This is a genomic window from Embleya sp. NPDC050493, from assembly GCF_044458105.1.
In the GTDB taxonomy this organism is placed as follows: Bacteria; Actinomycetota; Actinomycetes; order Streptomycetales; family Streptomycetaceae; genus Embleya.
On record NZ_JBITHP010000008.1, the window covers coordinates 172,684 to 229,262 of the forward strand.

Sequence of the window (56,579 nt, forward strand, 5' to 3'; positions counted from 1 at the left end):
GAATTCGCGGTCCCGCTGCGCGCGGCGGCACTGCAGTTCCCGCTCGGCCATCCGGCGGTCGCCGGTGTCGTGGTCGGGGCGCGCACCGCTGCCGAAGTGGTGGACGCCGCCGCGATGACGAAGCATCGCATCCCCCCGGACATGTGGCTCGCGCTGCGTTCTCGGGGCCTGCTGCCCCGGAACGCGCCGGTACCCGACCGGTGTCGGGACGAAGGCCGCCCCTGACCCGGATCGTCGTGTCCGTGCCGGCTGTGGCCGGAGACCCTCGGCCCGCCGCGGCTGATCTCCGCCGCGCGGCAGACGGATGACGACGGGGAGGGCGGACGCACCTGCGCCCGCCCTCCCCGTCGTCATCTGCCGCGATCACGGGCTCGTCACCAGCCCGGTTGGTCGAAGCCGATGCCGGGGGCTGTGGGGGCGTGGACGAGCCCGTCGGCGTCGACCGCCGGCTCGCGCTGCACGGGGTTGGTGTACACCAGGGACTCGTAGTAGGTGGTGTTGGATATCGCCATGCACAGGTGGGCATTGACCACTCCGGTGCCGTGCACCTCGGCCCGCAGCTGATAGCTGTCGGCCAGATGAGCGATGCGCATTGCCCCGGTGATCCCGCCCTTGTACTGCGCACTCGTCCTGACCCGCCCGGCCGCGCCTGCCGCGATGAAGTCGCCGACGTTCATGTGCGCGCCGTCGGAGGTCTCGGCGACCAGCAGCGGGACCTCGACTCGTTCGGCCAGCCGACGGTAGGCGGTCACGCTGAACTCGCGCATGGGCTCCTCGTACCAGAGGTAGCCGGCCTCGGACAGCACGTGACCGAGGTGGATCGAGTCGGCGAGGTCGAATCCGGCGGAGCCGTCGTACATGAGTGGGACGTCGTCGCCGACGTGCGCGCGCAGCTTCCGGCACAGGTCCGCGTCCGCCTTCGGGTCGCCCCAGGCGTGGAGTTTGATGCCGACGTAGCCCAGTTCCAGGCACTGGGTGGCGACGTCGAGATACTCCTCGACGCTGCCGAAGGTGACCGTGCTCGCGTAGGCGGGAATGGCCTCGCGGTAGCTGCCCAGCAGCCGGTGGACCGGTTGCCCGGTCGCCTTGCCGGCCAGGTCCCACAACGCCACGTCGACCAGGCCGAGGGCATAGATCGGAAGCTCCTCGATCCGGTCCAGTTCCCACAGCCGGTGCCACAGCAGCTCGCGCATCATTGGATCGCGACCGATGAGGTCCTCGCGGATGCGGCGGGCGACCAGGTCGGCGACGATCACTCCGCGCCTGGTGTGAGCCTCGCCGACCGGGCCCTCGTCCGTGTGCACGCGCAGGATTCCGCCCACCACCGCCGGCTCCGAACCCGGAAGCCCGGCACGCCAGCGAAACGGCGGCTGAGCGGGCAGATCGACCAATTCCACGGTCACATCGATGATTTGCATGGATGTCCTTCACGGCTAGAGGCCCGGGATCCGGAGTGGATGTCGTCGCCGGGCCGGAGTCCAGCCCCGACGGCATCGTCGAGGATGCGTAGGGCAGCGACGTCGTATGCGGGCGCGGAGACGTGCTCCGAGGGGGCAACGGCACTCCCTCACGTGCCCCTGAGGCTGCCCGTCGTCACGCGACCCTGGCGGCCATCATATATCTCCGATATATGATGTGATGCTGGATCAGTAAATCACATCAAAAATCTCGACGCCAGGTTCGACAAGCGCGGTCTCTTCCCCGTCCGGGTGGGGTTCTTCCGGCGCGACGTCTGCGCGGGGAGGGGTTCGAGGCGGCCGGTACCGGCCCCCTCCCAGCTGTGGCGGGTCTTGGGGAACGGTGGCACGGTTCGGTTTCCCGGATCCGGTAAGTATCCGGTATGTATGCGATCCATCTCGCACCATGCCGTGTGCTCACGACCGTTGGATCGGCCCTGCCCCGCTACGCCCGCACGACTCACCCGGGATCGCTCCGCGGGCGGCGGGCCGAACGGGGCGGTGGTGCTGCGCTGTCGGCCGAACGCCCGGCACGCGGCTGCTCACCGGCTGCCTGCTGCTCGACCACTTCCGGTGGGCCGAATGCCCGGCGCGCGCCTGCTCAGGGGCGGCCGTCGTCGCTCGGTACGACGCGGCGCCAGATCTCCTGCTGGAATTGCCGGGCGGTCATGTCGATGTGTTCGGCCATCAGTGTTTCGGCGCGGCCGGTTTCGCCGCCGGCGATGGCCTCCGCGATGGCCTCGTGCTGCGACGCGGCCACCTGCAGGGACCCGCCGGCGACACCGGCCAGTCCGATGGCCATGACCTGCTGCTGCAGACGTCGCATCGCGTCGACGGTGGAGGCGAAGAACATATTGGCGGCAGCGGCCGCGATGCCGGTGTGAAAAGCGTCGTCGGCGCGGGTGAAAGCATCGATGTCGCCCTGCTGCGCCGCATGGGCGGACTGCCGTGCGGCTTCGCGTATCGCCTTGACCTGTGCGGGAGTGGCTCGCTGCGCGGCCAGACTCGCGGCGGTGGTCTCCAGATGGCGGCGGAACTCGAAGAGTTCGTCGACCTGCCGAAGGTCCGCAGGCAGGAAGTTGGCGAGCGACTGTTGCCAGGAGGACTGCTCGGGCTCGGCCACGTAGATGCCGCGGCCCTTTTGCACGGACAGCCGGCCGAGGGCCGAGAGGATCTTCACCGCCTCCCGCACCACGGTCCGGCTCATCTGTACCTCGTCGGCAAGGTCCTTCTCCGTGGGCAGCCGGTCACCGGGCTGAAGCCCCGCCTGGACGACGTATTCGAGGACCCGTTCGGCGGCGACCTCGTATCCGGGGCGGTAAGCCCGCACCGTGCCCGTCGACTGCGTGGGCGCGGAGATCTTCTCTGAATGGGTCAACGACTCTCTCTCGCTTCCCTCATGAGGCCGCCGGTCTGCCGACCACACCTCGATGGCGACCTATGTTTCGGATATATCATACGCTTCGTAGTCAGTGAATCACATTCAGATCCATGGTGCCAGAATCCGGCAGCCCGAAGACCCTGCTCGTCCCGGTCGCATCGCACCCCCTGACCGGTGACTACGCGGTATTGCTCTCGTGCGGCCGTGACACAGCCTCGGACGTCCATCTCGACCCCGTGCAACCCGCACGGGGAGCCCGGGGAAGCCGGCGCGCTTCCACCTCAAGGGGCGATATGTATCTGACTTATCGCTCTTCCAGCGTAGCGCGGATGGGATGTCCCCATGTACATTCGGCAGGGCAGCAGGGGATTTGCCAGTCCGGCTCGACCACGAGATCCGCGACGGATACCGACAACCAAGCCTTGCAGCGCGTGGCGAGCGACCGCCATCGCCTCCATTCCGCACCGCCCCTACCGCCGACGGCCCCTCTTGCCGGGTTCCGAGGCAACCCTTCTCCGGTTGTTCGACGCCGACCGCCGGGTCGCCCATGGCCTCCACGTCGGTGAGCGTCGCGGCATGCCGCCCGAGCGGCACCTTCTCCAGGGCATCACCTTGGCCGGGGGCACCCACGACTCCCCGAAATCCTTCGAAAGGACAGCGCGTTGGACGACATCAGGCTCGGCGTCATCGGGTTGGGCGCTCGCAGTGATCTGGTCGAGTCGGCTCATCGGCCCGGCTCGGGCTCCGAGGTGGTTGCGGTGTGCGACCGTGATCCGCGGATGCTCGCGGTTGCCGAGAAACGCTTCGGCGCAGGGGTGAAAACCGCCCCGGATCATCACGAGCTGCTCGATGCCGGACTGGACGGCGTGTTCATATTGACGCCCGATCACACGCACGAGCGGATCGGTCTGGACTTCCTCGCGGCCGGTGTCCCGGTGTTCGTGGACAAGCCGATGGCGATCACCACCGAGGGCTGTGATCGGCTGCTCGCGGCGGCCCGAGAGCACCGGACGCCGTTGTACGTCGGCCACAACATGCGGCACATGCCGGTCGTGGTGGCCATCCGTGAGCTGATCACCGGCGGGGCCATCGGCGAGGTCAAGGCCGTCTGGTGCCGCCACTTCGTCGGCAACGGTGGGGACTGGTACTTCAAGGACTGGCACGCCGATCGACGCAATACCACCGGCCTGCTGCTTCAGAAGGGAGCCCACGACCTCGACGTCATCCATTGGCTGGCCGGCGGCTACACCCGGCGGGTGAACGCGATGGGCGCACTGACGGTCTACGGCGACATCACCTCGCGCCGCGAGCGCCGCGGGGAGCGGATGACCGAGTGGCTTTCGATGGACAACTGGCCGCCGCTGAGCCAGACCGTCAACCCGGTGGTGGACGTGGAAGACCTGAGCATGATGCAGATGCAGTTGGACAACGGCGTTTTCGCCAGTTACCAGCAGTGCCACTACACCCCGGACACCTGGCGCAACTACACCGTGATCGGCACCGAGGGGCGACTGGAGAACTTCGGCGACACCGAGGGCGCGGAGGTCCGGGTATGGAACCGCCGTTCCGAATACCGCGCCCTGGCGGACCTGGTGGTGCGTGTCCACACCCCGCCCGGCACGCACGGCGGCGCCGATCCGGTGCTGGTCGAGGAGTTCCTGGAGTTCGTGCGGAAGGGCGGGGCCACCGTTACCTCGCCGGTGGCCGCCCGCGAGGCGGTGGCCGCCGGCTACGCGGCCACCATGTCACTACGGGACGGAGGCAGGGCCATCGGCATCGATCCCGTGGATCCGACGGTGACCGCGTACTTCGCAAACGGTCAGGTCTGAGCCTGCCGCCGGGGCAAGGGTGACCCTGCCTTCGGTGCGTGCTCGGCGCACCGGCAGGTAAGCCGCGCACATATCGCCGTGCCCGGCTCCTTCCGCCCGGCGGGGCGGGGGCGGCCGGGCGTGGGTGCGACCCCCTGCCCTCAGGCGGGTTGCGTCTCGTCGCGGATGCGTCGGGTGGTTTTGACGATGTCCTCGACGCAGGTGTGGGCGGCGGTGTCCACGAGCAGCGCACGACCCAGGCGCAGGGCCCTGCGCTCCGCGTCGGCGCGGCGCCCGGCGTCCTCGATGTCGGTGAAGTCGACCGGACGGGCGAACCCGACGACGCGACGGATCGTCTCGGCGCCGCAGAAGCCCACGGTGTCCCGGAAGACCCGGTCGAGGTAGGCGGACCGTTCCGCGTACAGCACGTCGTCCTCGTCGTCGGCGCAGGCCGGGAAGAGGGTCGCCGGATACGCGTCGCCGTGCGCGGATGTGCGCCACAGTTCGAGGAAGCGTCGGACGAAGGTGTGCCAGAGTTCCGCGACCGTCTCCAGGAGCCGGCGTTGTTGTGGCGTCTCCTCGGTGCCCGCTCCGGCGTGGCCGCCGGCGTGCCGTCCGTCCTGGGCGAGGTAGTTGACGAGCAGGTGCGCGAGCAGGCTGCCGATGTCGAAGCCCATCGGGCCGAAGCAGGCGAACTCCTGGTCGATGACGCGGGTGCTGCCCGGGCCGACCATGATCGATCCGGTGTGCAGATCGCCGTGCAAAAGCGCTTCCCGGCGGGTGAGGTAGCGGTTCTTCAGCCGCGCGGCGGCGATCACGAGCGCCGTGTCGGAGCGGAGCCGGCGCACGTCCGGGTCGAGTTCGGGACTCGTCCACCGGTTGCGGTGGAAGGGCCGGTAGATCTCGGTGAAGATCATCTCCTCCATGATGCGGCACATCTCGATGTTCGCCTCGAACTCGCCGACGAGGCGCCGCTTGTCGGCGGCGGGCAGGGCCAGATCGGAGGTGCCGAACAGGGTGCGGGCGAGGTAGTCGCCCATGTCGGCGCCGAAGCCGGCGCGGCTGCCGCCCGCATTGAGCAGGTGGCGCACGACGCAGTGGTCCTCGAGGAACTCGACTGCCAGCAGGTGCAGTTCGGGCGCGTAGTGCAGCGGCGCGGGCAGGTACGCCGGTGCGCACCGGGCGTGTTCGCGGAGGGCCCGGAATTCGAAGCCGGACCGGGTGGGGGACAGCGGCCAGGACTCGCCGACCGCGCGGACGTACGGCGGCGCCTGCTTGACGCACAGCGCGCCGGCGGGACCACGCACGGCGAAGACGTAGTTGACGTTGCCGTCGCCGATCTCGCGCACGTCCCAGGCGGCGGGCCCGCCTCCGAGCCGGGCGGCCAGTTCGGGCACGGTCGCCACGTACCGGGTGATCGAGCGCTCGTCGAGGATGCGGTGGTCGGGGCGATCGGGAGTGGGCACGAAGTTCCTCCGTGGCGCGGGTGGTTCGGGACGGCGAGGGAATCCGGGGGCGGTAGCGGGACCGAGGCGGCGGGAGTTCGGCACGACACCCGGGTGGTCGGCGTGCCGCGGCTACGTTTCGGGCGGCCGGCGCCACGGCGGCGGGGTCAGGCCGAAGTGCTCGCGCAGTACGGTCTCGGCACAGTCGATCGTGCCTTCGATCGACCCCGGATCGGTCGTCCAGCAGTCACCGACGATGTGGATCGCCTCCCCGGGGACGGGCCGGCGCATGCGTGGCCCGACGATCCGGGAGTCGTGTCCCGGGCGCCACACGTGCCAGGCTCCGCCGTGCGGTGGCCGGTTCCAGTCCTGCCGACAGGCGGCCAGCGGGGTGGGCAGGTCGGATAGGCCGTGCATGTCGCCCAGCAGTCGGTGGGCGCGTTCGACCACGGCCGCGTCGGCGCCCGTGGGGTCGGTGTCGCGGGCCGGCCGGCCGGGCTCCGGGTCCGCCGCGCACCAGGCGCGCGCGGAGTGTCCGTTGGGGTAGGCGGCGAGGAGCAGCGCGGGGCCGTCGGTGTCGCCGTCGTCGGGCCGGGGGCAGGTCCCGCCGTACCAGACCTGCCGCAGCGGGCCGTCCGTGGTGCCTCGGCCGGCGGTGATGCCCAGCCGTCGCCACCACGCGTTCGGATACAGGAGGAAGAGTTTGTGCGCGGGTACCGATTCGACCGCGTCCAGGTCGCGGAGCACCGTGGGAGTGAACGGCAGTGCGGTTGCGTCGAGTTCACGTAGCGGGCCCTGAGGGAGGGCGAGGATCACGGCGCGTGCGTGGACCCGGACGTGGACGCCCGTGGCGCGGCCCCGATCGTCGTCGAGGGCGAAGGTCAGCCGGTAGCGCGGCCCGGCGGTGCGCGTGCGCCGATCCCGGTCGGGCGCGCGGTCCACGCGCAGGAGGCGGTGCCCGAGGTGGGTGTGTCCGCCGGCGGCCGTGAAGCGGGTGTGCAGGGTGCGCGGGAGGCCCTGCATGCCGCTGCGCAGGGTCAGGTATTCGGCGGCGGGCGGGGTGCGGAAGACGACGTCGAGGTGCTCGGCCGCGTTCTGCCGGCCGGAGCCGGAGCCGGAGCGGAAGCCGGAGCCGGAGCCGGCGGCGACGTCGGAGCGGGTCCCCGGCCCGGAGTCCGAGCCGGACCCGATGTCGTAGCCGCCTGCGTCGTGGACGAGGGCCGTCGCCTCCGGGCCGAGCACCGTCAGCAGGACGTCGGCCCAGGCGAGCTGCCGCAACGGGGACGACCCGAGGGCACCCCGGTCGCGCAGGGTCGCGAACAGTGCGGCGGTCCGCGCGGCCTCGTCGAAGGCGCCCCGCCGGCGGGCCTCGTGGTGGTCCCGCCGCAGTGCGCCGAAGCCGGGAAGCACGGCTTCGGCCGCGTCCAGGAGCAGGTCGTCGGGCCCCCGGCCGCGCCGGTGATCACCGAGGCGGTAGGGCACGGCGGTGCCGTCGGCGAGGTCGCGTCCGCGCAGCCGAACCCCGCGCACGTGCACCGGGTTCTCCGGTCGGCCGAACGCGAACGGGGCCAAGTCCGGGGTCAGGCCCAGATGTTCGAGGAGATCCAATACCTCGGTGAGGCCGCGATGCAGCCGCATGGCGCCCAACTCCGCGTACAGGTCCGGGGATCGGGACATCCGCACCGACCACACTCGGCCACCGATCCGGTGCGTGCGCTCGAAGAGCGCCACCCTGCCGGCAGCGGCGCCGGGCCGGTCCCGGCCGAGGCGATAGGCCGCGTAACAGCCACCCACGCCGGCTCCGACCACGGCCGCATCGAGCATGTGTCGTCGCCTCCTTGTGCGTCGGTCCACGATCGCGGGGCCGCGACCGGGCGTTCTCTCGGTGGGATAGGCGGATGAATACGACCTTGGACGGATGAATACGACCTTCGGCGAATGTCTTGTATTCGGGTAATCGGATCAGCACACTGAGTAAATTCTGCCGTCCCCCGGAAAGCGGGGGCCCTGCGTGGCCGAGGGGAATCGATGATCTTTCGCAAGGACGTCCTCGCCGAAACTACCGCAGCCTATGGGCACTTGTCGGGATACTTCCAGGACATTCGGTCGTTCTTCGAAGTCCTCAACGTGCGGTTCGCGCTGCCCGAATACGGGGTGCGGCTGCGCCCGGTGGCCGGAAACGAACTGTTCTCCAATGCCAACAGCTACCTGTTGTCCGACGACAGCTCGTACCCCTACTACCTGTGGCTGCCGAGTTGGCTGGGGCGGTTCTACGTCGACGCGGATCGGGTGCCCGAGGGCGGGCCGGTCGACGAACTCGGCACCGCACGGGCCCGCTTGATCGCATTCGTGTGGCCCTGGCTGGGCTTCAACGACGCCTATGTCCAGGACGCGGAAAGCCCTGAGTGTTGGTTCGGCGTCGCCGACCCCAGGCCGCAGGATTTGGGGGAGTGTGTGCGTACGACCGCGCAGAATCTGTTCAACCACTTCCGCCTGGAACACACCCTCGACGGCGAGGCCGAGGGGTGGCTGACCGGCCGTTTCGATCCCCATCCCGAGGTCGGTTGCAACCTCACCGGCCGCTGGTATCTGCGCCGGGTACCGCTGGCGGAACTCACCAGCTACTACGAGGTGGAGAAGAACGTGATCCGGCCGCTGGGGGAGAAGTTCAGCGAACTCTCCGCCGTGCTCGACGACTCGGCACACGAGGACGGCGACGCGGCCGACGGCCGGCGGAGTGCGAACGGCCACCGCCAGGGGGCGGCGACGCCCGGGGCGCGCTCCTGATCCGCGCGGCGACGCGGAAGAAGCGACGCCGTGCACAGGGGCGCTGCCGGGGGCGGGGAGGACGCGGCGGGCGGGGAGGACGTCGGCGCGGGGTCAGGTTCCGACATCGGCGACGTGTGTGTGATCGGGGCCGGGTTCAGCGGCCTGGCCGTCGGCCGGGCGCTGCGTGGGCGCGGTATCCCGTTCACCCTCGTCGATCGGGGTGAGGGGGTGGGTGGTGTGTGGCACGTTCCGGCGGGGGAGCGGGCCGGGCCGACGCCCGGATACCGGTCGCTGCACCTGAACACGTCGCGGGACGCCACCGGCTTCGCCGGATTCCCGATGCCGAGGTCGTTTCCGCGATTCCCGCGACACACCGAGGTGGCCGCGTACTTGGACGACTTCGCGCGGGCCCACGATTTCCGGCGCAACATCGAATTGCGGACCGAGGTCCTCGCCGTTCGACCCTGTGCGGGCGGCTCGCGCACGGGCGCCGCCCCCGGCCCGGTGCGGGTTCCGGCCGGCGGTCGCCGCGACGGGCGGGAGGGGAGCACGCGCGGGGAGCGTGCGAGGGAGGGGAACGCGTGGGAGGTGATCAGCCGGAACCATCTCGGCGTCGTTGCGTGTCGACGGTTTCGCCACCTCGTGGTGGCGGCCGGGAACCACTGGACGCCCCGGCTGCCCGAGCCGGGGATCGCCGGCAGCGAGACGTTCTCCGGCGAGACCGTGCATGCCGTGGACTACGCGGACGCGGGCAGGTTCGCCGGCCGACGCGTGGTGGTGTTGGGCGCCGGGAACTCCGCGTGCGACATCGCGGTGAACCTGTCCCACACGGCGGCGCTGACGATCCTGGCGATGCGGCGCGGGATCCATGTCGCGCCGAAGACGATCATGGGTGTGCCGGTCGACGAGATCGCCGGGAGCGCGTGGTGGACGCGGTTGCCGCTGCGCGTCCAGCAGGGCCTGGCCGACCTGACGCTGCGGATCGTCCGGGGGCCGCTCGCCGCGTACGGCCTTCCCGAGCCGGACCATCGCGTCTTCGCCGGGCCCCTGACGATCTCGGAGGACCTGCTGCCGCGCCTGAGCCACGGCGCGATCGTGGTGAAGCCCATGATCGAGAGATTCACCGCCGACACCGCGCACTTCGCGGACGGCACGCACGTGCGCGTCGACGCGGTGGTGTACTGCACGGGCTATCGGATGTCGCTCCCGTTCGTGCCGCGTGACGCGCTGTTCTCGGACGCGGGGCAGGTGGCGCTCTACCACCGTGTGGTGTCGCCGTCCTACGCCGGCCTGTACTTCGCCGGCCTGGTCCGGGGCGTGATCCGGCCGGTTCGGGCGCTGACCCGGCTGTTCGAGGCCCAGGCCGAGTGGATCGCCGACCTCGTCGACGGCACGGCCGTGCTGCCCGCCGCGGGGGAGATGGCCGCCGAGATCGCCGCACACCTCGCCGTGACCCGCCGCCACGGCACGGCGGCCGAGGACTCGGTGCGCGTCGACGTGGCGGACCACCTCCGCGCGCTTCGCCGGGAACGCGGGGCCGGGAGCAAACGCACGCCGATCCGCCCAGGGCGACCGACCGACACCGGGCCGAGTCGCGCGCCGGTGTGACGCGCGGCCGGTCGGGTGTCGATGCCCCCCGCGTTCCTCTCGGTGATCGCGGCCCCGATCGTGGGGCGCGGGTTCGAGGCGCAGCATGGAAGGCAGGTGCCCGACCGGCGCGTGGACCGAGAGGGTTCCGTGGAAGTAGGGAGCTTCGAGGATGGACGCACACGAGCCGCCCCGGGGGGACGAGGGACGGGACCGGGCGGTGCCGTCGCCGCCGGGTGGATTGCTCGACCTGCTCAACGTGGCCGCGATCGTGTTGGACGGCGAGGGCAGGATCGTGTTCTGGAGCCCGCAGGCCGGGGAGGTGTTCGGCTATACGGCCCAGGAGGCCCTGGGGCGGTACGCGGCCCACGTGCTGGTCCACAAGGAGCACGCGGACCTGGTGGTCAAGCTGTTCGCCGAGGTGATGAGCACCGGCGCGAGTTGGGCCGGCGCGTTCCCCATCCGGCACAAGGACGGCAGTACGCGCCTGGTCGAGTTCCGCAACATGCGGCTGCTGGACGATGTCGGTGACGTCTACGCGCTGGGTATCGCCGCCGATCAGACGATGTTGCGGCGGGTGGAGACCGATCTCGCGCTGACCGAGCGGCTGGTGTCGCAGGCTCCCATCGGCATCGCCCTGCTGGACAACGACCTGCGCTACCTGCTGGTCAACCCGGCCCTGGAACGCATCAACGGCATCGCGGCGGCGGACCACATCGGCCGCCGTCCCGGCGACATCCTGCCCGGGCTCGACATCGACACCGTCGAGTCCGCGCTGCTCCAGGTACGGCTCACGGGCACGCCTTTGATCGACCAGCACATCGTCGGCCGTACCGCGGCGGATCCGGAGCACGATCACGCGTGGTCGGTGTCCTACTACCGACTCGAAGGTGCCAGGGGTCGGGTGATCGGTGTGGCCGTCTCGGTCGTCGACGTCAGCGAACGCCACCGGGCGACGACCGAGGCGGACCGGGCCCGGCGCCGGCTGGCGGTGATCGCCGATGCCTCCGTCCGGGTCGGCACCACGTTGGAGGTGGACCGGACCGCCCAGGAACTGGCCGACGTCGCCGTGCCCGGCCTGGCCGACGTGGCCGCGGTCGACCTGCTCGACGCCGTCCTGGCCTTCCGCCGCACCACCGCCTCGCCCGATCGGGGCCCGGAGCTGTTTCGGGCGCTCGCCGTGGCGGCCGCGTACCCCACGCCCGCCACCGCCGCCGTCAAGGCCGGGGACCTCGCCGCCTACGGCGCGGACCGGCTGATCACCCGGTGCGTCCACACCGGGCAACCCGTCGTCCTCGCCCACGTCGGCGCCGAGGACCTGCGGCGGATCGCCCCCGACGCCGACGGCGCGACCGCGTTCGCCCTCGCCGGCGTGCACTCCTACCTGGCCGTGCCCCTGATCGCCCACAACGAGGTCCTCGGCGCCTTCGACCTGCTGCGCGCGCGCAACCCGTTGCCGTTCGACGAGGACGACGTGCTCCTGGCCGGGGAACTGGCGGCCCGCGCCGCCGTGGCCATCGACAACGCCCGCTGGCACCAGAGCGTCCGCAACGCCGCCGAGACCCTGCAACGCAGCCTCCTGCCGGGCCGCCCGCCCCGGCTCACCGGCCTGGACGTCGCCTCCCGCTACCAACCCGCGCAGGCAACCAGCGAAGTCGGCGGCGACTGGTACGACATCATCCCCCTGACCGGCGACAAGACCGCCCTGGTGGTCGGCGACGTCATGGGCAACGGCATCGACGCCGCCGCCACGATGGGCCGGCTGCGCACCGCCACATGCGCCTTCGCCGACCTCGACCTCGCCCCCGACGAGATCCTGCGCCACCTCGACAAGATCACGCAGGGACTCGAGCACTACATCGCGACCTGCATCTACGTGGTCTTCGACCCTCACGACCACCGCTGCCGCATAGCGAACGCCGGACACCTGCCGCCCGTCCTCGCCGCGACCGGACACACACCCGAACTGCTCGACCTGCCCACCGGGGTGCCCCTGGGCGTCGGCGGCGTCACCTTCCACACCACCGCCTTCGACCTGCATCCGGGCGACCGGCTCGTCCTCTACACCGACGGCCTCGTCGAAACCCGCCACCACTCCATCGACGACCGCCTGAACACACTGCTGCACACCCTGGACGGACCCCGCAAGCCACTGGAAGACACCTGCAACTGGCTCCTGCACTCCCTGCGACACCCCGACGACCACGACGACGTCGCCCTTCTCATCGCCGAAGCCACCTCCACGACCACCGGCCCGCACACCCCGTGACACGAGGGATCGGCGCGACGGCCACGGATACCGAGGGGGCGGGCCGAAGTCGCCGATGCCGCCGTTCGGGTCGGGGGTGCGCAGGTGCCGGAGGCGTCATGCCTGCGGTTCGGACCGAGGGGTGAGCAGGACGATCGGGATCGTGCGGTCGGTCTTTCGCGCATAGTCGTCGTAGAGGGGGAAGATCTGCGCCATCCGGGTCCACAGGTGCTCGCGCTCGGCCGGGGACGCGACCCGGGCTCGGGCGGTGAATCGGTGGGTGCCGGCCTGTACCCCGACGCTCGGGTCGGCGAGGAGATTCCCGAACCATGCCGGGTTTTCGTCGGCACCGCCCTTGGAGGCGACGACGACGAAGTCCTCGCCCGACCTGCCGTAGATCAGGCAGTTGCGGCGCGGCAGGCCGGTCCTGCGTCCGGTCGTGGCGAGCACGAGCACGTGCACGCCGTTGTTCTCGTGTCCCTCGGTGCCGCCCGAGGCCAGGTAGGCGCGGGTCTGCTCGGCGACCCAGTCCCACTGCGAGTCGGTGGCGCGGTCGAGGTCTTCGGCGACGGCCATGTCGGCGGTTCCTTCCGGGTGTGTGACGTGTGGGGTGTGCGCGGTGGTCCGGGGTGGTGTCGAGGCGAGGGGGTCGGGGAGACCCGAGCGCGATCGCCTCGAGGTCGTCGTCGGCGGCGACGCCGGACGTGGGCCGGCCGTTCGATCGCCATGCCGGCCTCCTCGATGCGGGTGCGGCCACCGTGGCCGCGTCCTGCCCTGGGAACGGAGCCGGCCGGCCGTTCTCGACATCCTCCGCCGATATTTTTCGAGAATCTTCGGACCGAAGCCGTCGAGTGTCGGCGTCGATGCCAAGGTGGTCGAGATCGCGGCGAAGGGAGCGCATCAATCGCCCGGTTGCCCTGGCCGGCCGGCTCCACCCGCAGCACCGGCAGGCACTCGCCGCGTCGGTGCCCGCGCTCCTCGAACCGGCCCACCACCCCACCAGCCCACAACCCCAGAGAAGCGACGACACCGCCTTCGCTACCCGGTAAGGAACCACGCCATGACCACGACGCACGGCTTCCCCCTGGAGCCCGCCCCGATCCACGTGTCCGACAAGGTCCTCGACGACCTGCGCGCCCGTCTCGCCTCGACCCGTCCGCCGCTGGACGAGGGGAACGAGGACTGGTCCTACGGCGTCCCGGACAGCTACCTCCGTGAGCTGGTCGCCTACTGGCGGCACGGCTACGACTGGCGCAAGGCCGAGGCCGCCATCAACGCCCACGAGCACTACCGGGCGGACGTCGCCGGTGTCCCGGTGCACTTCATGCGCAAGCCCGGCTGCGGCCCTCGTCCGATCCCGTTGATCCTCACCCACGGCTGGCCGTGGACGTTCTGGCACTGGTCGAAGGTGATCGACCCGCTCGCCGACCCGGCCGCGTTCGGCGGTGACCCCGCCGACGCGTTCGACGTCATCGTGCCGTCCCTGCCCGGCTTCGGTTTCCCCGGCCCGCTCACCGGCTTCGCGGACGTCAACTTCTGGAAGGTCGCCGACCTCTGGCACACCCTGATGACCGAGACCCTGGGATACCGCAAGTACGCCGCCGGGGGCTGCGACATCGGCGGGATCGTCTCCAGCCAGCTCGGCCACAAGTACGCCGACGAGCTGTACGGCATCCACATCGGCTCCGGGCTGCCGCTGGACTTCTTCACCGGCCACCGCGCCTGGGACTTCGCCCGGAACCGGCCGCTCACCGACGACCAGCCCGCCGACGTCCGCGCCCGCATCGTCGAGCTGGACCACCGCTGGGCGCCCCACCTCGCCGTGCACATGCTCGACGGCGCGACCCTGGCCCACGGGCTGAGCGATTCCCCCGCCGGACTGCTCGCCTGGCTGCTGGAGCGGTGGAACGCCTGGAGCGACAACGGCGGCGACGTCGAGTCCGTCTTCACCAGGGACGACCTGCTCACCCACGCCACGATCTACTGGGTGAACAACTCCATCGCCACCTCGATGCGTTACTACGCCAACGCCAACCGTTACCCCTGGACCCCCGCCCACGACCGTACCCCGGTCGTGCAGGCCCCGGTCGGGCTCACCTTCGTCACGTACGAGAACCCGCCCGGCATCCACACCGCCGACGAGCGCGTCCGGGCATTCGAGACCGGCCCGCAAGCCGATTGGTTCAACCATGTCAACGTCAACGCCCACGACCACGGCGGCCACTTCATCCCCTGGGAGAACCCCGACGCCTGGGTGAGCGACCTGCGCCGCACCTTCCACGGCCGCAGGCCCTGAACGAGCCCGCGTGGTCAAAACGGTGCGATGCCGGTGCCGGTGATGTGGGCGTGGTGGTCCAGGATGCGGTCGACGGTGAATGAGGCGGCGCGTTGGCCGACGCGCAGGAGGCGGGTCGTGGCGGAGGCGACGCGGTTCATGTCGACGGTGGGATCGTCGGTCCACACGCGTCCGTGCCAGCTTCCGGCGGTCTCCAGGCGCAGGTGGGCCTCGACGGGGATGCTCGTGCCGTCGGCGGCGACGATCGCGGGCCCGTCGTAGTGGTCCCGGGCGCGGGAGGCCCCGGTCATGTCCGGTGTCCGCTGATCCGGGTGACGTGCTCCCCGCTCGCGACGACGACGAATCGATGCCCGAGCGCGGTGGGCTCGGTGTCGAGGTGCAGAACACCCTCGGTGCCGGTCTCCAGGACGGGCCCGCCGTCGATGATGGCGCTCCAGGTGCGGGGGAGGGTGTCGCCGTCGATGGGCCAGTCGAACAGATCGGCCGTGACCTCGACGTCCCCCAGACCGGGGACCGTGACGTGGCCGTGTGCCGACATGATCTCCATCCTCCGAGTGTGCGTCGGCCGGCCCGGTCTCGCCGGCGCCGGAACCGGATACGGGGGCGGCTCGCGCGCCTCGGCGGCGAGGACGGCCGGGGCCGGCGAGGCGCGCCGGGGCGGCGTTCTTCGAGGGTGCCGCCGTCCTCGGCGTCGCCGCTCCCCGCTTCCTCGCCGGCGGCGAGCACAGCCCGCCGGGCACGAGTCCGCGCGGCCCGACCCGAACGGCTTCGGCGTTCAGAGCGGTAGCCGGGCGAGGACGGCCGAGGCGACCGCCGCGTCCAGGGCTCCGACGCCGGTGAGGTCGGCGATCGTGATTGCGTCGTCCGGACGGTCGACGGGTTCCTCGAGCAACAGGCCGGCCGCGATGTCGGCGTCCCGGTCGGCGGCCCCGGCGCGGACCGCGTGGCCGAAGTCGCCGTGGTCGAGACATTGGTCGTGGTCGTCGGTGGCGATGAGCCCCGCGCGGTGAAAGAGCGCCGGCGGCAGCTCGTTCTTGTGCGGCATGTCCGTGCCGATGCCGGTCACGTGCGCGCCTTCGCGTACGTGCGCGGCATCCAGGACGGGTGCGGTTGCCGGGGTCGTGGTGACGATCATGTCGGCGGCGGCCGCCTCGCGTGCCGAGGCGGGCCGGGCGGGCAGGCCGTTCGCGTTGAGCTCGTCGCACAGGGCGGTGGCCTTGTGCGGGTTGCGGCCGTGCACCAACACCGTTCCGACCGGGCGGAGTTCGGCCAGCCAGGTGACCTGGAGGCGGGCCTGTTCGCCGGTGCCGAAGACGGCCAGTGTGCCGGCGTCGGCCCGGGCCATGGCGTGGGTGATCAGCGCGCCCGCGGCGGCGGTGCGCCAGGCCGTCAGCAGTCCGCGGTCGTCCAGGAGCGCGCGCACCCGTCCGGTGTGGGCGTCGAGCACGCAGACCAGACCGTGGTTCGACGGGAGACCGAGGTCGGGGTTGCCGTAGAAGCCGGTCGCGATCTTGACGGTGAAGTCGGGGGCGCCGAGGATCCGACCGGCCTTGACGTGGCAGTCCCCGTCGGCTTCCGGGAAGTCCATGTGCAGTGGCGGCGGCACGCTGGTGCGGCCCTGGGCGTGCGCGATCAGCGCCTCCCGGACGGTGTCCAGGACCAGCTGCCTGGTGGCGGCCTTCTCGATGGCGGCCGTGTCGAAGACGGGGAGGGTCATCGGCGCGCTCGCATCCACCGGGCGAAGGCGGCCAGTCCTTCCTCCGGGGCGCGGCGGCCGATGCCGATGCGGAACCGGTCGGCGGGGGTGGCGGTGAGTTCGGAGCGGTAGATGCTCGCGGGCAGCAGCAGGACGCCGGCCTCCTCCACCAGGCGGGTGCAGAATTCCTCCACCCCGTCCGCGCCCAGGTATCGGGGGTAGGCGACGCATCCGCCGTCCGGCGCCCGCCACTCGAAGTCGTCCGCGAACTCGGCGAAGAACGCCTCGAAAGCCGGCAGATTGGCTGCGATCAGGGCCCGGTTGCGATCCAGGATCGTCTCGCGGGCCTTCAGCGCGATGCGGGCCAGCACCTCGCCGGGCGCGGAGTTGCAGATGGTGGTGTAGTGCTTGGCCCGCTCCAGGCGCGAGCGCAGCGCGCGGTCGCGGCAGGTGATCCAGCCGATCCGCAGCCCGGGCAACCCCAGGGACTTCGAGGTCACGTTCAAGGACAGTGCCCGCTCGGACAGGTCGGCGGCCTGCGGCAGGGTACGGGCGGGGTCGCGTTCGAGGCCGCGGTAGACCTCGTCGCTGAACAGGCGGACGCCGCGCTCGTCGCACAGGCGGACCAGCGCGGCGAAGTCGGCGGCGTCGACGACCTTGCCGGTGGGGTTGTTGGGGAAGTTCACCGAGACGACCCGGGTGTTCGGCCGGAGGGCCGCCGCCACCTCGTCCAGGTCCAGAGCCCAGTCCCGGTCCGCGTCGAGAGCCACGCCGGTGACCTCGCACAGCGCCAGCGGCACGGTCTCGGCGGCCTGGTAGTTCGGGGTCACCACGACGGCGTGGTCACCCGCGTCGAGCAGCACGTTCATCGCCAGGTAGAGGGCTTCCTCGGCGCCCGCGAAGCAGATGACGTCGTCCGCGTCGACGTGCTCGTGCGTCCGGGCGATCACCTCGCGCAGGGCCGGGTCGCCGAAGGTCTCCGTGTAGCCCAGGGACAGGTTGTCGAAGGCGTCGCGGTCCTCGTCGTCGGCCAGCGCGAGCAACTCGCCGAGTGTCATCGTCTGGGCGTCGGAGGCGGTCAGGTGGTGGCGGGCGGTGAACTCCCAGCGGGAGAAGTACGTTTCCAGGCGGAAGTCGGGCAGCCGGGTCATGTGCGTCAGTCCTTCGTGCTCTGGGCTCGGAGCTCGGCCAGCAGGCCGTAGACGGTGGAGCGGGACACCCGCAGTGTCTCGGCGACGACCGGGGTGGCCCGGCGCACCGCGAACACCCGGGCCTCGTCCAGCCGGCCGAGGACCACCAGGCGGTCCTGGCGGGTCATCCGGTCGACGGGGCGACCCGTTTCGCGAACGTGGCTGCCGACGATGTGCCGGATGCGCTCGGACCAGTCCTGCTCGAACAGGGGCTCGGGACGCCCTACGGTCGGGGCGCCGAAGGCGGACAGGACCGCGGCGGCCCGCTCCAGCGGCGTGCGGTCGAGATTGATGCACAGCACCGCGGACGCCCGGTCCCGCTCGTCCCGCAGGATTGCGCTGACCGAGGACAGCCGGCGGCCGTCCGCGAGCAGTTTCTCGTACGGCCCGTACACGTCCCGCGTCGCCGGGTCCAGCTCGTCCAACTCGCCGAGCAGCGAGGGATCGCCGGCGCGGCGGGAGGTCATCGGATTCCAGATCTCCAGGACCCGGTCGGTCTCCGGGTCGTGCAGGACGACCTCGGCGTACGGGCCGAGCAGCAGCGCGACGGCCCGGCACACGGGTGCCCAGGTTCGCACCCGAGGGTCTCGGCTCTCTTCCACATCCATGACTTGGACTGTACGTCCAATCTGGATACGGAGTCCAGACCCGGGGTGCAAGCGGGACCCGCAGCCTCCGTGCCGTCCGCCCGCCGTCACGCCCAGATATTCATCGGAACGAAGCCCGTGCTGCGGCCCTCGGGATCCAGCAAGTGGCCCATGCGCTTGGCATTGGCAAGTGTCAACCACCGGTCCTCGACGGTGAGTTCGGGGAATCGCTCGGCGAGGTGCGCCTCCAGGCGGCGGGTGTCGGGAATCGAGCGCACCCAGGCGGTGATCAGCAGGCTGTGCCGTGCCGCGATCGCGGCGCACATCCGGACCTCCGCCACCGCGGCGATCGACGCGCCCACGCGGGCCAGATCCGCACTGGGGACGTTCGCCAGATAGTGCACGAACACCGGGAACCCCGAGACGCTGTGCGCGATTTCGCAGCGTGGCACGACGCTGCCCTCGCGAAGCATGCGGGTCACCCGGCGGCGTACGGTCGACTCGCTCATGCCCGTGACCTCGGCCAGTTCGCCGTAACCGAGGCGGCCGTCCGCGCCGAGCGCGACGAGCAGCGGGCGGTCCTCGGGGGCGACGGTCCCGATACCCGCCGGCGGCGTGTCGTCGCCCGGGCGAAGCAGGCTGCGCTGGTGGAGGTCGAGCGAGCGCAGGTCCCAGCGGCTGCCTTCGGTGAACAGGTGGGTGGCGATCATGCTGCGGATGGCGGTGACGCCTTCCTGTGCGCCGATGACCTCGATCGCCAGTCTGGACAGCGCGGTGAGGTCGGCGACCATCACGGTCAGCAGGAGGTCGGTCCCGCCGGACACATGCTCGATGCCCGTGATGCGCGGGTCGAGCCGCAGACGCTCGGTGACCGCGCGCACCTTCGCGGGATGGCAGTCGACCTCGACGTACGCCGAGCAGTTGACCTGCAGGACGAACGGCCCGCCGTAGGCGGTCACCCACGCCAGGCCGCGTGAGCGCAGGCGTTCCCAGCGGCGCGCGACGGTGACGGCGCTCATGCCCAGGGCCTGGCCGACCAGCGTCCACGATGCGCGCGGTGCCGCCTGCAGGGCGTTGACCAGTGCCAAGTCGGTCTCGTCCAGAAGGGTGGGCGGCAGCTCGGCGGTTGGCGCAAGATCGGCGGAATACTTCACCACGAGCCTCCGAGTGACTCTTATCCACAAATTTCCCGGGATCCTATCCGGAAGTTTCATGCTCCAGGGGTTCGCGAAATACGACGACCCCGGGAGCGACCCATGCGCGTCGCAGTGCTTCTGCTGATGGTGCCCGTGACGGCACTGTTGGCGACGGTGTGGCTACCGTTCGTCAACGCTCCGCATATCTGGCTCGGCATGCCGTCGATAATGACCTGGAGCGTGGGCTGGGTGATCGCCCTGACTCCCGCGCTCGGGTACGTCGAGTACCAGCGCACGCGCCGCCGGAACGGGGGCGAGCGATGAGCACGACCCTGGCCGTGTCCGTCGTGGGCATGCTGCTGATCGCCGGGCTCGGCGTGCTCGGCCGCCGCAAGCCGGCCGCCAACCTCGAAGAATGGACGGTCGGCGGGCGCCGCTTCGGTGCGGTGACGACCTGGTTCCTCCAGGCGGGCGAGGTCTACACGACCTTCACCTTCCTCGGCCTCGCCGGCCTGGCATACGCGTCGGGCGTCGGCGTCGTCTACGCGCTGCCGTACCTTCCACTCGCGTACGTCGGCATGTACGTCGTCGCACCGCTGGTGTGGCGGGTCGGCAAGGAGCGCGGCTACCTCACCCAAGGCGATTTCTTCGCCGACCGCTACGGCAGCCGCGCCCTGGGCACGCTGACCGCCGTGCTCGGCGTGGTCTTCCTGCTGCCCTACCTCCAACTCCAGATCACCGGCCTCGGCCTGGTCGTCGAGTTGGCCACCGGCAACAGCGGCTCCGGGACGGCGAGCATGATCGCGGCGTCCGTGCTGATCACCGGCTTCGTACTGTGGTCGGGCATCGGCGGCGTGGCGCGTGCGGCGTACCTGAAGGACGCGCTCATGGTCCTGGTACTCATCGTGCTGGCCATCGCCATTCCCGCGCACTACGTGGGCGGCATCGGCGAGGTCACGCATCGGCTCGCCGACACGCACGCGGCCAAACTCACCGTGCACGACGGGCCGTTCGACCGCACCTGGTTCTTCACCAGCATGGTGACCAGCCTGGTCAGCGTGATGTTCATGACCATGCCGCACGGCTGGCCCGCGGTCCTGTCCGCCAAGGACGAGAAGGCCCTGCGGCAGAACAGCATCTGGATCCCGTTCTACAGCGCCAGCCAGGCGATCCCGATGCTGATCGGGTTCACCGGCATCGTGGTCGCGGGCGCGGCATCCGGCGGCCCCAGCGGCGTACTGCTGCACCTGACCAACGGCGCCATGCCGGACTGGCTCGTCGGCGTCGTGGTCACCGCAGCGGCCGCGTGCGCCGTGGTGCCGTCCGCGGCGATCGTGCTCGGCATGTCGTCGCTGGTCGCCCGGAACATCGTCCGTACCCGCACCGAACGCTCGGGTCTCCTGGTCAACCACACCACCGTCGTCGGCGCCGTCGGTGTGGCGCTGGTCCTGGCCATCAAGCGGCCGGACGCGCTGACGAACCTGCTGCTGCTCACGTACTCCGGCCTCGCGCAGATGGCGCCCGGACTGCTGTTCGCGCTGAACGGCCGCCGCCCGCTCGTCGGCGCGTGGTCGGTGGCGGCCGGGATCCTCTCGGGCGAGGCGGTGGTCATCTGGCTGACGTTCGGCGACAACGGCCACGCCGTGGACACCAACCACGTCAGCGCCGGGCTGATCGGCCTGGGCGTCAATCTCGCCGTCGGCCTCCTCGTCGAAAGCGCTCGGCGCCTGGCCACAGGCACACGGCCGACGCTCGAAGCGCTGCCGCGCCCGACGGAGAAGACGGCCGCGTGAGACCGGCACTGGTCGAGGCCGGATCCGAGGCCGGATCCGAGGCCGGATCCGAGGCCGGAGCCGAGACCGAGATCCAGACCCGGACCGGGCGACACCACACGGAACACACCGACGAATGGCACACACAATGACGACCCGAGGCATCCACGGCAGCACGGCACCCGCTCCGGCGCACGCCCTGTCCCACCCGGACGAACCCACCGCGAGGATCTTCCGGTCCCGCCGCATCATCACCCTCGCCGACCCGGGCGGCGTCACGACCGCCGAACCGGAAGCCATCGCCACCTTCGGGGATCGCATCGTCGCCGTCGGAGACATCGCCGACCTGCGGCGGCGCCTCCCCGGAGCCGAGCTGGTCGACCTCGGCGACGCCGTCGTGGTCCCGGGCCTCAATGACGCGCATTGCCACCCCGCCGGGTTGGCGGACACCCGCATGCGGGTGCCGCTGACGCCGCAGGCGCTGCGGGCCGCCGGCGGATCGGGCCACCCGCTCGCGGAGCGCGTCCGGGCGACCCCGCCCGGAGGCTGGGTGGTGGCCGAGGGGTACGACCCCGACGCCGACTCGCAAGGCCGCCTCGACCGGGCGGCCCTCGACGCGATATCCACCGAACACCCGGTTCTGGTGGTGCACTTCTCGTGCCACATGGCCGTCGCCAACTCGCGCGCCCTGGAACTCGCCGGCTACCGCGACACCGACCCCGATCCCGACGGTGGCACGCTCGGCCGCGAGGCGGACGGTCGGCTCGACGGGTGGATGTACGAGGGCGCGTGGTTCGACCAGTGGTTCCGCCCGAGCGGCGCCCCCGAACTGCTGGGCGAATTCACCCTCGACGACCTGGTTGCGTCGCTCGCCGAAGTGGTCCGTGAGTTCCACGCGGCGGGCATCACCTCCTGGTGCGACGCGTTGGTCTCGCCGCGCGAACTGCGGCTGTACCAGGAGGCCGCGCACCGCGGGGTGCTCACCGCCCGCGTCGGCATGCTCGTCTGGCACCGCTACTTCGCGGACCTGGCGCGGACCGGACTGCGCACCGGTTTCGGCGACGAGCACCTGCGGCTGGTGGGCGTCAAGCTGATGATCGACGGCGCGCTCGCGGGCGGCACCTGCCTGTGCCGCGTTCCCTACCCCAGCCAGACCGGCAGCGACAACGGCATCCAGCTCATGACCGACCGGGAGTTCGCCGACACGGTCCTCGCCGTCCACCGGACCGGCAGCCGTGTCGCCGTGCACGCGAACGGGGACCTGGCCGTCGGCAAGGTTCTGGACGCCATCGAAGCCGCCCGCGCCGAAGTCCCGGCGTACGCGCGGATCAACCACCGCATCGAGCACTGCAGCCTCGTCGACGACAGCCTGGTGGAGCGCATCGTCGCGGCCGGGATCACCCCCGTGCCGTTCGGCTCGTTCGTCCACGACCACGGCGGCAAGTTGCGCGGCTATTACGGCGACGAACGCGCCGCCGCGGCCTGCGGCCACCGCCGCTTCCTCGACGCGGGCATCACCGTGGGCGGCTCCTCCGACCACCCGGCCGGCCCCCTCCCGCCACTGCTGGCGATCCGCACCATGGTCACCCGGCAGACCCGCGACGGCGAAGTCCTCGGCCCGGACCAGCGCATCGGCGCCCGCGAAGCCCTGGCCGTCTACACGACCGGCTCCGCTCACGCCACGGGCGAAGGCCACCTGAAGGGCCGCCTCGCCCCGGGGATGCTCGCGGACTTCACCGTCCTGGGCGAGGACCTGCTGTCCGTCACACCCGAACGGATCGCGGACATCCCGATCCTGTCGACGTGGGTGGGCGCCCGGCGGGTGTGGGGCGCGTAGGCACGCACTTCGGGATGGTGCGGGAACGGGGGCGGCCGGCGCGTGATCCCGGCGGGGTGTGGAGGCTCGACGGGATCGGGCGCCGGCCGCCGACCGCGGTCACCAGCGGGGCAACGGGGGCGGATTCCAGGCCGTGGAAACGTCCCCGTCATCGAGCAACCAGCCGGCGCCCAGCCAGGCCATGGCAATCGACATCAGGCCGAAGGCCGCCACCCACACGGGCCACGGTATTCCGGTCGAGGTCGCCAGTGTCGCCGCGTCGGACGAGGAGTTGCCCCTCAGATGGCGTCGTAGCAGTTCGACAACGTGCCGCACGGCGGCGATCAGCAGGAACCAGACGACCACGTACGCGGCGAAGGCCTGTACTTCCACCCGGCCCCGCCACGACACCGCGACCAGGACACCGGACGCGAGGAGGATGATCACCACGCCGAACACGTTGCGAATCGTCGTCAACAGCAGGAGCATCAGAGCGGTCACGGCCCACAGCGACGCCGTCACGTGCCCCGCGCGCAGAAGAGCCGCACCACCGACGCCCGCCAAGGAGGGCGCCGGATAGCCGGCCGCAGCGATCAGGAGTCGGCGAAGGCGGCCCTTGCCTCGATGAGACGTGGTTCCCGAGTTGTCGACCTCCAGGCGGACGGCGACGACGCGATGCCCGCACAGGAGCGCGGCCAGGACGTGGCCCGCCTCGTGTGCCATCACCGAGTAGCAGCGCACGGTGGACCATGCCAACCGATGCACCACACAGGTCAGGGCCACGCCCCCGGCGACGAGGACCAGCCCCGGAGGCGGGTGCGGCTGCGTGGCGAAGGCGTGCTCCCACAGGAGCCGCGAGAACGACGAGGTCATGCAACTCCGATGCTCTGACCCGCCCTCGGACGCGAAGCAGCGGACCGCCGGCGGACAGGGCCGCGCGGGTGCGTCGGGGCAAAGGTCGTGGGACGGTTCACCGACGACACACAGTCGGTGACCGTCCCGGGTAGGTCAAGCCGTCCGGCGCATCGGGGCCCGACCCCGCGTTTTCCGGATCACCCACCTCGACTACGGCAGGACCGGGCACCGAGGCTCTCTTTCGGCGCCCGGTCGCCGGGTTCCCGCAAAGACTCCGTGTGGTTCCGGAAAGTGCTCGGACTCGGCACCGCGACCCTCGACCCGCGGTCCTGAACACCTGGGCGAAGTCGGCGCCGCGACAGGCACGACGACACTCTCTCGACGCCTCCACGGCACGAAGGATCGACGAGGAACTCGCGAACTGCCGATAGCACGGTCAACGGCCCGTGAGTCCTGTCGTCGGCAGCCGGACAAGCAACGCGCCGGCGGCCGGTGAGCCCGGCTCCGCGGCACATCGTCGACCGTCGCTGGGCGTGAGTCGGGGCCGTTCCGAGCAGGGGGCGACGTCGTCGGCGGTCGGAGGGGGATCCCCAGGACACAGGGCCCGACGCCACGGCAGCCTGACGACCCGTCACGTCGATGGGCAAACGCTCCGGTCGGCTACGAAAGAACTCGGAAAGGACCCATTCCTCATGCGTCTTCGCGCTCGCCTCGCCGCTGCCGTCATACCCCTCCTCGTGGCGACCGCCGCGTGCGGCGGGTCGGAGGACGGGAAGGACGACGCGAAGGCGCCGAGCGTCGGCGGCACCGCGGACGCGACCACCGGTACCTCGGGCGGCGGCCCCGTGGGCAGCGGTGCCATCGACACCGGCACCAAGGGTTACAAGCTCGTCGTCCCGGAGTCGGTCGACGCCTACACCAAGTCGAGCCCGGGCAGCACGCCCGGCACGCAGGAGGCCGAGAGCCTCGGGGTGGGCGGCGCCCGGACGGTGTCCGGCGTCTACAACGCGCCCGCCGCCGATCCCGACGACCCGGCGCTGTTCGGCGGTACGCGGCTGACCTTCGAGGGCTTCTCCGGCGAGATCGCCGACCCCGCCAAGGCACTCGACACATACCTGGCCAACGTCGGCAACAAGGGCCTGAAGGGCACCGGGAAGGCGCAGGGAATGGAGATACAGCCCGTCGCAAGCGCCAGGACCGTCAAGCCCGCCGGCTTCGAGGGTGCGCTGATGAAGTGCCAGGACATGCAGGTCACCCGCAACAAGGGCGACGGAGCCCCGAAGAGCGTCGCGGATTTCCGGTTCCCGGTCTGCGCCTGGGCCGACTACTCCACCCTCGGCGGCGCCAACGTCGTCGGCCTGGCACAAATGACGAAGGGCGGCGAGGGCGCCTCGCAGGACGAGGTCGCCGCGTTGATCGCCAAGCTCTACAACACGGCCCGCCAAAAGGCCTGACCCGGCGGGGGAACAGCCCGACCCAGGCAAACCCACCCGCCCCCGCCACAGCGCCGGGAGCAGGGCGCCGGGCCGGTCCGGTGGGACTGTCTCGAAGGCGACAACCGGCATTTTTTGGCCGGGTCGAAAAGGCCGAGCGTTCCTCGGCGTGCGCGGGTGCGCCCCGTCGCCGGTTTTCCCGGGACCGGGCGCGCACCCGTTGTTCGGCCCCGGTGCCGCATAGGGGCCGGGACTGGTGTCGGGAACTACCTCGGGTCGGGTGCCGTACCGGATACGGCGATTCCTGCCTGGTGGAAGTCGTCCACGGCCGCGGCTGTCGTGTCCGGGGCGACCCCGACCGCGTAGTCCAGGCGCACCCGTGTGCGGAAGCCGGCCTTCACGGCGTCCAGCGCCGTGGCCCGCACGCAGTGGTCCGTGGCGATGCCCACCACGTCGACGTCCTCCACTCCGCGATCACGCAGCCAGTCCGCCAGGGAAGTGCCCTCGGCGTCGGCTCCCTCGAAGCCGCTCTTCGAGGCACTGTGGGCGCCCTTGAAGAAGACGGCGTCGACCTTGCCACCGGCGACGGTCGGGGCGAAACCGGGGTGGAATTCGCTGCCCTCGCCTCCCGCCACGCAGTGGACGGGAAAGCTGTTCTCGAAGTCGGGGGTCGCGGAGAAGTGACCTCCCGGGTCGATGTGGTGGTCCCGGGTGGCAACGATGTACCGGTAGTCGGCACCCGCGCTCCGCTCGACCAGATCGGCGATCGCCGCCGCGATCCGCGCACCGCCTGCGACGGGAACACTGCCCCCCTCGCAGAAGTCGTTCTGCACATCCACCACGATCAACCCTCGGCTCATCACGAACACCCTCCGGCACGACGGAACAATGCCCGCGTTCTACCGGCCGCCGCACACCCGCCGACGATGTGACGGGCCGAACTCACCCGCACGGCCGCAGATATTCACCACGACGATGCACGTCCGTCGAGCCGAGGTCGCGCGGTAGGACGCGGCGCAGGCGTCCGGGGCGCGGGCACCCGGCGCGCAGGGCGCGGTGGGCGAGTCGCACGGCCGGCGGGAGGGTGCGCTCGTCTTCCGCCGCCCGCCGGTACGGGCCGGCGGGACCCGGGGATGTCGGACCGTCGGGCCGGCCGGCGGGCTTGTGATACGTGAGGTTCCCGTGACGTGGGGGTTGTCTTGATCTCTTCTGGTGACGGTGATTCGGATTCGCTTACGGTGCCGGAAGCCGTCAACGAAAACCCGTGGGAGACAAGCTCCGTACGCCCGGCGTCTGCCGGGGGAGACGAACGTGGTGTGGTCGGGCCCGGTTCGCGCCGGACGGGCAGGACCGCATCGCGTATCCGAAACGACTCGACCGTTGTGGTCGGTGGACGCCCACGCGTCGTACCGGCCCGGGTGAGGATGCCGAGCCGGCGTGTTCGACCGGCCCGGCTCCCGCTGTCGTCGACGCGAACGGTGTACCCACGGTCACCGCGACGGCCCGCATCGAAAACCGATCCATCACCAAGAGGCGGAAATGAGCAAAGCCAGCACGTTCGTCACCACGGCCGCGATTTGCGCGACTTCCTTCGCGGCCCTGGTGTTTTCCGGCGCATCGGCCTCCGCAGGCGAGTCCACTCCGACCGGCGGCGGCACTTCGCTCGCCGGCACCGGCCCGATCGTCCACTGGGTCAGCGGCAAGTGCATGGACGTCGCCGGAGCCGGCGACGCCGACGGTACCCCGGTACGGATCAACGACTGCCACCCCGGCTCCGACACACAGAAGTGGACCATTGCCGACGGCACCATCGCGGCCCAGGGCAAATGCCTCGACGGCGGCGACCTGCGCCCCGGCACCGGACTCGCCGTCCGGGACTGCGACGGCGGCACCAACCAGCAGTGGCGTCGCGCCAACTTCGACCGCCTGTACAACCCTTCCTCCAACCTCTGTATCAACCTCCCCGCCGGCAACGCGACCAACGGCACCCGACTCGACATCGAACCCTGCGTTCGCACGGGCAACATGGTCTGGACCGTGCCTGCCGGGTCCTTTTGAGCCGGGGACGGAGTAGAACGTTCGGCTCTGTTTCACATCCTGTGACAACGGAGCGTGATACCGACCAGGTGAACTCCGGTCTCGGAGACGCCTGAAGCTGGCCCCGCCACACATCTGCGCCGCATGACGCGTTCGGTTCGCATGCCGACGTCTTCGATGCGGTGGCTGTGGCGGGGCCGGCACCGGATCGGGTCGAGCGGACGATGCATGCCGAGCGCAGGCGGCCGAGGGTGACGCGGCCGAGCACGAGACGGTCGGGTGAGCCGATCGCGTGGACGACGTGCACGTCGCGCGGCGGATCCATGCCGCGGAGCCGGTTTGGGTACGCCCCGGCGGGCGTACGCAACCCTCATGCAACCCGAGGCGTGGCTGCGGCGTGACGTGTGTGGATGCTCGCGTCGAGAACCCGGCGAGGGCAGCCGACACGTCAACTGCCCACGGCGTTGCGACGATCGCTGGGTCGGCCACCCGGTCGGCTCACCGAGCGAGCGCCATCGCCGGAAGCCGCGGCAGCCGATCCGGCGCGCACTCGCCCGCCGACGCCGACACGAGCGTCGATGATCGGTGGTCGTGCGCTTCGGGACACCGATATGAAGGAGTAGCTTCTTGACCACTCACCTTCGGCGGGTCACGCGCCCACGGACGTTACTGGCGCTGATGGCGGCCCTGTGCGGGCTCGTCGCCACCACCGTGCTCGGTTCGACTCCCGCGGCGGCGGCCGATCAGCGGCAGGCGATCTACGACATCGCCCATCGGGTCGACACGCTGGACGGCGTGGACGCCGCGATCAACCACGGTGCCAACGCCATCGAGGTCGACGTCTGTGCCTGGTGGAATCCGAACGAGTGGCGTGCCTGGCACGACTGTTCCTCGGCCGGTGAGAACCGGCTGGGCCCCAGCTTCGACGCCATGATCGACCGCATCCTGTCCAACGCCAGGGCGGGCCGCCGGCTGGCGCTGGTCTGGCTGGACATCAAGGACCCGAACTACTGCGGGGAAGCGCCGAACCGCACGTGCAGCGTCGCCGGACTGCGGGACAAGGCACAGCGCCTGACGGGGGCCGGGATCCAGGTGCTCTACGGCTTCTACGAGTACCACGGCGGCAACACCCCGGACGTCGGGGGCAGGGGTTGGAAGAGCCTGGAGGGCAGGCTCGGCCCGCTGGAGGGCATCACCACGACCGGGACTCGCGACCAGGTCGTGAACGCGTTCGACCGATCCGGGTCCGGATTCCCGACGGGCCGGCGGGTGATGGACTACGGCGACAGCGACATCACCAACGGGTTCGGCAACTGCACCGAGGCCACCTGGAACACGTGCGCCGAACTCAAGAAGGGCGCCCGGGACCGCGCCGCCGGACGACTCGCGGCCACACTGTCCTGGACAACCACCTACAACGATCCGTGGTACGTCGACAAACTCCTGGGTGACGCACGTGTGGACGGCATCATCGCCGGCTACGGGGCCTACACGGGAGTGCGCGACTACGACAACAACTGGCAATGCGGCAACGCCGTCAAGATGATCCGTGACTGGGTGAACGCACACAGCGGCACCCACCGCATGGCCAACAGCAGCGACCGCATGTTCAGGTAGCACCACGCGGCCCCCGGGGCCGGGACGAATACCGTTCCGCGCCCCGTGGGTTGCCCCGGGCCGTCGGCCGCCGTCCCGGCCGACGGCCCCTTTCGGGGGGCGCCATGTGTGAATGGTGCGTGTGGCCGGAACGGGCAGTCGCTCGGGCCGGCTCTTCCGCGCGCGTGTGGCGGGACCTCAGGCGCGGCGCGGAGCGCGTGGGTCGGCGGAGTCCGCGTCCTGGGGGTCGACGCCGGTTGTCGCCGTGGCGTCCTCGCCTCCACTGGGACGACGGGAAGGTCCCTTGGGGCCCCGGTCGTGCGTGCCCTTCCCGCCGGACCCCCGGCCCTGTTCCTCGCCTCGGCGCCCCGTGCTTTCCACCGTGTCGCCGGGGACCTCCTCGGTCTCCTCCTTCGACTCGATCCGTCCGGGTCCCGCCGGAGGGGCGAATTCGTCCGGATGGAACGATCGGTGCGCGCTGTCGTTGTCGCCTTGGCGCGTGGCGTTCACGGAGGGGGACCAACCGCGGTTGTCGGCGTCGACACGACCTGCGGCACTTTCGTTGCGGGGCTTTTCGGTACGGTTTTCGTGCGCTGTCATGGTGTACCACCGGCATCGTCCCCGAGACCCCGCCCAAGCGGACGAGGGCGCAACAAGTCTAACCGCCGCACCGTCCGAGCGACGGGTTCGGTGCGCGCTGCGGCGAGCCACGGTGACCTGCCGATCGGCCTCCGAAGCCTTCGGCTGTGTCGGCGGTTGCGGTGGCACCCGGTGCCGGCCTCTTCGCTCGGCATATCGACCCCTGCCGGGCCTTGCCCGCGTCAGGCGGCAGACGAGGGGCATCGCCACGGTGGTGCCGGGCGCGAAACGCGCCGACGCCGCGGCCGAGGGTGTTCGAGCCGAAGCGGGACGCGTTCGCTTCCCGGGCGGCCCACCCCGGCGGGCACGGATCCTGCCCGCCGGGGGGACCGCCTCGGACCGTCGGGATCAGGTGTGTGCCGGCAGCGGGCCGGCGGCGCGGTCTTCCGTGCTTGCGGCTGTCCTGTCGCTGCTCCCGGACCCGTCGACGGCGTCGGAGCCTTCGGCGCCTGCCCCGGCGCTCGCCCCGGCGCCGAGATGCTCGGGACGCGCCGTATTCATCAGCGCGGCAACGATCAGCGCGCCCACCACGATGATCCCCGCGGCCCACGCCCCCGCCTCCGCGAAGCCTTCCACCAGTGCCTGCTTCGCGGTCGCCGGGCTGTTGTCGTGCGAGGCCAGGTAGTCCACGGTCGCGCTCGTGGCGATGGTGTTGAGCAGCGCGGTACCGAGCGAACCACCGATCTGCTGCGCGGTGTTGACGGTGGCCGAGGCCACGCCCAGGTCACCGTGGTCGACGCCGTGGGTGGCGTAGTTGATGGCGACCGGCATGACCATGCCCGCTCCGAAGCCGAGCAGGAGTTGCGAGATCAGCACACCGCCGGCGTACGAGGTGTCCGGGTCCACGGTGATCATCCACAACATGCCGACGGCGTTGACGAGCATGCCGGGCACGATCAGCGCCCGCGGCGCGAACCTGGGCATCAGCCGGGTGCTGAGCCCGGCCGCCGACACCAGGACCGCGATGGCCATGGGCAGGAAGGCCGCCCCCGTCTTGGTCGGCGAGTACCCCTTGACCACCTGCATGTAGTAGGTCATGAACAGGAATGCGCCGAACATTCCGATGACGGCCAGACCCACCGCCAGGTACGCGCCGCCGCGGGTGCGGTCGGCGACCACGCGCAGCGGCAGCAGCGGCTGCGTCACCCGGCTCTCGACGAATACGAACACCGCGAGCAGCACCGCGCCGGCGCCCAGCAGGCCGAGTACCGTCGCCGAGCCCCAACCGTCCGCCTCGGCCCGGGTGGTGGCGTACACGATCGCGACCAGCCCGCCGGTCACCAGCAGCACACCCGGGATGTCCATGCGCGCCTTGCCCTCGCGCCGCGACTCGGCCAGCATCATGTACCCGCCGATCGCCGCGACCAGGGCGATCGGGATGTTGACGTACAGGCACCAGCGCCAGTCCAGGTAGTCGGTCAGCGCCCCGCCGGCCAGCAGCCCGATCGTGCCGCCCGCGGCGCTGATTCCGCCCCAGATCCCGAACGCCTTGGTACGGTCCTTCGGTTGGGTGAACGTCACCGTCAGCAGCGACAACGCGGACGGCTGGAGCAGCGCACCGAACGCCCCCTGCACCGCGCGGGCGAGCAACAACATCTCGAAGTTTCCCGCCGCACCGCCGAGCGCCGACGCGGCGGTGAAACCGAGCAACGCGATCAGGAAGGTCCGCTTGCGCCCGACGTAGTCGGCGATCCGGCCGCCGAGCAGCAGCAGGCTGCCGAACGCCAGCGTGTACGCGGTGATGATCCACTGCCGGTCGGCATCGGAGACCCCGAGGTCTCCCTGGATGGACGGCAGCGCGATGTTCACGACGGTGGCGTCCAGTACGAGCATGAGCTGGGCCAACCCGATGAAGAACAGCGCGACCCAGCGGCGCGACGTGCCCGCCGGGGCCTGCGCCTTCGTGGTTGCCATGACGTGGTCCTCACTCGTGGTGGTACGTGCCGCGCCGACTGTTCGCGCGACGTCCTGACGTTCACGAGACGTGGGCGATTCGACCCCCGTGACAGCGGCGTGATGTGCCGTACGTCACCCGGCCGTGGGTGTCACAGACCGGTGGGCACCGTCGTCTTGTGCGTACGGGTACGGGTACCGGCCATGGGAACGAACGGGTAGGAGAAGCCAGGCATGAGCGCAGGCAGCGAGGAACCGGAGGCGGGCGCGGAGGGTACGACGGAGCCGCCCCACGTCGGCGAGGGGCACACGGACTCGGCAGCGGCCACCGAGGCGTTCGTAACCCACCGCAACCTCCTTTTCACCGTCGCGTACGAGATGCTCGGCTCGGCCGTGGACGCGGAGGACGTTCTACAGGAGGCCTGGCTGCGGTGGGCGGGGGTCGACCCGGCCGTGGTGCGCGAGCCACGCGCGTTCCTGGTGCGGATCGTGACCCGGCTGGCGCTGGACCGGCTGCGTGCGCTCGACCGCCGCAAGGAAACCTACGTCGGCCCCTGGCTCCCCGAGCCGCTGCTGACCACGCCCGACGTGGCCGAGGACATCGAACTGGCCGACAGCCTCTCCATGGCGATGCTGCTGGTGATGGAGACGCTCGCGCCGACCGAGCGAGCGGTGTTCGTCCTGCGGGAGGTGTTCGACGTCGCCTACGACGAAATCGCCGAGGCGGTCGGCAAGAGCCCCGCCGCAGTCCGCCAGATCGCCCACCGGGCCCGGGCGCACGTCGCGGCCCGCCGTCCGCGCGACGCCATCTCCGCGGCCGAGACCCGAGCCGCACTCCAGGCCTTCCAACGAGCGGTCGAGACCGGCGACCTGCAAAGCCTCGTCGACATCCTCGCGCCGAACGTCGTGGCCCTCAGCGACGGCGGCGGAATCAGGCACGCCGCGGTGCACCCGATCGTGGGAGCCGACGAAGTGGCCCGCTACCTGGCCTTCGGCCTGACCAGATTCACCGCCGGCATGTCGATCGAGCCGGTCCAGATCAACGGCCGGCCCGGACTCGTCATGCGCCGCGCCGGAGAGATCCACGGCGTCATGGCAATGCGCGTCGAGGCCGGCCTCATCACCGGCCTGTACACGGTGCGCAACCCCGAGAAGCTGTCACGCCTGGAGCAGGAGACCGTGCTGAGCCGCTGAGGCGGCAACGATCCTTGGCCGGTCCGGGGAACGCGCGGGCTCGCGCTCGCGGAGCCGCCGTCCGGTCCTCACGAGGTTGTGGGGACCGGACGGCGGGTGCGGGTGACGATGCTGGTGCGATCACGGTATGCGGACCGCTGCCGGCTCTCCGCCGCGAGCCGGTGCGGCGATGTGCGCTGCGGATCGCACCGCGGTCAGGCCGCGGGGACGGCTGTGGGTGCCGGGCAGTCTCGACGGCGCGTCGGCCTCTACCAGGTGCTCCCGCCTGCGGGAACCTCGCCGCTGGCGACCATCCACTCGTGCCACTTGAGGTGGACGTCGGTGAAACTTTCGCCGTTGCTGCGGGAGACGTACACGTCGGCGGTGGAGCCGCGGGTGAAGGCGGCGATGCCCGGTCGCGGGAACCGCTCGGTTTCCCGTGACCGGACGGGCCGGTCTCAGGCGTCGGCGAGCCCCTTGCGCAAGGCTGCGCACACCTCGTCGAGTGCCTGGGAGCAGGCCGGGACGGCGGCGAAGTACGACAGGAAGCCGTGCACCATGCCGGGGTAGGGGCGGAAGTCCACGTCGACGCCGGCGTTTTCCAGTGCGGTGGCGTAGGCGGCGAAGTCGTCGCGTCCGTGGTCGTAGCCGGGGGCGACGATGATTGCCGGGGGCAGGCCGGACAGGTCGCTCGCGTGCACGGGTGAGAGGTACGGGTCGCGCGGGTCGTGTCCGGCCGCGTAGGCGGCCCACATCGAACGTCCGGTCCGCGCGCTCACCATGGGCGCGTGTGCCAACTCGGTCCAACCGGCGCGCTGGGACACCGCGTCGAGGCCGGGGTAGGCCAGCATCTGGTAGCGGAACGTCGGTCCGCCGCGGTCGCGGGCCAGCAGACAGGTGACGGTGGCCAGGTTCGCGCCGGCGCTGTCCCCGCCGACGGCCACGCGCGCCGGATCGGCGCCGATGTCGGCCGCGTGCTCGACGACCCACGACGCGGCCGCGTAGAAGTCCTCCAGCCCGGCGGGGTACGGGTTTTCCGGCGCCAGACGGTAGTCGACGGAGACGACGAGCACCTCCGCGCGCCCGGCGATCTCCCGACACAGCGCGTCGTGGGTGTCGATGTCGCAGATGGACCACCCCCCGCCGTGGCCGAACACGAGCACGGGCAACGACGGCGCGGGAGAAGGGGCGTACACGCGCACGGGGATCGCCCCGTCCGGGCCGGGCAGGGTGCGGTCCTCGACCCGATGGACCTCGGACCTCGGTTGGCGGGCGGATGCGACCCGCGCGTGTTCGCGGATCGCCCGGACGTTGTCCGCGGTGACGGGCGGCATGGGCGGAACGTCGACCATGATGGCCGCCAACTCCGGCGGAAGCAGGGGATATTCGTTCGGATCGAAAGTCATGACCCACCTCGGGAACAGCGAGCGGAGGCGTGCCACCGCTTGTGGCAGGCGACGGCACGGCCGGTGAACAGTGATCGGTCGATGCGCAAGACGGCGGCCGGCGTCGTCACGGGGGCGCACGCCGCGAGTCGGCGACGCCGGCGGGACGGTGTCCCGGCTCGGGGTCGGCCGGGCCGGGCCAGGGCCGGGGCCGGAGCGCGGTCAGGTCAGGAGGTATTCGTCCTCCTGCGGCGCGCGGGTCATCCACCAGTAGTCGACCAGGCGCCAGGGGTTGGAGACGATCACGCGTCCGGAACTGTTGCGGTAGTAGCCGCGGACGGTGGGGTGGCTCCAGACCAGGCCGTCCAGGGCTCGGTCCACGGTCTCGTTGTAGGTGTCGTGGGCCTGTTCGGTGGGCTCGATGGCGGTTGCGCCGCGGGCGTGCATGAGTCCCAGGCAGCCGAGGATGTAGTTGACCTGTGTCTCGGTGATGATGTTGACGCCGGCGCCGTGGTTGGCACCGGAGTTGGGGCCGCCGATGACGAAGAAGTTCGGGAACCCCGGCACGGTGACCCCGCGCAGGGCGCGCGGGTCCTCCTCGCCCCAGACGTCGCGCAGGGTGATGCCGCCGCGTCCGGTGATGTCGATGCCGTCGAGCATGGGCAGGAGGTGGTATCCGGTGGCCAGGACGACGACGTCGACGTCGACGGACTCGCCGCCGGCGGTGGCCAGGCCCTCGGCGGTGGCGTGGGTGATCGCCGAGGTCTCCAGGCGGACGTGGTCGCGGCGCAGCATGCGGTACCAGTCGCAGTCGCGCAGGATGCGCTTGCCGAACGGCGGGTAGGTCGGGACGGCCTTCTCGAGCAGGTCGGGGCGTCCGTCGAGTTCCTCGCGGGCGTAGGCGAGGAGCCATTGGCGGGCGTCCTCGTTGGCCTTGGAGACCGATTCGGTCATGGTCCAGTGCGGGTCCACGACGACGCGGGGGTAGTTGCCGTCGGCGGTGATCCAGTAGGTGAGGGTGCGGAACCACTCGGCGTGGAACGGCACGTGCCGCATGGCCCAGCGGGCGCCGGCGGGGACGACGAGGCTGTCGGCCCGGCGCGGCATGATCCACGAGGGTTGGCGCTGGAACACGGTCAGTTCCCGGACCCGGTCGACGATCGCGGGGCCGACCTGCATGGCGCCGGCGCCGGTGCCGATCAGGGCGACGCGCTTGCCGGTGAGGTCGACGTCGGGGTCCCAGGCGGCGATGTGCACGACCGGTCCGGTGAACCTGTCCAGGCCGGGGAAGGTGGGGTGCATCGGGGCCTGGAAGAAGCCGATGGCACTGATGACGGCGTCGGCCGTTTCGGTGTGTTCGACACCGTCCGGTCCCCGGCTGGTGACGGTCCAGCGGCGGGTGGTCTCGTCGTAGTGGGCGCCGGTGACCTCGGTGTCGAAGGTGGTGTTCTCGCGCAGGCCGTGGGCGTCCGCGCAGGTGCGCAGGTAGTCCCACACCACCCGGCCGTTCGAGTAGTACTCCGGCCAGTCGGGGTTGATCTCGAAGGAGAAGGAGTAGAAGTGGCTGGGCGTGTCCACCCCGACCCCGGGGTAGCGGTTGGCCAGCCACGTTCCGCCGACGTCCGCGTTGCGGTCGTAGACGCGGTAGCCGTAACCGGCCTCGGCGAGCTTGATGGCCGCGCACATGCCGCTGAGCCCCGCGCCGATGATCACCACGTGGAAGCCGTTCGGCGGGGTCGCGCGGACCTCGGCGGGTACGGCCTCGCGGGCGCTGAAACCGCCCTGCTCGCGCAGCAGCGGCAGGAACTCCGGGTCGACCGTCTCGCCGACACAGACGGAGGCCATGCGCTGGAACAGCGGGTCGGGCAGGGGCTGGTCGGCGTCCGGTGACGCGGGACGGGTCAGCGCCTCGGCGAGCAGGTCACGGGCCCGGGCGGCGAGGTCCGTCTTCTCGGCCTCGCCCGTCGTCGGGGCGGCGGCGGGGGCGAGTTCCTCCAGGAGTTGCTCGTCGCGGGTGAGGTGGATCAACGACATCAGCACGATGCGTGGGTCGGCGTGCTCCAAGTGCCGCCGGATCTCGGCCCGATCGGACCCGGGCAGGGGTAGATCCGCGGCACGGGGGCGCGGGTACGCGCCTGCTGCGGTGGGTGTGGGCATGGGGCCTCCGGGATCGTGGCGTCTCGATGTGGCCTGCCGGAACTGGGGCTGTACCCCGGCGGCTGGGCAAAGAGGCTTCTCAGTAGACATCGTGTCCAGTGAGCACATGATGCCCACCCCGGTGGCGACTGTCCAGGGCCGTCACCGTTCCCCGGGTCGTCGAGGGCTCGAATTCGTGTACGTGCCTATCGCAATTCTCCGAACGGCATGCGTGCAAGGGCTGCGGGCACGAGGGCGTGTGCGCGTTCCGACCGCGGCGAACGGGGAGGACCCCGGAGTCGCATGCCGAAGCGTGGGTCGCGCCGGGTAGGGGGCCGGGACGGGCGCGCGGTCGGGGAGGCGTCAGACGGTGCCGGGTATGGCCCAGTCGGTGGTGGGAGCGATCGCGTAAGTCGCGATGAGGGCGCGGATGAATGCCTTGTCGTGCATGGGATCCGAGGGTTCGGCGACCTCGACTCCCCGGGCGCGCAGGTCCGCCGACAGGCGCTCGAAGACGATGTCGTGGGTGAGGTCGTCGCTGTGGTCCATGCTCTTCTGCAACTCCTCCCGGTCCGCGTAGACCTCGGCGTTCCAGTGGACCAGCAACCGCATCTCCTCGGGCCGGTAGCGGCGGATCACCTCGTTGTCGGTGGTGATCGCCCAGTCGTCGCGCGAGGCGTCCCAGCCCAGGAGCGAGCGGCTTTTCAGGCCGGGGGTTTCGCGCTCGTCGAGGCGGCCCACCGGATCGCCGCGGTGGAACATCATCTCGTTCTGCACCAGAACGCCCTTGTTCCACAACGGGTGTTCCAGACGCCTGGGCTCGCCGTGCGGCCCGTCCGGCCAGTAGGTGAATGTGCCGTTCTCGCCGAGGTACCACCACGTGATCACCTGGGCCATCTTGACCAGGTGATCGGTGAACAGACCCGAGCGGCCCATGACGTTCATCAGCCAGGTGGGCGAGTTCTCGTAGCGGATGCCGCGGAACGTGACCGCGTCCAGGTGGGAGGTGAGCCCGCTCCGGTGCGGGCCGCACAGGTTGAACAGCATCATCGTCGGCCGGGCGAACCGCCCACCCCAGTAGTCACGTGCCAGCTCCAGGAAACGGGAGTTGTAGAAGCAGTCCTCCAATTCGGGATACAGCACGGCGGAGTTCCGGGCGAAGAAGCCGCGAAAGTGAGCGCCGGCGACGTCGTCGAGGGTGAGGTCCAGGACCTGGTCGTTGTCCGGTCCGCTGGAGGTGGCCACCAGTTCTTCGATCGAGTCGAAGGTCTGGGCGACGATCGTCGGCCACGGGCCGCGCTGCTTGAGGACGTCGAGGATCCGGGCGTGCTGGTCGTCGGTGTACAGGCCCTCCAGCACTCTGGGCGGTGCGACGGGGCGCAGGATGTCGTTGAGCTGGGCGAGGGTCTGGCTCATGGTCTTGTTTCCTTTCCGGACGGTCCGACTTTCGGCCGCGGTCGGCCACGTGCGTAGCCCATACGCAAAATTGTTCGGGCCGGTGATCGGACTCCGAGGCGGTGGGTCGGCCTCGAAGGCGGAGGATCGCGGAGGTGGGCGGCACCTCGACCGTGGCAGGACCCCGACGGCGTGGAAGCCTCGCCACGAGTGAAGGCGTCCACCGGGACAGGGATTCGGGAGCCGGCGAGTCTGCGGGAGCGGCCCGCCGCGGGCGGTGGTTCCCGGCACAGCAGGAGGACGGGAGGACGAGGTCGACGGGAGCGACAGGGGGACCGAACTCGTGCGGGCGAAGCCGACGGTTTCCGGGCCATTGATTTTGTGTTGCCGTTACGTGAAAGCTTGCCATCCGTCGGCGCGACTTTCCACCCCGGACTCGTCCTCCCTCGCCCTCGGGCAGTTGCTCACCGTCGAGGAGAGCGTCGGCACCTTCCGCGCTCAGTCGCGAGGAAGGAGTGGTCCCAAGGGCCCGAGGTCGATGTTCAGGTCTTCGGGAGAGAGGTCGAAGTACTCGCGCAGTTCCGCCATACGCTCCTCGAGGGCCATCAGGGTGAGACCCATCCGCTCGATCTGATCGTCGGTCAACCCACCGTGGTCGATGCGTCGGATGGCTTGCTTCTCCATGAGCTGGCGCAGGAGTTCGACGATGGTCAAGACCAGGCTCACCAATCCCCGTTCCACCGTCTCGGGGTCGGTGGCGATGCGGCGGCCGAAGGCGGGGGAGGGCGGGGCGTCGGGAATGCGATCGGTGACGCCACGGCGAGGGGTTCGCCCGTCCCGGTTCGATGCGGTGCCGCGCCGACGTGTCCGAGCGGAGCCGCGCTCGGTGGATGCCTGCCGGGTGATCCGATGGCGTCGGGGCGCGGTCACGGTCGTTCCCCCGACTCGCCCTCGCTCTCGGCCACCGTGCTGACGGAGGCGACCAGTGCGCGCAACGAGATACGGACCAGGTCGACGTCGGCGATGCACAGCGTGATCTCGCCACTGATGACGACGCCTCCCGCCAACAAGCGGTCCAAGAGGTCGACCAGTGCGATCTGGCGACCGTCCTGAGCAGGCGGCCGTCGAGCGGGCAGGGGTTGGTTGATCACGGTTCCGGTTCCTCCGGCGAGTCGGCGACGAATGAGTAGGCCGGCCAGGGACCGCTGAGTTCGAGGCGAATACCGGGGAAGCTTCCGTCCAGGTTCGCCACGGCGGAGGCGAATTCCCCGGCTCGGGCATCGTCCGCCAAATAGGAGGCGTTGAGCACCATCCAGCCCTGGTACCGGGCGAGGCCGGCGTCCTGCGGCGGGTGCAGTACGGCGCGCACGGCGCAGCCCGTGAGGGTGGCATGGATGCGGTCGGCGTAGGCGGCCGCCCGGTCGCCCGCGTTCTCGCGTTGTCTCTGCCGGGCGCGTTTGCGCAGAAGGTAGCTCGTGCCGGGACTGTCCGACTCGGGCGCTCGGCCGCCGGACAAGGCCGTGTCCGCCTCCGGAGATCGCTCGTCGGACCCGGCGGCGAGCACCTCGGGATCCGCGTAGGCCTTGACCCCCCATTCCGCCCGGTCGGACAACCGGGACAGCGCCGCGGTGAAAGCGCTCTCGCGCCGGCGGAGCATCTCCCGCACGCGCTCGTCGTCCCGGTAGATCGTGGCGAAGCGCAGCGGGAGCACGGTGCCGGTGAGCGCCGCGGCCTCGACGACGCGGTGGTGCGCCCGAACCGACGACTCCAGCCAGGAAAGATCGCCCAGGCGCTCCTGCAGGCTGTCCTCGGAGAATTCTCCGGCGGGCACGGAACCCACGATGGCGGCCAGGCTGCCACTGCGGACCACGTGCGGAACCTCTCCGGCGACTCCCGGCACGTCGGCGGAGACGGCAGCGGTCGAGTCGGGAAGGATGGCGTACACCCAGTCGACGCAAACGTTGTTCATGATCGCCGCCTCGTCCCGCGAGAGGTGCCGCGTGATGTTTCGCGAGAGGTTCCGCGTGGCGTTTCGCGTGGCGTCTCGGGTGAGACCGAACCGCCGTGTTCGCCTTCGTTCGACTCGTTCGCCTCCGACGCGATTTGCCGGGGTGTGGCGGCGGCATCGCGTCCCGACTCGACGCGTTCGGCTTCGAGGTCGCCCAGTCGCTTGCGGAGCCGCTCGTTCTCCGCGAGGAGGTCTCGCTTCCCCGAGGACAGGGTGGGGTCGTGTTCCCACCAGTCGATGCCCATTTCCCGGGCTCGGTCGACGGAGGCGACGATGAGCCGGATCCTGATCGTCAAGAGTTCGATGTCCAGGAGATCGACGCGGATGTCACCGGCGATCACTATCCCCTTGTCCAGGACTCGTTCCAGGATGTCCGCGAGGTTCGCCGGTTCGCCCCGGGCGGATTCCCTCGCGCGCGAAACCGGTCGCCGCTCGGGGAAGAGACCGCGCTCCATCGGGCCTTCGGTCATTTCACGTCTCCTCCGCTCGGCCGCGGTAGTAGCGCCTGTCGCGGCGGTAGGACGTCATCTCGCCTTCGTCGTCGACCTCGACCACGTAGAGCGCCAGGATGTCGGTGGAGTCGGGGATGCGCTGCGCCTCCAAGACCTCGATACCGATCCGCCAGCCGGCGTCGACCCGCTCCGCCGAGACGATTCCCTCGGGCTCGCGGCCGGTGAGGGCCCGGAGTTGATCGGCCGCAGCGGCAGCAGCCTGCAAGGGTTTGACAGGCGCGGACTCCGGCGGGCGACGGCGTTTGCGTCGGTCACCCTCGTGTCCCTCACGCGGCCTGCGAGGTGATGCCCGCCGAGGGCGTGCCTCGTCTCGATCGTCGGCCTCCGCGGCATCGTCGGCCTGCGCGGCGTGATCCGCATCCTCGGCCCGGGTGTCGTGCTTACCGGCAGCCCGCCGCTTGAGGCGACGTTCGGGCGATTCCCGCTCCTCGTCGGCCGGGCTTCGTCGAGCGACCGAACGCCGTGGCGCCGGCGCGGTTTCGTCCGTCGAACGAGCGACCCGTTTCCCGGAGGTCGCCCGCTTCGGTGCGGGCTTGTCACGCGCGGGTCGGCGACGCTCGGACTCCGCGTCGCCGGGTTCGCGGTCCGCGCTGCGCACGGCTCACACCTCCAAGCCGCCGATCGCACGCCGCGACTCCAACAGCCGACCCACGAGTTCCTGCTCCATGGCATCGGCCTGTTCGTCGGTGATCACACCCTCGGAACGGTCGTGGTCGACCTCCTCGAGGCGGCGACGGATCGCCTGAGGACTGGCCCATTCGTCGTACGCCTCGTCGTAGATCTGTTCGGCGAGCCACACCACGCCGTGCACGGGCGCGAGGGGAAGGGTGAGCAATCCGGTGATCAAACCCATTACGATCGTCCCCAATCGAGGTTGTCCATCACCTCGGCCACGAAGTCGTACGGTGCCAGCGGCCCCAGCAGGCGCAGGCGTACCCGACCGTGCAGGTCGCGCGCCAGATGCTCGGCCGCCTTCTCGAAATCCTGCTGCCGCTCGCGGGCAACCAGGAAGGACGCGTCCGCCACCATGTCACCGGCACCCACCTCGACCGAACCCAGCGCCTCGGCCACGGGTATCAACCGTTCCAGGATCAGGTTGCCGTCGGCTTCGCGTTTGCCCGCGATGCCGTCGGCGACGAGTTCGCCGAGCCGAATCCGCCGGTGATAGGCGGTTTCCTCGGACAGGCCCGCCAGTTCCTCGCGAAGTCGGACGATGTCCGGACGCTCCTCCAGGAGTTCACGCAGGATGGCCTCCTCCTCGTATCGAGCCCGGAGAGTGAACTGCGCCTTCCCTTCGAGTTCCGCGAGCCCGGCGGAGAACTCCTTGTGGTGTCCGACGAGGAGTTCCTCGACCACAGCGCGCACATCCCGTACGACGGTGCCGAACCGGAAGGGGAGCACCGTCGTCGAAGCGGCCAGGCCGTCCAGGACGCGCGCATGTGTCCGCAGGTCCTCCGGCGTCCCCAGCGGCTGTTCCACGGACACCTCGCCGACCACGGCCGCGACGGCATCGTGCTCCACCAGGGTGATTGCGGTCGCGGGGTGGCCCACACCCACGGCGTCCGGAGGCAACGTGGCGCCCGCGGGCACGAGCCCGTACACGTAACACGCGGAACCGGCGTCCTCGAACGACGCGTCGGGTGACGGGAACGCGGAGCCCGGGAAGGTCGTCATCACTCCTCCCCCCTATGCCTGGACGAGCGGCGTCGCCGAGGGCGCTCCTCCGGTTCCGCTTCGGGCTCGTCCTCGTCCTCGCCGTGGAAGGCCTCGGTCAGGGTGTCCTTCGCCCCTTCCAACGCGCCGCGTGTCTTGTGTTTCGCGCCGCCCTCCGTCAGGCCGTGCATCAGGTCCGGCAGCCCCTGAGGTTCCTTCCGGCTGAGGTCGAGCCGGTTCACGGCTTCGGCGAAGCGCAGGTACGTGTCGACGCTGGCGATCACGATCCTGGCGTCGATGGTGAGCAACTCGATGCCCACCAGCGAGACGCGCACATAGATGTCGATGACCAAGCCCTTGTCGAGGATCAGGTCGATCACGTCGACCAGACCGCTCGACGACGGGCGATCGAGGTAATGCCCCTGCCTGCTTGCCATGGTCATGGGATGTCACCGAGCCCGTGCCGGCGCGCGTCTGCGGGAGCGCCTCGCCGGCGTCTCGTCCTCGTCCTCGTCTTCGTCCTCCTCGTACTCCTCGTCTTCGTCCTCGTCCTCCTGTTCGTACTCGTCCTCGTCCTCGTCCTCGTCGGTGTCGTACTCGTCGTCGTAGTCCTCGGCCTCTTCGTCTCCCTCTTCGTCTTCGTCGGCCTCTTCTTCGTCCTCGTCCTCCTCGTCGACCGCTTCGTCTTCGTCCTCTTCGGGTTCCTCGTCCTCATACTCGTCGTCTGTGTCCTCGGGTTCCTGCGATCCCTCTTCGTCCCACTCCTCGTCGTCGCCTCCGCTTTCGTCGCGTTCGCCCTCGTCGCCTTCGCCCTCGTCGCGTTCGCGTTCCTCCTCGTCGAGGGCGTCCTCGTGGCTCTTGACGACTTCGCCGTCTCGAATCTCGCCGCGCCACCCCTCGACCTCGTCGGGCTGAAGGATGGTCTGTGTCATGACGTGACGCCGGAAATGCTTCAACTCCAGGCGCACTCGCCGGCCCTGGGCGCGCCACAGGTTTCCGGTCCGTTCGAAAAATCCCTGGGGGTGGTACTGGAGCACGACGAGGATCCTGGTCAGGGTGGGCGTGATCTCGTGGAAGGTGACGGCGCCGTCCACATGACCCTTCTCACCGGAGGACTCCCACACGATCAACTCGTCGGGGACCTGCTCGATGATCGTCGCCTGCCAACTGCGGTGGGACCAGAAGACCTGGGCCTTCCACTTCAGCTTCTCGTCTTCCTCCTGTTCGACGGCTTCCACCTTCTTCATGAAGCTGGGAAAGTCACCGAACTGCGTCCATTGGTCATATGCCACGCGCAGTGGCACACCGACGTCCACGTCCTCGACGATGTTCGTCAGCTTGAGCTGCCTCTTGCCGCCTCCGCCGCCACCCCCGCCGGTCAGGGCGCCCTTGACCTTCTCCTTGACGCCGGTCAGCCCCGCGCCGACAGCCGCCTTGAGCGGCGACTTGCCCTCGGCCAGGTCTTTCGCGCCTTCGAGTCCGGCCTGGGCGCCGTCACTTCCGTTGTTGTCCACGAAATCGGTGAGTCGCGAGGTCGCTTCGCCGACCTTGTCGGTGGCCATCGACAAGGCGCGCTCGCCGAACGCGGACAGCAGGTTCTGTGCTTCCGACATCAGGCGGTCGGTGGGCAGTTCCTGTGCCAGGCGGCCAAGACCGCCCGTTGTCTCGCTTTTCGTCCCGTCCGTCATGACGACCGCCCCCGCCCGCGCGTCGCGGAGCCACGCCCGCTCGCGGTCTTCTTGGCCGGCTTGGCTGCCGCGGTTTTCGTCGCCCGCTTGGCCGGCGTGGCCTTCTTGGCAGCGGCCTTACGAGGGGCCTTCTTCCCCGCCGATTCGCCGCGCGAGCTCGCCTTCGGAGCTGCGGACCGGCCTCGGGTCGTCGAAGAAGCCGCTGTGGTCTTCTTCCTCGCCGCTTGTTTGGCACCGGCCGCCGGTGCTCGTTTCTCGGCGGTGGACGAGGCCCGCTTGGCCCGCTTGGCCGGTGGCGGCTCGTCCGCGGTCGACGACCGCGAGCCACGTTTGCGTGCCGAGGGCTTCGCCGGCTTCTGCGGCTCTTCCTCCTCCTCTTCCTCTTCGCCCTCTTCCTCTTCGCCCTCTTCGGCTTCCTCGTCCTCTTCGGGTTCCTCGGCTTCCTCGTCCTCTTCGGGTTCCTCGGGTTCCTCGGCTTCGTCCTCGTCGCGACCCTTCTTCGGCCCCGCGCGCAGCGACTCGGCGTGCTGATGCAGCTTGCCGGTGAGCGATTCCAACCGGTTACCGGCCGCCGCCAGCGCGGCCTTCTTACCGGCTTCGGTCAATTCGCCCCGCAGGCTGCCGACCAGTTCCTCCACCTGGGGACTGGATTTCAGCAGGCCGGCCACGGCTTGGCCCGGATTGCTCCCGAGGCGCTTTCCTGCCGCCATGCCGGCAACAGCCATAGCGAGTTTCCCCTTGTGAAAGCGGCCGAGCGCATAACCGGCGCCCAGCGCGAGGGCGAGCTTGGCGTTGTTCATCATCGTTTCCAATCCGGGAACGATCGGCGGACCACCGGTCTCCGCCCCGCCGCCATCGGCGATCCACGCCGCTACCCATCCGCGGGGTCGTCGGCTGACTTTCGTCCCCCGCCGACCCATGCCCCGGTGCGCACTGCGCCGCTCCCGGCGTCGGCCCCCACCTGCCGCCCCTTGGGGCTCGGGATTGTCTTGTACTCGTTCGAGGCGTGCAACTCCATCGTCGCACCAGAAGATCGTCGGCGCACAAGGGGAGCGTCGGCGCACCAGGGCTCACAAGGAGGGATCGCATGCACGGGTTTTGCGCTGCGGCAACGCGTCGCAGGGAGCGCTGTGGCTGCGGGCGTGCAGGCGACTACTCCACGGCGCCACCCGGCACGGGCGGCTGCCGGTGGTTCTCCTAGGGGAGACGCATCAGCCGCCAGGCGAGAGCGAACAGGCGCCGAGCGAGTCTCACCACCGGGAGTCCGAGTGGAAGCAGGATGATCGTCACGCACAGCAGTGCGCCGACGAGCATGACCACGGCTGCGAGAAGCCCCACCACCGTGCCGAGCACGGCCGTAAGGATCCCGAGCACCGCGTCGAGCAATCCCTTGAGTATGCGCATGATGACCTTCTCGACTACATTGTCCGCCTTTTCGGTCCGGTGCGCACGGGTGGTGCGGCCGACCTCGCCGGCTGTGCGATCTCGGACGCCGGATGCACCGATCGGCCTTCCTGCTCGGGATTTCGCACGGATGGTCGGTGTGAACGGTCGCCTGGTCGGTGCGAACGGTCGCCGCGGATCGAGAGGACCCATGCGTCGTCGTGCCCTCCGCTCCCGGCGCGTCCGACCCGCCCTACACCCAGCCGCGCCGCACCGCCTGCACTCCGGCCTGGAACCGGTTCTCCGCGCCCAACTCGTCGAGGAGCACCCGCATTCGTCGCCGCAGGCTCCGGGTGCTGGTGCCCAACTGCCGGGCGATCGTCTCGTCCTTGAGCCCGGACAGCAGCAGGTTGAGGATTCGCCGGTCCTCCGCGTCGAGTGGGTCGCACTCCTCGGGGCCGGTGGCGGTGAGTGGGACGGCCTGGGTCCAGAGCTGTTCGAACAGGGTGACCAGGGCGTCGACGAGGGTGGTGCCCCGGATGACGACGCTGCGGGTGATGGGCGAGTCGAGGTGCAGGGGCAGCAGAGCGATCCGGCGATCGGCGACGGACATCTTCAGCGGGATGCCGGCGAGGACCCGGGCCTCTTCGCCGGCCTGCGACAGGCCGGTCACGTCGTCGAGGTTGCCGGGTATCTCGAAGGACTCGGGGGCGTAGATCGTGCGGTACCGGACCCCACGGCCCAGGAGGGTGTGCTGGAGCGGGTTGCCGTGGGCGAGGACGTACGGCGGCCGGTCCAGGCTCATGATCTCCTCGGTGGCCTCGTGCTGGAGCCGGGCGAACCACCGGCCGAGCTCGTCGGCGCTGGTCAGCAATTCGACGCCCTCGCCGGGGCGGGCGGCCTCGCCGAGCGCGCGGTAGACGGCCTCGAGCTCGGCGGCCGTCTCGGTGACCCTGCCGAGGTCGGCGTGGGCGTTGCGGACCAGGGCGGCGAGGGCGGCGGTGGGGCTGACGGCCGCCCACCGGGTGGGGCGGCCCGAGAGTCGGCTGACCAGGCCGTGGCCGCGCAGCCGGGCAAGGGCCGAATGCAGCCGCTCGGCGCCCGAGCCGGTGCGCTCCGCCAAGTCGCGCACGGTGACCGGCGGTCCGGCCAGAACGGTGCGGTAGACCCGCTCGTCGAAGGGTGCGACCCCGACGGCGCCGAACACGAGCTCGTCGTTTTCCATGGCGAGCGAGCATGGCCGATTCCGGCGCCGGCCGCAATCGGACACCGGGCACACCTGGCCGACCGTCGGGAGCCGCGACTACAAAGAGCACACCACCGGCCCCATGGGAGACGGCATGTTCAACGCACAGCATTCACGGTCGGGTTCGGCGAAGCCGGCCCGGCGCCGACTACTCCTGATCGCCGCGGTGGCCTTCGGCACCGTGTTCGGCGCGTTCGGCGCGGCGCCCGCCGAAGCGCAACCAGTGGCACCCGACGACCCGCCGACGTCCCTGGCCACCCGGGACAACGAGTGGCGGCAGGTCGGCCCGAACGGCAGCGGCGGCAAACTGGCCTTCACCCCCGCCCGGCCCGAACGGGCCTACGTGCAGACCCCGATCGGCAACGTCGTCTTCCGATCCGACGACCGGGGCACCACCTGGCAGCAGAGCAACGAACTGCCCGTGAACGCCACGGACGCCGGCGGCATCGCGGCCGGCCCGCTCCGACCCGACATGGTGTTCGTCGGCGGCGTGGAGAAGGACAACTGGCACGGATACGTGCTGCGCAGCACCGACGCCGGCAAGACGTTCACCCAAGTGCTGGACACCCCGAGCCGGGTCACCGGCGTCGTGTTCGACCCGACCGGCGCGCGGCTGTACGTCACGGCCTCCGACGGTGTGCACGTCACCACCGATCACGGCAACACCTGGCGGCTGCTGTCCGGTTCCCCCGCCGACGCCCGAAACCCGAAGTTCACCGGCGGCGACCTGTACTTCACGTCCGGCGCCGACGTCTGGGTGCTCCGTCAGGGCGCGCGGACCCCGGTGAAGCTGCCTCGTCCCGGCTCGACCGGCGCGGGTGTCGATCAGCTCACCGGCACCGGTCGCACCCTGGTCGCCAGGGGTGACCTGCAGGTCGCGCAGGTCTCCACCGACCGGGGCGCGCACTGGCGGGCGCTGCGCGGGCCGTGGGGCACCGACGTGGTCGTCCTGGCCGCGATCGTGGACGGTTCGGGCCGGCTGCACATCCAGGTCAACCAGTCCACCGGCGAGATGCAGCAATGGGGCAGCCGCGACGACGGCCGCACCTGGCACGCCGAGGCGGGCCTGGCCCGCATCGACCTGTACGAGACCACCGGCACCTTCCCCGGACGGCCCGGCACGGACGTGATCTCGGCCGGTGCGGGCATCTACACCACCGACGACCACCAGACCTTCCGCCGGATCGGGGTGCCCGGCTCCGAAGTGTTGTCGCTGACCGTCGCCCAGGGCCGGTCCGGCCCGGCGATCGTCGCGGGCACCATGACCGGCAGCTACCAGTCGTCCGCACCACTGAAGAGCCGGCTGCCGCGCGGGTACCAGGAATGGGGCTTCTCCGGCACCGCGCCGCACACCATCGGCAACCGGATCGACGGCCTGGCCACCGATCCGTCGAACCCTTCGACGGTGTACCGGGTACGCAACACCTGCACCTTCGATCAACCCTGCTTCTACCTGGAGAAGTCGACCGACGCGGGCGTGCGGTGGACCATCGTCCAGACCGCCGTGCCGGGCAAGGCACTGGGCATCACGGTCAGCCCCGCCGACCCGAAGCGGCTGTACATCGCCACCCACTCGCCGTCTGCCGTGTACACCAGCAACGACGGCGGCGAGTCCCTCACCCAGAACGGGCACGACGACCTCAAGGGCTTCACCAGTGTCGCCGTCGACCGGGCCGATCCCGACAGTGCCTGGCTCGGCGGCCCGGACGGGCTGTTCCGCACCACCGACGGCGGCGTCACCCTGAACAAGGTCCTCGACGGCTGGGTGAGCGCGATCGCGCTGAACCCGCGCACCCCGGGCCACGCGGTCGTCGCCGCCCAGGACGCGCTCTACGTGACCACCGACGACGGCAAGCACCTGACGAAGGTGGCCGGCGACCTGACCGGCTCGCTGAGTTCGCTGGCGTTCACTCCGGACGGCTCGACGGTGTTCGCGGGCTCGCACTACTACCTCACCCCGGCGCTCGGGGTGCTGCGCAGCACCGACGGCGGCCGGACCTGGGGCTCGATCACCCGGAACCTGCCGGAGCCGTCGGTGTCCTCGCTGACCGTGTCGCCGGACGGCCGCTGGCTGTTCGCGGGGACGACGTACGGGAGCGTGCACCGACTGGCGGTGTGACCACACACCAGGCGTACCGCCCCTGCCCGAGCACGCCGCCCCCGTCCGAATACTCGGACGGGGGCGGCGTCGTGTCGTGTGGGGGCGACCGTGGTCCGGCACGGCCGCGCTCGCGCGTCCCGATCGCCTCCGAGACACGGTCCGGGTCGGTGTGGGCCGTGGGCCCGGGGCGTCCATGAGCACCGACCGCGTCGGAGCGTGAGCTTCGCCGAGCCAACGACCCCGAGCCCGTCGCCGAGGCATGCGACCTCCTCGCGACACGTGACGCGAAGACGCGGCCCGACGGTCGGCGGGGGTGGACCGACGTCGGGCCGCGCGGGTACCGGCCACGGGGGAAGCCGGCACATCCGTACGACTACCCGGTCACGTAGGGCGATACTCCAACAACGTTGAGTATTCGCGCTGTTCGCGTATCGACGGCCTCGAACGGGCACCCCGGGAGCGGATCGTGTGGACGAACTCGCGGGCCGAGATGGCGCTATCGTCGCAGATGGGAGTAATGCCGAGACGCGGGGCTCCCGATGGCGGGGTTCGAGTGCCTGTGCGGTCATGGGCGTTCTTGGCACAGCGGGCCGCCTGATTGCCGGGGCGGGTGCAAGAAATGCGCATGCGCGGCGTACGTGTTCGGAGGTGGCGATGACCGCGCTGACGAATCTTCTCCACCTCGTCGGCGCCTTCGCCGCGATCGGGCTCATATCCCTCCTGCCGATGCTCATTGTCGAAACGCCCAAGGAATGGTGCCGCACGTGCAAGCGCCGGCGGTCCGATCACCGGGACGGCACCGGGTCGTGCAGCGGGGACGAGTTCCCCAGGGCGAGTTCATTGCGAGCGGCACCTGTGACTGCTCGACGTAGGTGTCGAACAAGGAGCTTCGATGAAGGAGTGCCCAGGGGTTGCCTTCGAGAAGGAAGGTCGGGCCCCGGATGGTCTCCTTCAGCGGGGCGGGTCGACCCGGCGGCCCAGGAGGGCGGCGAGCCGATCGAGAGGCGGGGCGTCGTCGGGGGACGGTTGTGGCGGCGCGAACGGTGCGCGGCCGGGCGGGAGGTCGGCGAGCCTGTCGCGGGTGAACGCCAGTTCCCGCTCGACGATGTCGTCGGGGAACCGGAGTTGACGCCCGGTCGCCCGGGCGAGGTCCCACCCGTGGACGAGTTCCTCGACGGTGCGCAGGTGTACGGCGGCGATGCCGGGGACCACCCCGGCGGGGACGTGCACGAGCCGTGTCGGCACGTCCGGCTGCCCGAACGCGGAGAGGAGGCGCTCGGCGGCGTCCCGATAGGCGGTCGCGGGTGGGTCGCCGAGCGTGTTCCGGGCCGCCGTGGGGTCCAGGGCGTCGGGTGCGGCGCCCGACTCGCCGCGCAGAACGGCGGTGAACAAGTGGCTGCCGAGGACCAGGTGATCGACCAGCGCGCGTACGTCCCACTCCGGGCACGGGGTGGGCGCGCCCCATTGGTCTTCCCGGACGTCGGCGACCAGGTCGCCGACGACTTCGAGAACCACCGCGAGGCCGGCGAGGTCGGTGAGATCGGTGCGGTCGTCGAGGTTCGCCGCATCCGTCGGCGCGGGTTCGGGTGTGTGGATCACTGTTCTTCTCCTCGTGTGCTCGGTGTTTCGTGTCGTCGGTCGTCGAGGCCGGCCACGAAGGCCCGCGCCTCCAGGAGGTAGGCAGTGCAGGCGTCGGCGCCGGCGGGCGTCACGCGAACCCACTGCCTCATCGGCCGCCCCCGGCGGGGTTCACAGGGCCGGCCCGCGCCCGTGGCGATGAGTTCGGACACGCGTGGGGCAGGCAGTTTGACGGTGAGATCGTCGCCGGTGACGAACGCGTAGAACCGGCCGGCGGTCCGCAGGCCCGCCGAGTGCAGCATGCGGCCCCGCCGGTCACCTCGATGCCGTTCGAGCACCCTTCGACTCGCGCGTTCGAAAACGTCCATGTCCATGGCCGATCGTCGCTCCTCTCGTGCGTGCCGCGGTCGTTCTCTTGTCGAGACACCACCGGCATCGCAAACGGAACGGTCCCGGTCGGACGAATCCCGGTGAGTACGGCCGGCATGCGAGGATGCCGCGGTGAGTCAGGACACGTTGGACCGCGCGCGGACCGGGGACGAGCAGGCGTTCCGCGAGCTCACCGAGCCGTATCGGCACGAGCTCCAGGTGCACTGCTACCGGATCCTGGGGTCGCTCGCCGATGCCGAGGACATGCTGCAGGAGACCCTGCTCGCGGCCTGGCGCGGCCTGGACGGTTTCGCCGGCCGGGCATCGCTCCGGACGTGGCTGTATCGCATCGCCACCAACCGCTGCCTCAACGCCCTCCGCGACGCCGGGCGGCGCCGACCGCCCGAGCCGACGCCGCCGTTCGATCCGCCCGAGCCCACCCGCCGCAGCGACGTGACCTGGCTGCAACCCTGTCCGGACACGCTCCTGGAACGCATCCCCGACGAGGCGCCGGGTCCCGAGGCCCGCTACGACTCCAGGGAAGCGGTCGAACTGGCCTTCGTCGCAGGGCTACAGCACCTTCCACCCCGCCAAGCCGCCATCCTGGTACTGCGTGACGTCCTGGGCTACCCCGCCGACGAGGTCGCGAACATGCTCGGGACCGGCACGACCGCCGTCAAGGGCGCCTTGCAGCGTGCTCGTGCCCAACTGCGCCGACACGCCGTCGACCCCGAGCGCATGGCGCTTCCGGGCGCGCCGGGCGAGCGCGAGTTGTCCCGACGCTTCGCCGACGCGTTCACGACCGGCGACATCGACGGCCTCGTGACGCTGTTGACCGACGACGCGTGGTTGGCCATGCCGCCGGCGCCACACGAGTACCACGGCCCGGCGGCGATCGCAGCCTTCCTGGGCACGTTCCACACCTGGCGCGGACGCCGTCGCCTGCGGCTGATCCCGACCCGCGCCAACACCCAACCGGCCCTGGGTTGCTATCTCACCGAACCCGACGAGTCGACCACGCACCCGGCCGGGCTGATCGTTCTCACCGTGGGCGACGAGCGCATCCACGCCGTCACGTGGTTCCTCGGCGACGACCTGCCACACCGGTTCCGACTCCCGGCAACCATCGGCTGATCCGCCGCCCGTGCGCCGGCTCTCGCGACGAGGGACCTCACCCGAACCGCCGCGGGACGGTCGCATCGGTGATGACGTCGTCCCGCGCCGCCGGCATCGCCTTGCTCGGGATGATCGACAGGGTCCCGTCCCCTTCGCAGGGCAGGTATGTGCCCGCCGGAACCGTCCTCCTCCACGGACGACCTGGTGGAGCCCGCGCACGTCCGGTCGTCCGAAATTCGGATGCCCGTCCGTGCGGGACCCGGTAGGAATACGCCCGTGTCGATTGATGTGCAACTCGCCGACCTGGACCGCGAGAACTGGGAGGAGGTGATCGATCTGGCCGTATCCCGAGAACAACGCGACTTCATCGCACCGAACCTGTACTCGGTCGCGGAGAGTCGTTTTCTCCCGGGCTTCGTGACCAGGGCGGTGCTGCACGAGGGGCGCACGGTGGGCTTCGCGATGTACGGGCCCGACCCCGACGACGGGGAAATCTGGCTCTACCGCCTGATGATCGACGAGAATCACCAGGCGCGGGGCCTGGGCCGCGCCGCTCTTCGGGAGATCATCACGCACGTAGGGGAGGCGTTCGGCGCACCCGTACTTCGGCTCGGTGTGCGCGCGGACAACGTCGCGGCCAGGGCGCTGTACATCTCCGCCGGGTTCGTCCCCACCGGGCAGACCTTCGGTGACGAGGAGATCCTGGAGCTTCGCTCACCCCGGTGAGGCGGGAGCCCGACGGGAGCGCCGGTGTCGCGGAGCCCCGGTACCGTGCCCGAGGGCCGATCCCGGGGGCCGGTCGGGGCGAGGTCACAACAATCGGTCGACCAGCCCGTCGATGTACTCCGGGGTGAGCGGGCCCACGCCGAACAGGACGCGGATGTACATCGGAGCCAGGATGTGGTCCAGCACGGCGAACGCGTCGGGTGCGGGCTCGCCGCGTTCGCGGGCGCGATCGAGCATGGATTGCAGCTGCCGGGTGCGTTCGGCGCGCAGGTCGTCACGCGCCTGCAGGCCCTGCCCGCCGTTGGCTGACAGGGCGACGGCCAGGTGCAGCAGCGCCGGGCCGTCGGGTCCGGTGATCTCGCGGGCCACGTTGGCCGCGTAGGTGCGCAGGTCGCCGTCCAGGCTCCCGGTGTCGGGCATCGGCGACCGCGCGTTGAGGCGGGTGAGCGCCACGTCGGTGAGCAGGGTTTCCAGGTTTCCCCACCGGCGGTAGATGCTGCTGTCGGCCACGCCCGCGCGGGCTGCGACCTCGCCGACGGTGAAGTTGCCGTAGCCGCGCTCGCTGATCAGGTCGGTGACGGCCCGGTGTACCTCCGCGCCGACGCGGGCGCTGCGCCCGCCGGGCCGTCGGGCTCGCTGTCGCTCGTTCATTCCCCCACCTTAATGCAGTCGGGACTTGCGTTTGTGTGGCAACCCTCTTTACAGTCTCCTAACGCAGCCACCGACTGCGTTAGAGCGCCCGGAGGCCGACCGCGTCGGCCGTGGAGAGGCGCAACCGACGATGGAGAGGAATCCCCATGGCTGCATCGCCTGTGGCCGTAGGCAATCGGCCGAACCGGGCCGTGCTGCTCACGGTGACCTGCCTGGGCCAGTTCATGGTCCTGCTCGACAACACGATTGTTGGAGCGGCGCTGCCCGACATGCAGCACCGGCTGCACACTCAACTGACCGGTCTGCAATGGATCGTCGACGCGTACGTACTGCTGGTCGCCATGCTGCTGCTGTCCGGCGGTGTCTTCGCCGACCGGTTCGGCCGCAAGCGGGTGTACTTGACCGGCGTGGCGGTGTTCACCGCCGCGTCGGTGGTGTGCAGCCTCGCGCCCTCGGTCGGCTGGCTGGTCGCCGGTCGAGTGCTGCAGGGCATCGGGGCCGCGGCGCTGAGCCCTGCCTCGCTGGCCCTGCTCGCCGCCGCCTATCCCGTGCCGCAGGAACGCATGAAGGCGATCGGGCTGTGGGCCGGGTTCAGCGGAATCGGTCTGGCCGCGGGCCCCGTGGCCGGCGGCGTGCTGACGGAGGCCTTCGGCTGGCCCGCCATCTTCCTGGTCAATCTGCCCATCGGCGTGGTTCTGCTGCTGGTCGGTCTGCGCAGCCTGGAAGAGGCCCGCAATCCGAACGCCCCCGCGATCGACGTCCCGGGGACGGTGTTGTCCGTGCTGGGAGTGGGGGTGCTGACCTACGGGCTGATCGAGGGTGGTGCCCGCGGCTGGACGTCGCCGGTGATCCTGGGCAGCTTCACCGTGGCGGTGATCCTCCTCGCCGCCTTCGTCGCCGTCGAAGCGCGTCGTTCCGCTCCGATGTTGCCGCTGCGGCTGTTCCGGCAGCGGCTGTTCACCGTGTCCAACACCGCCATGGTCGTGGTGGGGTTCGCGCTCATGGGTTCGTCGTTCTTCTTCTCCCAGTTCTTCGTGTACGTCCAGGGCAGCTCGATCCTGCGCGCCGGCCTGCAGACCCTGCCGGTATCCCTCGCCATGGTGATCGTCAGCCCGTACGCGGGCCGGCTCGCCGCCCGGTACGGCTTCCGGATCGTGGTCACCGTCGGCCTGACCCTGGCCGGCCTGGGACTGCTGGCGCTCGGCATGGTGCACGCCGACACCGGCTACGGGAACGTGTGGTGGCGGCTGGGAGTCGTCGGCATCGGTTTCGCCCTGACCATGTCCCCCCTGACGGGAGCCGCCATCCAGGCAGTCGACCCGCAGGAAGGCGGCCTCGCATCAGGTATCGGCAGCACCACCCGGCAGATCGGCGCGGTGCTCGGCGTGGCGGTGCTCGGGGCCATCGTCCGCACCCGGCAATCCGGCGGTGCCTCCTTCGAGACCGGCCTCAACAGCGCCTTCCTCGCCGCCGGCGCCGTCACTTTGGTCACCGCCGTGTTCACCGGCCTGTGGTTGGCGAGGTCCGAGCCCGCGGCAGCCTCCGCGGCGCCGCAACGTTCCACCGTTCCGGATGCGGTCACCACCTCGAACAAGGCATCCGTGAACAGCCGTTGACGGCGACACCGCCCTCGGCCCGGAGGCGTCCCGCCGGATGATCCCAGGCGGGACGCCTCCGGGCCGACAGGCTCGTCCGCACGCGCCACCTCGAAGCCGCCCCGGGGCGGCACGCGGTCAGCGGCGGCCGGTGGCCAGGACGACGAGGAACTGACCGCCGCCCGCCTCGATGTCGGCGGTCACCGGCAGCCCAGGTACCAGCCGGGAGAACCGGTCCACCAACCAATCCGCCGCCGCCTGGGCGTCCTTCCTGGTCGGACAACGGCCCACCATCTCGCGGCCGCCCTTGCGCTCCAGCCTCCCGGCCACGGTGATCAGCGGCGCGGGTTCGACCACGTACAGGTGGTCCGGCCAGGCGATGACCACCTTGACCGCGCCCTTGCGGGTGTTGCACCCGCGGTGCGCGAGCCGCTCGGCGACCTTGGCCTTCCGGTCGGTGGTCCGGCTGTCGACACTGGGCCCCCGCGGGTCGTTCACCGACTCGTCGGGGTCGACCGGTTCGTCGCACACCCAGCATCGCCAGCCGTCGCGCTCGGCCACATCATCAAGGAGACTCATCCGGGCAAACTAGCCTGCCCGGCCGCCGCCCCGGTGCAGCAGGGCCGTTGCCGGGACATCCGACGGCTCACGGTCGAACCTCGGCCGGTGGCGGCCGGGGCGCGCCATGACCGGCTTGCGCTCGGTGTTCTGCCCGGACGCGCAAAACGCCGAGCCGGGACGGCCCGACTCGTCTCGAACTGCCTCCCCGTCCGGCGGAGTGCGGTGAGCCCGGGTATGGCGCAGGCTTGAGGCAGGGCGTCGGGTGGTGCCTCGGGGGCGGTGGGTACCCGGGCGCTCACGGGCCGACGCGGGACCGGGAGACGGGGCGGGGAAACGCCGACCGGGCCGCGCCCCGTCGAGGCGGGACACGTCTTCGACGAGATGCCGACCTACGCGAACCACGTCGGCCTGTTCGCCGAGCGGATCGGCCCGTCGGGTGAGCAACCGGGCAACTTCCCCCGGGTGTTCACCCATCTCGCGTCGATCGCCGCGGCCGGCGCCCTCGACGAGAGGCTCGACGAGGCGGAAGGGAGTGGTACCGGTGGCTGAAGTCGATGCCTCGGGACGCACCGCCGGTGCCATGCGTGGCGTGCTGGCCCCGCTCGCGCTGGCGCAGTTCATCTGCAGCTTCGCCGGTTCGAACATGAATGTGATGATCAACGACATCAGCGAGGACCTGGACACGACCGTGCAGGGAGTGCAGCTCGCGATCACGATCTTCCTCCTGGTCATGGCGGCGCTGATGATCCCCGGCGGCAAGCTGACCGACCGCTACGGCCGCAAGCGGTGCTTCCTGGCCGGTCTCGCCATCTACGGCGTCGGCGCCCTGCTGAGCGCGGCCGCCCCGGGCCTGGGCGTCCTCATCCTCGGCAACTCGATCCTGGAAGGTGTCGGCACGGCGCTGCTCATCCCGCCCGTCTACATCCTCACGACGCTCCTCTACACGGAAACGACCTCACGCGCCCGCGCGTTCGGGACCGTGATGGCGCTGGGAGGCATCGGCGCCGCCGCGGGGCCGCTGATCGGGGGACTCATCACCTCCGCCATCAGCTGGCGGGCCGCCTTCGTGTTCCAGGCCCTGGTGATCGCGTTGATCCTCTTCCTGAGTCGCCGGATCAAGGACCCCCTGCCACCGGATCCCACGCGCCCCTTCGACACCACCGGGGCGGTCCTCTCGGGCGTCGGTCTCATCCTCGTCGTCACGGGGATCCTCGCGGCCGACAACAACATCTGGCTGATGATCGGCCTGATCGTCCTCGGTGCACTCGTGCTGCTGTGGTTCCTCCGATCGGCACGTGCCAAGGAACGGGCAGGCCAGGAGCCGCTTCTGTCGACGAGCCTGTTCCGCAGCCGCACCTCCAATCTCGGTCTCGTCACGCAGAACATCCAGTGGCTCGTGCTCATGGGGACGTCGTTCGTCGTCGCGACCTATCTCCAGGTCGTCCGCGGATACGACGCGATCCAGACCGGCGTGATCTTCACGGCCGCGACGCTCGGCCTGCTCGTGTCGTCACTGGCCGCCGCACGGCTGGCGAAGCGACGGACACAGCGCACCCTCGTCGTGACGGGCTTCGTCGTGGCGATCGCCGGGATCGGCGTCCTGCTTGCCCTGGCGAGCGGCTCTCCGAGTGCCTGGGCCTTCGCCCCCGGACTGCTGCTGAT

General features: G+C 70.6%; 51 protein-coding genes and 1 pseudogene (2 of these 52 only partly in view). 19 read left to right on the top strand and 33 right to left on the bottom strand.

The annotated features are described in order from the left end of the window. Nucleotides 1–225 carry the final stretch of an aldo/keto reductase gene (locus tag ACIBM5_RS18285; RefSeq protein ID WP_396007804.1) on the top strand. 783 nt of this gene lie to the left of the window's left edge, so only the last 225 of its 1,008 coding nucleotides appear in the window; its start codon lies off the left edge, out of view; the stop codon is at nt 223–225. A gap of 149 nt (nt 226–374) precedes the next feature. Here the strand turns inward: ACIBM5_RS18285 and ACIBM5_RS18290 are convergent, their stop codons facing one another. Next, nucleotides 375–1,418 (bottom strand): enolase C-terminal domain-like protein, encoded by a 1,044-nt coding sequence (locus ACIBM5_RS18290; RefSeq protein WP_396007805.1) that lies wholly within the window; start codon nt 1,416–1,418, stop codon nt 375–377. Between the two features lie 640 nt (nt 1,419–2,058). Beyond that, the gene (locus ACIBM5_RS18295; protein WP_396007806.1) at nt 2,059–2,883 is read right to left on the bottom strand and encodes a FadR/GntR family transcriptional regulator; all 825 of its coding nucleotides are present in this window, start codon (nt 2,881–2,883) and stop codon (nt 2,059–2,061) included. A 617-nt stretch (nt 2,884–3,500) separates the two neighbouring features. Here ACIBM5_RS18295 and ACIBM5_RS18300 point away from each other — a divergent pair. Beyond that, nucleotides 3,501–4,667 (top strand): Gfo/Idh/MocA family protein, encoded by a 1,167-nt coding sequence (locus tag ACIBM5_RS18300; protein WP_396007807.1) that lies wholly within the window; start codon nt 3,501–3,503, stop codon nt 4,665–4,667. A 140-nt stretch (nt 4,668–4,807) separates the two neighbouring features. Here ACIBM5_RS18300 and mtnK read toward each other — a convergent pair whose 3' ends face one another. Together mtnK and ACIBM5_RS18310 are read right to left on the bottom strand one after the other, a co-directional pair. Further along, complete coding sequence (gene mtnK / locus ACIBM5_RS18305) at nt 4,808–6,112, bottom strand: S-methyl-5-thioribose kinase (RefSeq protein ID WP_396007808.1); 1,305 nt, start codon at nt 6,110–6,112, stop codon at nt 4,808–4,810. 111 nt (nt 6,113–6,223) lie between these two features. Further along, complete coding sequence (locus tag ACIBM5_RS18310) at nt 6,224–7,915, bottom strand: flavin monoamine oxidase family protein (protein WP_396007809.1); 1,692 nt, start codon at nt 7,913–7,915, stop codon at nt 6,224–6,226. Between the two features lie 204 nt (nt 7,916–8,119). On the opposite strand from ACIBM5_RS18310, the gene ACIBM5_RS18315 reads away from it, so the two are divergent. From ACIBM5_RS18315 to ACIBM5_RS18325, 3 genes are all read left to right on the top strand, one after another. Continuing rightward, complete coding sequence (locus tag ACIBM5_RS18315; RefSeq protein WP_396007810.1) at nt 8,120–8,878, top strand: hypothetical protein; 759 nt, start codon at nt 8,120–8,122, stop codon at nt 8,876–8,878. A gap of 30 nt (nt 8,879–8,908) precedes the next feature. Then, nucleotides 8,909–10,468, top strand: coding sequence for a flavin-containing monooxygenase (locus tag ACIBM5_RS18320; RefSeq protein WP_396007811.1), 1,560 nt, complete (start codon nt 8,909–8,911; stop codon nt 10,466–10,468). 151 nt (nt 10,469–10,619) lie between these two features. Continuing rightward, nucleotides 10,620–12,716 carry a SpoIIE family protein phosphatase gene (locus tag ACIBM5_RS18325; protein WP_396007812.1) on the top strand — a complete coding sequence of 699 codons (2,097 nt, stop codon included), beginning with the start codon at nt 10,620–10,622 and terminating at the stop codon, nt 12,714–12,716. 96 nt (nt 12,717–12,812) lie between these two features. On the opposite strand, the gene ACIBM5_RS18330 is transcribed toward ACIBM5_RS18325, so the two are convergent. Then, a complete protein-coding gene (locus ACIBM5_RS18330; RefSeq protein ID WP_396007813.1) occupies nt 12,813–13,271 on the bottom strand; it encodes a nitroreductase family deazaflavin-dependent oxidoreductase in 459 nt (152 codons plus the stop codon). Between the two features lie 484 nt (nt 13,272–13,755). Here ACIBM5_RS18330 and ACIBM5_RS18335 point away from each other — a divergent pair, with 484 nt between their 5' ends. Continuing rightward, entirely contained in the window at nt 13,756–14,991 is a 1,236-nt protein-coding gene (locus tag ACIBM5_RS18335; protein WP_396007814.1) for an epoxide hydrolase family protein, read from the top strand. A 14-nt stretch (nt 14,992–15,005) separates the two neighbouring features. On the opposite strand, the gene ACIBM5_RS18340 is transcribed toward ACIBM5_RS18335, so the two are convergent. The 6 genes from ACIBM5_RS18340 to ACIBM5_RS18365 form a co-directional block, all read right to left on the bottom strand. Continuing rightward, on the bottom strand, nt 15,006–15,281 hold the full coding sequence (locus tag ACIBM5_RS18340) for a DUF4873 domain-containing protein (protein ID WP_391583175.1): 276 nt from the start codon (nt 15,279–15,281) through the stop codon (nt 15,006–15,008). Continuing rightward, a complete protein-coding gene (locus tag ACIBM5_RS18345; protein WP_391583174.1) occupies nt 15,278–15,538 on the bottom strand; it encodes a hypothetical protein in 261 nt (86 codons plus the stop codon). The genes ACIBM5_RS18340 and ACIBM5_RS18345 overlap by 4 nt, the downstream gene beginning before the upstream one ends. Nucleotides 15,539–15,766: 228 nt before the next feature. Beyond that, nucleotides 15,767–16,708 carry an ornithine cyclodeaminase family protein gene (locus ACIBM5_RS18350; RefSeq protein WP_396007815.1) on the bottom strand — a complete coding sequence of 314 codons (942 nt, stop codon included), beginning with the start codon at nt 16,706–16,708 and terminating at the stop codon, nt 15,767–15,769. Further along, nucleotides 16,705–17,838: an aminotransferase class I/II-fold pyridoxal phosphate-dependent enzyme gene (locus ACIBM5_RS18355; protein ID WP_396007816.1), complete on the bottom strand. Its 1,134-nt coding sequence runs from the start codon at nt 17,836–17,838 to the stop codon at nt 16,705–16,707. Before ACIBM5_RS18355 ends, ACIBM5_RS18350 begins: the two co-directional genes overlap by 4 nt. A gap of 5 nt (nt 17,839–17,843) precedes the next feature. Then, on the bottom strand, nt 17,844–18,485 hold the full coding sequence (locus ACIBM5_RS18360) for a transcriptional regulator (protein ID WP_396007817.1): 642 nt from the start codon (nt 18,483–18,485) through the stop codon (nt 17,844–17,846). 86 nt (nt 18,486–18,571) lie between these two features. After that, nucleotides 18,572–19,618 carry an Lrp/AsnC family transcriptional regulator gene (locus tag ACIBM5_RS18365; protein ID WP_396007818.1) on the bottom strand — a complete coding sequence of 349 codons (1,047 nt, stop codon included), beginning with the start codon at nt 19,616–19,618 and terminating at the stop codon, nt 18,572–18,574. A 102-nt stretch (nt 19,619–19,720) separates the two neighbouring features. On the opposite strand from ACIBM5_RS18365, the gene ACIBM5_RS18370 reads away from it, so the two are divergent. From ACIBM5_RS18370 to ACIBM5_RS18380, 3 genes are all read left to right on the top strand, one after another. After that, nucleotides 19,721–19,924, top strand: coding sequence for a hypothetical protein (locus ACIBM5_RS18370; protein ID WP_391583170.1), 204 nt, complete (start codon nt 19,721–19,723; stop codon nt 19,922–19,924). Next, a complete protein-coding gene (locus ACIBM5_RS18375; protein ID WP_396007819.1) occupies nt 19,921–21,393 on the top strand; it encodes a sodium:solute symporter in 1,473 nt (490 codons plus the stop codon). Before ACIBM5_RS18370 ends, ACIBM5_RS18375 begins: the two co-directional genes overlap by 4 nt. 115 nt (nt 21,394–21,508) lie before the next feature. Beyond that, entirely contained in the window at nt 21,509–23,209 is a 1,701-nt protein-coding gene (locus ACIBM5_RS18380) for an amidohydrolase (RefSeq protein ID WP_396007820.1), read from the top strand. A gap of 99 nt (nt 23,210–23,308) precedes the next feature. On the opposite strand, the gene ACIBM5_RS18385 is transcribed toward ACIBM5_RS18380, so the two are convergent. After that, entirely contained in the window at nt 23,309–24,061 is a 753-nt protein-coding gene (locus tag ACIBM5_RS18385; RefSeq protein ID WP_396007821.1) for a M50 family metallopeptidase, read from the bottom strand. Nucleotides 24,062–24,735: 674 nt separating this feature from the next. On the opposite strand from ACIBM5_RS18385, the gene ACIBM5_RS18390 reads away from it, so the two are divergent. Continuing rightward, on the top strand, nt 24,736–25,497 hold the full coding sequence (locus ACIBM5_RS18390; RefSeq protein WP_396007822.1) for a hypothetical protein: 762 nt from the start codon (nt 24,736–24,738) through the stop codon (nt 25,495–25,497). A gap of 245 nt (nt 25,498–25,742) precedes the next feature. Here ACIBM5_RS18390 and ACIBM5_RS18395 read toward each other — a convergent pair whose 3' ends face one another. Further along, on the bottom strand, nt 25,743–26,336 hold the full coding sequence (locus ACIBM5_RS18395) for an isochorismatase family protein (RefSeq protein ID WP_396007823.1): 594 nt from the start codon (nt 26,334–26,336) through the stop codon (nt 25,743–25,745). A gap of 577 nt (nt 26,337–26,913) precedes the next feature. On the opposite strand from ACIBM5_RS18395, the gene ACIBM5_RS18400 reads away from it, so the two are divergent. Next, complete coding sequence (locus ACIBM5_RS18400) at nt 26,914–27,534, top strand: ricin-type beta-trefoil lectin domain protein (RefSeq protein ID WP_396007824.1); 621 nt, start codon at nt 26,914–26,916, stop codon at nt 27,532–27,534. Between the two features lie 606 nt (nt 27,535–28,140). Next, nucleotides 28,141–29,130: a phospholipase gene (locus ACIBM5_RS18405; RefSeq protein WP_396007825.1), complete on the top strand. Its 990-nt coding sequence runs from the start codon at nt 28,141–28,143 to the stop codon at nt 29,128–29,130. A 966-nt stretch (nt 29,131–30,096) separates the two neighbouring features. Here the strand turns inward: ACIBM5_RS18405 and ACIBM5_RS18410 are convergent. Further along, entirely contained in the window at nt 30,097–31,662 is a 1,566-nt protein-coding gene (locus ACIBM5_RS18410) for an MFS transporter (protein ID WP_396007826.1), read from the bottom strand. A gap of 213 nt (nt 31,663–31,875) precedes the next feature. Here ACIBM5_RS18410 and ACIBM5_RS18415 point away from each other — a divergent pair, with 213 nt between their 5' ends. After that, nucleotides 31,876–32,835 (top strand): RNA polymerase sigma-70 factor, encoded by a 960-nt coding sequence (locus ACIBM5_RS18415; protein ID WP_396007827.1) that lies wholly within the window; start codon nt 31,876–31,878, stop codon nt 32,833–32,835. 437 nt (nt 32,836–33,272) lie between these two features. On the opposite strand, the gene ACIBM5_RS18420 is transcribed toward ACIBM5_RS18415, so the two are convergent. The 15 genes from ACIBM5_RS18420 to ACIBM5_RS18490 all read right to left on the bottom strand — a co-directional run bounded on the left by ACIBM5_RS18420 (nt 33,273) and on the right by ACIBM5_RS18490 (nt 46,199). Then, entirely contained in the window at nt 33,273–34,220 is a 948-nt protein-coding gene (locus ACIBM5_RS18420; protein WP_396007828.1) for an alpha/beta hydrolase, read from the bottom strand. Nucleotides 34,221–34,421: 201 nt separating this feature from the next. Next, nucleotides 34,422–36,356: a flavin-containing monooxygenase gene (locus ACIBM5_RS18425; RefSeq protein WP_396007829.1), complete on the bottom strand. Its 1,935-nt coding sequence runs from the start codon at nt 36,354–36,356 to the stop codon at nt 34,422–34,424. A 342-nt stretch (nt 36,357–36,698) separates the two neighbouring features. Next, nucleotides 36,699–37,751 (bottom strand): hypothetical protein, encoded by a 1,053-nt coding sequence (locus ACIBM5_RS18430; RefSeq protein ID WP_396007830.1) that lies wholly within the window; start codon nt 37,749–37,751, stop codon nt 36,699–36,701. A 477-nt stretch (nt 37,752–38,228) separates the two neighbouring features. Then, on the bottom strand, nt 38,229–38,759 hold the full coding sequence (locus tag ACIBM5_RS18435) for a gas vesicle protein K (protein ID WP_396007831.1): 531 nt from the start codon (nt 38,757–38,759) through the stop codon (nt 38,229–38,231). Then, the gene (locus ACIBM5_RS18440; RefSeq protein WP_396007832.1) at nt 38,657–38,881 is read right to left on the bottom strand and encodes a gas vesicle protein; all 225 of its coding nucleotides are present in this window, start codon (nt 38,879–38,881) and stop codon (nt 38,657–38,659) included. Before ACIBM5_RS18440 ends, ACIBM5_RS18435 begins: the two co-directional genes overlap by 103 nt. Further along, on the bottom strand, nt 38,878–39,699 hold the full coding sequence (locus ACIBM5_RS18445; protein WP_396007833.1) for a GvpL/GvpF family gas vesicle protein: 822 nt from the start codon (nt 39,697–39,699) through the stop codon (nt 38,878–38,880). The genes ACIBM5_RS18440 and ACIBM5_RS18445 overlap by 4 nt, the downstream gene beginning before the upstream one ends. After that, nucleotides 39,696–40,208, bottom strand: coding sequence for a gas vesicle protein (locus ACIBM5_RS18450; RefSeq protein ID WP_396007834.1), 513 nt, complete (start codon nt 40,206–40,208; stop codon nt 39,696–39,698). The genes ACIBM5_RS18445 and ACIBM5_RS18450 overlap by 4 nt, the downstream gene beginning before the upstream one ends. Before the next feature lies 1 nt (nt 40,209). After that, nucleotides 40,210–40,848: a gas vesicle protein GvpO gene (gene gvpO, locus ACIBM5_RS18455; protein ID WP_396007835.1), complete on the bottom strand. Its 639-nt coding sequence runs from the start codon at nt 40,846–40,848 to the stop codon at nt 40,210–40,212. Between the two features lie 3 nt (nt 40,849–40,851). Next, nucleotides 40,852–41,103, bottom strand: a complete 252-nt coding sequence (locus ACIBM5_RS18460) for a gas vesicle protein GvpG (RefSeq protein ID WP_396007836.1) — start codon at nt 41,101–41,103, stop codon at nt 40,852–40,854. Beyond that, entirely contained in the window at nt 41,103–41,924 is an 822-nt protein-coding gene (locus tag ACIBM5_RS18465; protein ID WP_396007837.1) for a GvpL/GvpF family gas vesicle protein, read from the bottom strand. Before ACIBM5_RS18465 ends, ACIBM5_RS18460 begins: the two co-directional genes overlap by 1 nt. Further along, entirely contained in the window at nt 41,924–42,346 is a 423-nt protein-coding gene (locus tag ACIBM5_RS18470) for a gas vesicle structural protein GvpA (RefSeq protein ID WP_396007838.1), read from the bottom strand. Before ACIBM5_RS18470 ends, ACIBM5_RS18465 begins: the two co-directional genes overlap by 1 nt. 6 nt (nt 42,347–42,352) lie before the next feature. Then, the gene (locus ACIBM5_RS18475; protein WP_396007839.1) at nt 42,353–43,591 is read right to left on the bottom strand and encodes an SRPBCC family protein; all 1,239 of its coding nucleotides are present in this window, start codon (nt 43,589–43,591) and stop codon (nt 42,353–42,355) included. Then, nucleotides 43,588–44,394 carry a histone protein gene (locus ACIBM5_RS18480; protein WP_396007947.1) on the bottom strand — a complete coding sequence of 269 codons (807 nt, stop codon included), beginning with the start codon at nt 44,392–44,394 and terminating at the stop codon, nt 43,588–43,590. Before ACIBM5_RS18480 ends, ACIBM5_RS18475 begins: the two co-directional genes overlap by 4 nt. Nucleotides 44,395–44,788: 394 nt before the next feature. Next, on the bottom strand, nt 44,789–44,995 hold the full coding sequence (locus ACIBM5_RS18485) for a hypothetical protein (protein WP_396007840.1): 207 nt from the start codon (nt 44,993–44,995) through the stop codon (nt 44,789–44,791). 232 nt (nt 44,996–45,227) lie between these two features. Next, entirely contained in the window at nt 45,228–46,199 is a 972-nt protein-coding gene (locus tag ACIBM5_RS18490; protein WP_391583155.1) for a helix-turn-helix domain-containing protein, read from the bottom strand. A gap of 115 nt (nt 46,200–46,314) precedes the next feature. Between ACIBM5_RS18490 and ACIBM5_RS18495 the strand changes: the two genes are divergently transcribed. After that, a complete protein-coding gene (locus ACIBM5_RS18495) occupies nt 46,315–48,339 on the top strand; it encodes a WD40/YVTN/BNR-like repeat-containing protein (protein WP_396007841.1) in 2,025 nt (674 codons plus the stop codon). A gap of 933 nt (nt 48,340–49,272) precedes the next feature. On the opposite strand, the gene ACIBM5_RS18500 is transcribed toward ACIBM5_RS18495, so the two are convergent. Beyond that, nucleotides 49,273–49,920, bottom strand: coding sequence for a TIGR03086 family metal-binding protein (locus tag ACIBM5_RS18500; RefSeq protein ID WP_396007842.1), 648 nt, complete (start codon nt 49,918–49,920; stop codon nt 49,273–49,275). After that, entirely contained in the window at nt 49,917–50,273 is a 357-nt protein-coding gene (locus tag ACIBM5_RS18505; RefSeq protein WP_396007843.1) for a hypothetical protein, read from the bottom strand. The genes ACIBM5_RS18500 and ACIBM5_RS18505 overlap by 4 nt, the downstream gene beginning before the upstream one ends. 127 nt (nt 50,274–50,400) lie before the next feature. Between ACIBM5_RS18505 and ACIBM5_RS18510 the strand changes: the two genes are divergently transcribed. Further along, nucleotides 50,401–51,402, top strand: coding sequence for an RNA polymerase subunit sigma-70 (locus ACIBM5_RS18510; protein WP_396007844.1), 1,002 nt, complete (start codon nt 50,401–50,403; stop codon nt 51,400–51,402). 258 nt (nt 51,403–51,660) lie between these two features. Next, on the top strand, nt 51,661–52,110 hold the full coding sequence (locus tag ACIBM5_RS18515) for a GNAT family N-acetyltransferase (RefSeq protein ID WP_396007845.1): 450 nt from the start codon (nt 51,661–51,663) through the stop codon (nt 52,108–52,110). An 84-nt stretch (nt 52,111–52,194) separates the two neighbouring features. On the opposite strand, the gene ACIBM5_RS18520 is transcribed toward ACIBM5_RS18515, so the two are convergent. Beyond that, a complete protein-coding gene (locus ACIBM5_RS18520; protein ID WP_396007846.1) occupies nt 52,195–52,761 on the bottom strand; it encodes a TetR/AcrR family transcriptional regulator in 567 nt (188 codons plus the stop codon). A gap of 146 nt (nt 52,762–52,907) precedes the next feature. On the opposite strand from ACIBM5_RS18520, the gene ACIBM5_RS18525 reads away from it, so the two are divergent. Further along, entirely contained in the window at nt 52,908–54,377 is a 1,470-nt protein-coding gene (locus ACIBM5_RS18525; RefSeq protein WP_396007847.1) for an MFS transporter, read from the top strand. A gap of 117 nt (nt 54,378–54,494) precedes the next feature. On the opposite strand, the gene ACIBM5_RS18530 is transcribed toward ACIBM5_RS18525, so the two are convergent. Beyond that, nucleotides 54,495–54,935, bottom strand: a complete 441-nt coding sequence (locus ACIBM5_RS18530) for a hypothetical protein (protein ID WP_396007848.1) — start codon at nt 54,933–54,935, stop codon at nt 54,495–54,497. Nucleotides 54,936–55,277: 342 nt separating this feature from the next. Here ACIBM5_RS18530 and ACIBM5_RS18535 point away from each other — a divergent pair. Together ACIBM5_RS18535 and ACIBM5_RS18540 are read left to right on the top strand one after the other, a co-directional pair. Next, a pseudogene (locus ACIBM5_RS18535) lies at nt 55,278–55,466 on the top strand (hypothetical protein); the annotation flags it as partial. Nucleotides 55,467–55,497: 31 nt separating this feature from the next. Further along, nucleotides 55,498–56,579: the 5' portion of an MFS transporter gene (locus tag ACIBM5_RS18540; RefSeq protein ID WP_396007948.1), read on the top strand. Its footprint extends 295 nt past the window's final position; 1,082 of the gene's 1,377 nt are visible here — the first part of the coding sequence; the start codon lies at nt 55,498–55,500; its stop codon lies off the right edge, out of view.

Coding starts and splice junctions, on each gene's coding strand:
- ACIBM5_RS18290 (WP_396007805.1), bottom strand. CDS start 1,418: ATGCAAATCATCGATGTGACCGTGGAATTGGTCGATCTGCCCGCTCAG.
- ACIBM5_RS18310 (WP_396007809.1), bottom strand. CDS start 7,915: ATGCTCGATGCGGCCGTGGTCGGAGCCGGCGTGGGTGGCTGTTACGCG.
- ACIBM5_RS18315 (WP_396007810.1), top strand. CDS start 8,120: ATGATCTTTCGCAAGGACGTCCTCGCCGAAACTACCGCAGCCTATGGG.
- ACIBM5_RS18325 (WP_396007812.1), top strand. CDS start 10,620: ATGGACGCACACGAGCCGCCCCGGGGGGACGAGGGACGGGACCGGGCG.
- ACIBM5_RS18330 (WP_396007813.1), bottom strand. CDS start 13,271: ATGGCCGTCGCCGAAGACCTCGACCGCGCCACCGACTCGCAGTGGGAC.
- ACIBM5_RS18335 (WP_396007814.1), top strand. CDS start 13,756: ATGACCACGACGCACGGCTTCCCCCTGGAGCCCGCCCCGATCCACGTG.
- ACIBM5_RS18340 (WP_391583175.1), bottom strand. CDS start 15,281: ATGACCGGGGCCTCCCGCGCCCGGGACCACTACGACGGGCCCGCGATC.
- ACIBM5_RS18345 (WP_391583174.1), bottom strand. CDS start 15,538: ATGGAGATCATGTCGGCACACGGCCACGTCACGGTCCCCGGTCTGGGG.
- ACIBM5_RS18350 (WP_396007815.1), bottom strand. CDS start 16,708: ATGACCCTCCCCGTCTTCGACACGGCCGCCATCGAGAAGGCCGCCACC.
- ACIBM5_RS18355 (WP_396007816.1), bottom strand. CDS start 17,838: ATGACCCGGCTGCCCGACTTCCGCCTGGAAACGTACTTCTCCCGCTGG.
- ACIBM5_RS18360 (WP_396007817.1), bottom strand. CDS start 18,485: ATGGATGTGGAAGAGAGCCGAGACCCTCGGGTGCGAACCTGGGCACCC.
- ACIBM5_RS18370 (WP_391583170.1), top strand. CDS start 19,721: ATGCGCGTCGCAGTGCTTCTGCTGATGGTGCCCGTGACGGCACTGTTG.
- ACIBM5_RS18375 (WP_396007819.1), top strand. CDS start 19,921: ATGAGCACGACCCTGGCCGTGTCCGTCGTGGGCATGCTGCTGATCGCC.
- ACIBM5_RS18380 (WP_396007820.1), top strand. CDS start 21,509: ATGGCACACACAATGACGACCCGAGGCATCCACGGCAGCACGGCACCC.
- ACIBM5_RS18385 (WP_396007821.1), bottom strand. CDS start 24,061: ATGACCTCGTCGTTCTCGCGGCTCCTGTGGGAGCACGCCTTCGCCACG.
- ACIBM5_RS18390 (WP_396007822.1), top strand. CDS start 24,736: ATGCGTCTTCGCGCTCGCCTCGCCGCTGCCGTCATACCCCTCCTCGTG.
- ACIBM5_RS18395 (WP_396007823.1), bottom strand. CDS start 26,336: ATGAGCCGAGGGTTGATCGTGGTGGATGTGCAGAACGACTTCTGCGAG.
- ACIBM5_RS18410 (WP_396007826.1), bottom strand. CDS start 31,662: ATGGCAACCACGAAGGCGCAGGCCCCGGCGGGCACGTCGCGCCGCTGG.
- ACIBM5_RS18415 (WP_396007827.1), top strand. CDS start 31,876: ATGAGCGCAGGCAGCGAGGAACCGGAGGCGGGCGCGGAGGGTACGACG.
- ACIBM5_RS18420 (WP_396007828.1), bottom strand. CDS start 34,220: ATGACTTTCGATCCGAACGAATATCCCCTGCTTCCGCCGGAGTTGGCG.
- ACIBM5_RS18425 (WP_396007829.1), bottom strand. CDS start 36,356: ATGCCCACACCCACCGCAGCAGGCGCGTACCCGCGCCCCCGTGCCGCG.
- ACIBM5_RS18430 (WP_396007830.1), bottom strand. CDS start 37,751: ATGAGCCAGACCCTCGCCCAGCTCAACGACATCCTGCGCCCCGTCGCA.
- ACIBM5_RS18445 (WP_396007833.1), bottom strand. CDS start 39,699: ATGAACAACGTTTGCGTCGACTGGGTGTACGCCATCCTTCCCGACTCG.
- ACIBM5_RS18450 (WP_396007834.1), bottom strand. CDS start 40,208: ATGACCGAAGGCCCGATGGAGCGCGGTCTCTTCCCCGAGCGGCGACCG.
- ACIBM5_RS18460 (WP_396007836.1), bottom strand. CDS start 41,103: ATGGGTTTGATCACCGGATTGCTCACCCTTCCCCTCGCGCCCGTGCAC.
- ACIBM5_RS18465 (WP_396007837.1), bottom strand. CDS start 41,924: ATGACGACCTTCCCGGGCTCCGCGTTCCCGTCACCCGACGCGTCGTTC.
- ACIBM5_RS18470 (WP_396007838.1), bottom strand. CDS start 42,346: ATGACCATGGCAAGCAGGCAGGGGCATTACCTCGATCGCCCGTCGTCG.
- ACIBM5_RS18475 (WP_396007839.1), bottom strand. CDS start 43,591: ATGACGGACGGGACGAAAAGCGAGACAACGGGCGGTCTTGGCCGCCTG.
- ACIBM5_RS18480 (WP_396007947.1), bottom strand. CDS start 44,394: ATGATGAACAACGCCAAGCTCGCCCTCGCGCTGGGCGCCGGTTATGCG.
- ACIBM5_RS18485 (WP_396007840.1), bottom strand. CDS start 44,995: ATGCGCATACTCAAGGGATTGCTCGACGCGGTGCTCGGGATCCTTACG.
- ACIBM5_RS18490 (WP_391583155.1), bottom strand. CDS start 46,199: ATGGAAAACGACGAGCTCGTGTTCGGCGCCGTCGGGGTCGCACCCTTC.
- ACIBM5_RS18495 (WP_396007841.1), top strand. CDS start 46,315: ATGTTCAACGCACAGCATTCACGGTCGGGTTCGGCGAAGCCGGCCCGG.
- ACIBM5_RS18505 (WP_396007843.1), bottom strand. CDS start 50,273: ATGGACATGGACGTTTTCGAACGCGCGAGTCGAAGGGTGCTCGAACGG.
- ACIBM5_RS18520 (WP_396007846.1), bottom strand. CDS start 52,761: ATGAACGAGCGACAGCGAGCCCGACGGCCCGGCGGGCGCAGCGCCCGC.
- ACIBM5_RS18525 (WP_396007847.1), top strand. CDS start 52,908: ATGGCTGCATCGCCTGTGGCCGTAGGCAATCGGCCGAACCGGGCCGTG.
- ACIBM5_RS18530 (WP_396007848.1), bottom strand. CDS start 54,935: ATGAGTCTCCTTGATGATGTGGCCGAGCGCGACGGCTGGCGATGCTGG.